The 55,333-nt window shown below is 66.1% G+C and carries 55 protein-coding genes (2 of these 55 only partly in view); 30 read left to right on the forward strand and 25 right to left on the reverse strand.

The window, feature by feature from the left end:
- The 4 genes from RAH32_RS09885 to RAH32_RS09900 all read left to right on the forward strand — a co-directional run.
- Positions 1-476 carry the end of a CCA tRNA nucleotidyltransferase gene (locus tag RAH32_RS09885; RefSeq protein ID WP_306607586.1) on the forward strand. It extends 658 nt beyond the left edge of the window, so only the last 476 of its 1,134 coding nucleotides appear in the window; its start codon lies beyond the left edge, outside the window; the stop codon is at positions 474-476.
- A complete protein-coding gene (locus tag RAH32_RS09890; RefSeq protein ID WP_306607587.1) occupies positions 473-2,317 on the forward strand; it encodes an ABC transporter ATP-binding protein in 1,845 nt (614 codons plus the stop codon). The genes RAH32_RS09885 and RAH32_RS09890 overlap by 4 nt, the downstream gene beginning before the upstream one ends.
- Positions 2,314-3,537, forward strand: a complete 1,224-nt coding sequence (locus RAH32_RS09895) for a class I SAM-dependent RNA methyltransferase (protein ID WP_306607588.1) — start codon at positions 2,314-2,316, stop codon at positions 3,535-3,537. Before RAH32_RS09890 ends, RAH32_RS09895 begins: the two co-directional genes overlap by 4 nt.
- Before the next feature lie 62 nt (positions 3,538-3,599).
- A complete protein-coding gene (locus RAH32_RS09900) occupies positions 3,600-4,115 on the forward strand; it encodes a L,D-transpeptidase family protein (protein ID WP_306607590.1) in 516 nt (171 codons plus the stop codon).
- Between the two features lie 57 nt (positions 4,116-4,172).
- On the opposite strand, the gene dalA is transcribed toward RAH32_RS09900, so the two are convergent.
- Positions 4,173-4,685 carry a divisome-associated lipoprotein DalA gene (gene dalA / locus RAH32_RS09905; protein ID WP_306607591.1) on the reverse strand — a complete coding sequence of 171 codons (513 nt, stop codon included), beginning with the start codon at positions 4,683-4,685 and terminating at the stop codon, positions 4,173-4,175.
- A 221-nt stretch (positions 4,686-4,906) separates the two neighbouring features.
- On the opposite strand from dalA, the gene RAH32_RS09910 reads away from it, so the two are divergent.
- Positions 4,907-5,569 carry a L,D-transpeptidase gene (locus RAH32_RS09910; RefSeq protein WP_306607593.1) on the forward strand — a complete coding sequence of 221 codons (663 nt, stop codon included), beginning with the start codon at positions 4,907-4,909 and terminating at the stop codon, positions 5,567-5,569.
- Positions 5,570-5,592: 23 nt separating this feature from the next.
- On the opposite strand, the gene hemH is transcribed toward RAH32_RS09910, so the two are convergent.
- Together hemH and RAH32_RS09920 are read right to left on the reverse strand one after the other, a co-directional pair.
- Positions 5,593-6,627 carry a ferrochelatase gene (gene hemH / locus RAH32_RS09915; protein WP_306607595.1) on the reverse strand — a complete coding sequence of 345 codons (1,035 nt, stop codon included), beginning with the start codon at positions 6,625-6,627 and terminating at the stop codon, positions 5,593-5,595.
- Positions 6,624-7,463 (reverse strand): methyltransferase domain-containing protein, encoded by an 840-nt coding sequence (locus tag RAH32_RS09920; protein WP_306607597.1) that lies wholly within the window; start codon positions 7,461-7,463, stop codon positions 6,624-6,626. Before RAH32_RS09920 ends, hemH begins: the two co-directional genes overlap by 4 nt.
- 31 nt (positions 7,464-7,494) lie before the next feature.
- On the opposite strand from RAH32_RS09920, the gene RAH32_RS09925 reads away from it, so the two are divergent.
- The 3 genes from RAH32_RS09925 (at position 7,495) to RAH32_RS09935 (ending at position 9,114) form a co-directional block, all read left to right on the forward strand.
- On the forward strand, positions 7,495-8,226 hold the full coding sequence (locus RAH32_RS09925) for a double zinc ribbon domain-containing protein (protein WP_306607599.1): 732 nt from the start codon (positions 7,495-7,497) through the stop codon (positions 8,224-8,226).
- A gap of 32 nt (positions 8,227-8,258) precedes the next feature.
- The gene (gene grxC / locus RAH32_RS09930; RefSeq protein WP_306607601.1) at positions 8,259-8,528 is read left to right on the forward strand and encodes a glutaredoxin 3; all 270 of its coding nucleotides are present in this window, start codon (positions 8,259-8,261) and stop codon (positions 8,526-8,528) included.
- Positions 8,529-8,640: 112 nt separating this feature from the next.
- Positions 8,641-9,114 (forward strand): MarR family winged helix-turn-helix transcriptional regulator, encoded by a 474-nt coding sequence (locus RAH32_RS09935; protein WP_103172307.1) that lies wholly within the window; start codon positions 8,641-8,643, stop codon positions 9,112-9,114.
- Here the strand turns inward: RAH32_RS09935 and ubiG are convergent.
- Positions 9,111-9,839, reverse strand: a complete 729-nt coding sequence (gene ubiG / locus RAH32_RS09940) for a bifunctional 2-polyprenyl-6-hydroxyphenol methylase/3-demethylubiquinol 3-O-methyltransferase UbiG (RefSeq protein ID WP_306607603.1) — start codon at positions 9,837-9,839, stop codon at positions 9,111-9,113. The two genes, RAH32_RS09935 and ubiG, sit on opposite strands and share 4 nt — an antisense overlap.
- 48 nt (positions 9,840-9,887) lie before the next feature.
- Between ubiG and pip the strand changes: the two genes are divergently transcribed.
- From pip to infB, 5 genes are all read left to right on the forward strand, one after another.
- Positions 9,888-10,874: a prolyl aminopeptidase gene (gene pip, locus RAH32_RS09945; RefSeq protein WP_306607605.1), complete on the forward strand. Its 987-nt coding sequence runs from the start codon at positions 9,888-9,890 to the stop codon at positions 10,872-10,874.
- A 124-nt stretch (positions 10,875-10,998) separates the two neighbouring features.
- On the forward strand, positions 10,999-11,613 hold the full coding sequence (gene rimP, locus RAH32_RS09950) for a ribosome maturation factor RimP (RefSeq protein WP_306607607.1): 615 nt from the start codon (positions 10,999-11,001) through the stop codon (positions 11,611-11,613).
- A 3-nt stretch (positions 11,614-11,616) separates the two neighbouring features.
- Positions 11,617-13,230: a transcription termination factor NusA gene (gene nusA / locus RAH32_RS09955; protein ID WP_306607609.1), complete on the forward strand. Its 1,614-nt coding sequence runs from the start codon at positions 11,617-11,619 to the stop codon at positions 13,228-13,230.
- 18 nt (positions 13,231-13,248) lie between these two features.
- Positions 13,249-13,869, forward strand: coding sequence for an RNA-binding protein (locus RAH32_RS09960; protein ID WP_306607610.1), 621 nt, complete (start codon positions 13,249-13,251; stop codon positions 13,867-13,869).
- Positions 13,870-13,877: 8 nt separating this feature from the next.
- Positions 13,878-16,457: a translation initiation factor IF-2 gene (gene infB / locus RAH32_RS09965; RefSeq protein WP_306607611.1), complete on the forward strand. Its 2,580-nt coding sequence runs from the start codon at positions 13,878-13,880 to the stop codon at positions 16,455-16,457.
- A 331-nt stretch (positions 16,458-16,788) separates the two neighbouring features.
- On the opposite strand, the gene mutT is transcribed toward infB, so the two are convergent.
- Genes mutT through RAH32_RS09980 form a run of 3 tightly spaced genes read right to left on the reverse strand, consistent with a single transcriptional unit; the run spans position 16,789 to position 19,273 of the window.
- Positions 16,789-17,187 carry an 8-oxo-dGTP diphosphatase MutT gene (gene mutT / locus RAH32_RS09970; RefSeq protein WP_306607613.1) on the reverse strand — a complete coding sequence of 133 codons (399 nt, stop codon included), beginning with the start codon at positions 17,185-17,187 and terminating at the stop codon, positions 16,789-16,791.
- Positions 17,184-18,437, reverse strand: coding sequence for a bifunctional glutamate N-acetyltransferase/amino-acid acetyltransferase ArgJ (gene argJ / locus RAH32_RS09975; RefSeq protein WP_306607615.1), 1,254 nt, complete (start codon positions 18,435-18,437; stop codon positions 17,184-17,186). The genes mutT and argJ overlap by 4 nt, the downstream gene beginning before the upstream one ends.
- Complete coding sequence (locus RAH32_RS09980) at positions 18,437-19,273, reverse strand: peptidylprolyl isomerase (RefSeq protein WP_306607616.1); 837 nt, start codon at positions 19,271-19,273, stop codon at positions 18,437-18,439. Before RAH32_RS09980 ends, argJ begins: the two co-directional genes overlap by 1 nt.
- A gap of 197 nt (positions 19,274-19,470) precedes the next feature.
- On the opposite strand from RAH32_RS09980, the gene secA reads away from it, so the two are divergent.
- A complete protein-coding gene (gene secA, locus RAH32_RS09985; RefSeq protein WP_306607618.1) occupies positions 19,471-22,188 on the forward strand; it encodes a preprotein translocase subunit SecA in 2,718 nt (905 codons plus the stop codon).
- A gap of 73 nt (positions 22,189-22,261) precedes the next feature.
- Here the strand turns inward: secA and fmt are convergent, their stop codons facing one another.
- The 3 genes from fmt to def (RAH32_RS10000) all read right to left on the reverse strand — a co-directional run bounded on the left by fmt (position 22,262) and on the right by def (RAH32_RS10000) (position 24,243).
- Positions 22,262-23,155, reverse strand: a complete 894-nt coding sequence (fmt, locus tag RAH32_RS09990; RefSeq protein ID WP_306607620.1) for a methionyl-tRNA formyltransferase — start codon at positions 23,153-23,155, stop codon at positions 22,262-22,264.
- Between the two features lie 66 nt (positions 23,156-23,221).
- A complete protein-coding gene (gene def, locus RAH32_RS09995) occupies positions 23,222-23,722 on the reverse strand; it encodes a peptide deformylase (protein ID WP_306607621.1) in 501 nt (166 codons plus the stop codon).
- Positions 23,719-24,243, reverse strand: a complete 525-nt coding sequence (def, locus tag RAH32_RS10000) for a peptide deformylase (RefSeq protein WP_306607623.1) — start codon at positions 24,241-24,243, stop codon at positions 23,719-23,721. The genes def (RAH32_RS09995) and def (RAH32_RS10000) overlap by 4 nt, the downstream gene beginning before the upstream one ends.
- Positions 24,244-24,319: 76 nt before the next feature.
- On the opposite strand from def (RAH32_RS10000), the gene RAH32_RS10005 reads away from it, so the two are divergent.
- The 3 genes from RAH32_RS10005 (at position 24,320) to RAH32_RS10015 (ending at position 27,132) form a co-directional block, all read left to right on the forward strand.
- Positions 24,320-25,501 (forward strand): MalY/PatB family protein, encoded by a 1,182-nt coding sequence (locus RAH32_RS10005; RefSeq protein WP_306607624.1) that lies wholly within the window; start codon positions 24,320-24,322, stop codon positions 25,499-25,501.
- Entirely contained in the window at positions 25,498-26,037 is a 540-nt protein-coding gene (locus RAH32_RS10010; RefSeq protein WP_306607625.1) for a L,D-transpeptidase family protein, read from the forward strand. The genes RAH32_RS10005 and RAH32_RS10010 overlap by 4 nt, the downstream gene beginning before the upstream one ends.
- A gap of 132 nt (positions 26,038-26,169) precedes the next feature.
- Positions 26,170-27,132: an acetyl-CoA carboxylase carboxyltransferase subunit alpha gene (locus RAH32_RS10015; protein ID WP_306607627.1), complete on the forward strand. Its 963-nt coding sequence runs from the start codon at positions 26,170-26,172 to the stop codon at positions 27,130-27,132.
- 18 nt (positions 27,133-27,150) lie between these two features.
- Here the strand turns inward: RAH32_RS10015 and RAH32_RS10020 are convergent, their stop codons facing one another.
- On the reverse strand, positions 27,151-28,083 hold the full coding sequence (locus tag RAH32_RS10020; protein ID WP_306607628.1) for a hydrogen peroxide-inducible genes activator: 933 nt from the start codon (positions 28,081-28,083) through the stop codon (positions 27,151-27,153).
- A 62-nt stretch (positions 28,084-28,145) separates the two neighbouring features.
- Between RAH32_RS10020 and RAH32_RS10025 the strand changes: the two genes are divergently transcribed.
- Positions 28,146-28,505, forward strand: a complete 360-nt coding sequence (locus RAH32_RS10025; RefSeq protein ID WP_306607629.1) for a YdcH family protein — start codon at positions 28,146-28,148, stop codon at positions 28,503-28,505.
- Between the two features lie 10 nt (positions 28,506-28,515).
- Positions 28,516-28,710, forward strand: coding sequence for a hypothetical protein (locus RAH32_RS10030; protein ID WP_306607630.1), 195 nt, complete (start codon positions 28,516-28,518; stop codon positions 28,708-28,710).
- Positions 28,711-28,788: 78 nt separating this feature from the next.
- Here RAH32_RS10030 and RAH32_RS10035 read toward each other — a convergent pair whose 3' ends face one another.
- The 3 genes from RAH32_RS10035 to RAH32_RS10045 are packed head-to-tail and all read right to left on the reverse strand — an operon-like array spanning position 28,789 to position 31,162.
- Entirely contained in the window at positions 28,789-29,568 is a 780-nt protein-coding gene (locus tag RAH32_RS10035) for a lysophospholipid acyltransferase family protein (protein ID WP_306607632.1), read from the reverse strand.
- On the reverse strand, positions 29,565-30,491 hold the full coding sequence (locus RAH32_RS10040) for a cell division protein FtsX (protein ID WP_306607633.1): 927 nt from the start codon (positions 30,489-30,491) through the stop codon (positions 29,565-29,567). The genes RAH32_RS10035 and RAH32_RS10040 overlap by 4 nt, the downstream gene beginning before the upstream one ends.
- Positions 30,488-31,162, reverse strand: coding sequence for a cell division ATP-binding protein FtsE (locus tag RAH32_RS10045; protein WP_306607635.1), 675 nt, complete (start codon positions 31,160-31,162; stop codon positions 30,488-30,490). Before RAH32_RS10045 ends, RAH32_RS10040 begins: the two co-directional genes overlap by 4 nt.
- Positions 31,163-31,245: 83 nt before the next feature.
- Between RAH32_RS10045 and RAH32_RS10050 the strand changes: the two genes are divergently transcribed.
- On the forward strand, positions 31,246-31,959 hold the full coding sequence (locus RAH32_RS10050) for a zinc-ribbon domain-containing protein (protein WP_306607637.1): 714 nt from the start codon (positions 31,246-31,248) through the stop codon (positions 31,957-31,959).
- On the opposite strand, the gene RAH32_RS10055 is transcribed toward RAH32_RS10050, so the two are convergent.
- From RAH32_RS10055 to argH, 4 genes are all read right to left on the reverse strand, one after another.
- Positions 31,960-34,422 (reverse strand): DUF4175 domain-containing protein, encoded by a 2,463-nt coding sequence (locus RAH32_RS10055; protein ID WP_306607639.1) that lies wholly within the window; start codon positions 34,420-34,422, stop codon positions 31,960-31,962.
- Between the two features lie 71 nt (positions 34,423-34,493).
- Complete coding sequence (gene lysA / locus RAH32_RS10060; protein WP_306607640.1) at positions 34,494-35,759, reverse strand: diaminopimelate decarboxylase; 1,266 nt, start codon at positions 35,757-35,759, stop codon at positions 34,494-34,496.
- Entirely contained in the window at positions 35,760-35,909 is a 150-nt protein-coding gene (locus RAH32_RS10065) for a hypothetical protein (protein ID WP_306607641.1), read from the reverse strand.
- Positions 35,906-37,309 carry an argininosuccinate lyase gene (gene argH, locus RAH32_RS10070; protein ID WP_306607643.1) on the reverse strand — a complete coding sequence of 468 codons (1,404 nt, stop codon included), beginning with the start codon at positions 37,307-37,309 and terminating at the stop codon, positions 35,906-35,908. Before argH ends, RAH32_RS10065 begins: the two co-directional genes overlap by 4 nt.
- A 22-nt stretch (positions 37,310-37,331) precedes the next feature.
- On the opposite strand from argH, the gene RAH32_RS10075 reads away from it, so the two are divergent.
- The gene (locus tag RAH32_RS10075) at positions 37,332-37,880 is read left to right on the forward strand and encodes a TlpA disulfide reductase family protein (RefSeq protein WP_306607645.1); all 549 of its coding nucleotides are present in this window, start codon (positions 37,332-37,334) and stop codon (positions 37,878-37,880) included.
- On the opposite strand, the gene RAH32_RS10080 is transcribed toward RAH32_RS10075, so the two are convergent.
- Positions 37,855-38,433 (reverse strand): DNA-3-methyladenine glycosylase I, encoded by a 579-nt coding sequence (locus RAH32_RS10080; RefSeq protein ID WP_306607647.1) that lies wholly within the window; start codon positions 38,431-38,433, stop codon positions 37,855-37,857. The two genes, RAH32_RS10075 and RAH32_RS10080, sit on opposite strands and share 26 nt — an antisense overlap.
- A 150-nt stretch (positions 38,434-38,583) precedes the next feature.
- On the opposite strand from RAH32_RS10080, the gene RAH32_RS10085 reads away from it, so the two are divergent.
- The 3 genes from RAH32_RS10085 to phbB all read left to right on the forward strand — a co-directional run bounded on the left by RAH32_RS10085 (position 38,584) and on the right by phbB (position 41,436).
- A complete protein-coding gene (locus tag RAH32_RS10085) occupies positions 38,584-39,354 on the forward strand; it encodes an EAL domain-containing protein (protein ID WP_306607758.1) in 771 nt (256 codons plus the stop codon).
- A gap of 101 nt (positions 39,355-39,455) precedes the next feature.
- Positions 39,456-40,628 (forward strand): acetyl-CoA C-acetyltransferase, encoded by a 1,173-nt coding sequence (locus tag RAH32_RS10090; protein ID WP_306607649.1) that lies wholly within the window; start codon positions 39,456-39,458, stop codon positions 40,626-40,628.
- Positions 40,629-40,710: 82 nt separating this feature from the next.
- Entirely contained in the window at positions 40,711-41,436 is a 726-nt protein-coding gene (phbB, locus tag RAH32_RS10095) for an acetoacetyl-CoA reductase (protein ID WP_306607651.1), read from the forward strand.
- 72 nt (positions 41,437-41,508) lie between these two features.
- Here the strand turns inward: phbB and RAH32_RS10100 are convergent, their stop codons facing one another.
- The 3 genes from RAH32_RS10100 to RAH32_RS10110 are packed head-to-tail and all read right to left on the reverse strand — an operon-like array spanning position 41,509 to position 42,694.
- The gene (locus tag RAH32_RS10100) at positions 41,509-41,673 is read right to left on the reverse strand and encodes a YdcH family protein (protein ID WP_306607654.1); all 165 of its coding nucleotides are present in this window, start codon (positions 41,671-41,673) and stop codon (positions 41,509-41,511) included.
- A 60-nt stretch (positions 41,674-41,733) separates the two neighbouring features.
- On the reverse strand, positions 41,734-42,492 hold the full coding sequence (locus RAH32_RS10105; RefSeq protein ID WP_306607655.1) for a tRNA1(Val) (adenine(37)-N6)-methyltransferase: 759 nt from the start codon (positions 42,490-42,492) through the stop codon (positions 41,734-41,736).
- Positions 42,485-42,694 carry a putative signal transducing protein gene (locus tag RAH32_RS10110; protein ID WP_103172163.1) on the reverse strand — a complete coding sequence of 70 codons (210 nt, stop codon included), beginning with the start codon at positions 42,692-42,694 and terminating at the stop codon, positions 42,485-42,487. The genes RAH32_RS10105 and RAH32_RS10110 overlap by 8 nt, the downstream gene beginning before the upstream one ends.
- Positions 42,695-42,769: 75 nt before the next feature.
- Here RAH32_RS10110 and RAH32_RS10115 point away from each other — a divergent pair, with 75 nt between their 5' ends.
- The 4 genes from RAH32_RS10115 to RAH32_RS10130 all read left to right on the forward strand — a co-directional run bounded on the left by RAH32_RS10115 (position 42,770) and on the right by RAH32_RS10130 (position 50,137).
- A complete protein-coding gene (locus RAH32_RS10115; RefSeq protein ID WP_306607657.1) occupies positions 42,770-43,771 on the forward strand; it encodes a polyprenyl synthetase family protein in 1,002 nt (333 codons plus the stop codon).
- A 241-nt stretch (positions 43,772-44,012) separates the two neighbouring features.
- Positions 44,013-45,416: an ammonium transporter gene (locus RAH32_RS10120; RefSeq protein ID WP_306607760.1), complete on the forward strand. Its 1,404-nt coding sequence runs from the start codon at positions 44,013-44,015 to the stop codon at positions 45,414-45,416.
- A gap of 158 nt (positions 45,417-45,574) precedes the next feature.
- Positions 45,575-47,827: a transglycosylase domain-containing protein gene (locus RAH32_RS10125; protein ID WP_306607658.1), complete on the forward strand. Its 2,253-nt coding sequence runs from the start codon at positions 45,575-45,577 to the stop codon at positions 47,825-47,827.
- Between the two features lie 201 nt (positions 47,828-48,028).
- Complete coding sequence (locus tag RAH32_RS10130; protein ID WP_306607660.1) at positions 48,029-50,137, forward strand: calcium-binding protein; 2,109 nt, start codon at positions 48,029-48,031, stop codon at positions 50,135-50,137.
- Positions 50,138-50,155: 18 nt separating this feature from the next.
- Here the strand turns inward: RAH32_RS10130 and RAH32_RS10135 are convergent, their stop codons facing one another.
- On the reverse strand, positions 50,156-50,758 hold the full coding sequence (locus RAH32_RS10135) for an MlaC/ttg2D family ABC transporter substrate-binding protein (protein WP_373429695.1): 603 nt from the start codon (positions 50,756-50,758) through the stop codon (positions 50,156-50,158).
- On the reverse strand, positions 50,748-51,449 hold the full coding sequence (locus RAH32_RS10140) for an MlaA family lipoprotein (RefSeq protein WP_306607662.1): 702 nt from the start codon (positions 51,447-51,449) through the stop codon (positions 50,748-50,750). Before RAH32_RS10140 ends, RAH32_RS10135 begins: the two co-directional genes overlap by 11 nt.
- A 195-nt stretch (positions 51,450-51,644) precedes the next feature.
- Here RAH32_RS10140 and RAH32_RS10145 point away from each other — a divergent pair, with 195 nt between their 5' ends.
- Together RAH32_RS10145 and RAH32_RS10150 are read left to right on the forward strand one after the other, a co-directional pair.
- Entirely contained in the window at positions 51,645-53,396 is a 1,752-nt protein-coding gene (locus RAH32_RS10145; RefSeq protein ID WP_306607664.1) for a type I secretion system permease/ATPase, read from the forward strand.
- On the forward strand, positions 53,393-54,901 hold the full coding sequence (locus RAH32_RS10150; RefSeq protein ID WP_306607666.1) for an HlyD family type I secretion periplasmic adaptor subunit: 1,509 nt from the start codon (positions 53,393-53,395) through the stop codon (positions 54,899-54,901). The genes RAH32_RS10145 and RAH32_RS10150 overlap by 4 nt, the downstream gene beginning before the upstream one ends.
- Before the next feature lie 60 nt (positions 54,902-54,961).
- Here the strand turns inward: RAH32_RS10150 and rnr are convergent, their stop codons facing one another.
- Positions 54,962-55,333, reverse strand: the 3' portion of a protein-coding gene (rnr, locus tag RAH32_RS10155; RefSeq protein ID WP_306607667.1) for a ribonuclease R. Its footprint extends 1,872 nt past the window's final position; the window shows 372 of its 2,244 coding nt (coding positions 1,873-2,244); its start codon lies off the right edge, out of view; it ends in the stop codon at positions 54,962-54,964.

The raw sequence follows: 55,333 nt of genomic DNA on the forward strand, positions 1-55,333 counted from the left end.
TCCGGCTGATGCAGCAGACGGGTGTTCTGGACAAGGTTCTGCCCGGTGCGACGCCCGACAGGCTTTACGGGCTGCAATCCCCTGCGCCATGGCTGGCGCGGCTGGCGGCGCTGTCGCAGGCAGACCTTGCGGATGCCCTGCGCCTGTCCCGGAACGAGGCGCGCGACCACCGCGCGCTTGTGACCGCCCTGACGCAAGGCTGGTCGTTCAACCGCATCGCCTTTCATCTGCGCGCCGATCTGGCCGATGCCGCCGCCGCACTGGTTCAGACCTCCGGCCCGCGCGAGGGCTGGGCCGAGGCGCGGGCCGCCGCCCGCCCCCTGCCCATTGCCGCATCCGACCTGCAACCGCATCTGCAAGGCCCCGCCCTGGGCCGTGCTCTGAAGGCTGCCGAAGATGCATGGATCGATTCGGGCTTCGCTATGCCCGCGCCCGCGTTGATCGACATCGCCCTGCTGGCCGGAGAGACCGCATGACCCTGCACCACCGCCTTGGCCGCCTGATCGACGCCTTCCGCCCGGCGGATGGACCGCCGCCCGCCACGCTGCTGGCCTTTTTCCGCTGGTGCCTGTCCGGGGCTTGGGGCGGGCTTGGGCTGGCGGGCATCGCCTCGGCCCTGGGGGGTGTTGCGGATGTGGTGGCGGCCGTCCTGCTGGGCTGGGTGGTGGACGCCATAGCCATGGGCGATCCTGGCGCCTTCTGGGGGCAGAACGGCCTGCTGGTCGCGGCTTTCGTCGGGTTCTTCCTGCTGGTGCGGCCGCTGATCTTCGGTTTTTCCACCGCGACCTCCAGCGTCATCATCGGACCGAATGTGCTGCCGCTGGTGCTGTCGCGGATCCACCGCTGGACCATGGGCCATTCGGTCGCCTTCTTCGACAACGATTTTGCCGGGCGGCTGGCGCAGAAGCAGATGCAGACCGCCCGCGCCGTCACGGATGTTGCGTCCGAGATGGTGAACGTGGTGGCCTTCGCGCTGGCATCCGTCCTGGGATCGGCGGCATTCCTGGTGTCGGTGGATACCTGGGGTGCGGTCGCGCTGATCCTGTGGATGCTGGCCTATCTGGGCCTGATCCGCTTCTTCCTGCCGCGCATCCGGGCGAAATCCGGGGCCCGCGCATCCGCCCGGGCGATGATCACCGGCCAGGTCGTCGATACCATCACCAACATCAAGACCGTCAAGCTGTTCGCCCATGCCGAACACGAGGATCGCGCGGCCCTGGGCGCCATGGCGGGTTTCCGCGAACGCGCGCTGGATTTCGGCGTGGTCAGCAGCACCTTCCGCATGTCGCTGATGGTAATCGCGGGCATTCTGCCGGTGATCCTGGTCGGCGGCTCGATCATGCTGTGGCGCCAGGGGCAGGCCACGCCCGGCGATGTGGCGGCGGCCGGGGCGATCGCCATGCGGCTGTCGCAGATGACCGGCTGGGTCAGCATGGCATTGATGGGCATCTGGGGCAGCGTGGGCGAGGTCGAGGATGGCATGAAGACCCTGTCCCCCGCCCATGCCCTGACCGACGCGCCCGATGCCACGCCCCTGGAACGGGTGGCGGGTCGCATCGACTTCGATCACGTGGGCTTTGCCTATGGCCGCGATGACGGTGGACTTGCCGACATCGACCTGCATATCCGCGCGGGCGAGAAGGTCGGCATTGTCGGTGCTTCGGGCGCTGGCAAGTCCACGATGGTGGCCCTGCTGCTGCGGCTTTACGACGTGGAAAAGGGCGCGATCCGCATCGACGGGCACGACCTGCGCGAGGTGACCCAGGAAAGCCTGCGCCGCCAGATCGGCATGGTCACGCAGGAAACCGCGATGTTCAACCGATCCGCCCGCGACAACATCCTGTATGGCCGCCCCGGCGCCTCGCAGTCCGAGATCGAAGCCGCCGCCAAGGCGGCCGAGGCGCATGACTTCATCCTGACCCTGCAGGACCACCATGGCCGCAAGGGCTATGACGCGCATCTGGGCGAACGCGGGGTCAAGCTGTCGGGCGGGCAGCGCCAGCGGATCGCGCTTGCCCGCGCCTTCCTGAAGGACGCCCCGATCCTGGTCCTGGACGAAGCGACCAGCGCCCTTGACAGCGAGGTCGAGGCGCAAGTTCAGGACGCCCTGTCCCGCGCGATGAAGGGCAAGACGGTGCTGGCTATCGCGCACAGGCTTTCCACCATCGCCGAACTGGACCGGATCATCGTCATGGATGCGGGCCGGATCGTCGAACAGGGCAGCCACGGGCAACTGCTGGCGCGGGGCGGGCTTTACGCGCGCTACTGGAACCGGCAATCGGGCGGCTTCCTGGGGACCGAGGAAGCGGCGGAATGAGCCTTTGGCATGTCGAACGCCTGGGCCGCCGCGGCGATGGCGTATCCGTGGGGCCGGCCGGCCGGGCCTTGGCCCCCCTGACCCTGCCGGGCGAACAGATCGAGGGCGAAGCCGAAGGGGGGCGCATCGCCGCCCCTCGTATCGTCACGCCCTCGCCCGACCGGGTGCGGCCAGTCTGCGCGCATTACCGCGCCTGCGGGGGCTGTTCGCTGATGCATGCTTCGGACAGTTTCATGACCGCCTGGAAGCGCCGGGTGGTCGAAACGGCCCTGGCCGCACGCGGATTGCCCGCACCCGTCGAGGGGGTGCATGTCTCTCCTCCTCGGTCGCGGCGGCGGGCGGTGTTGTCGGGCAGGCGCACGAAGAAGGGCGCCTTGGTGGGCTTTCACGCCCGCGCGTCGGATGTGATCGTGGATCTTGCCGAATGCCACGTCATGCGCCCCGAGATCACGGCCGCCCTGCCCCTGCTGCGGCGGATCACCGTGGCTGGCGCCTCGCGCAGCGGCGAATTGTCCATGACTGTGATCCACGGTCCTGCCGGACTGGATGTGTCCGTAACCGGTGGCAAGCCGATGGAACCTGCGCTGTTCCAGACCCTTGCCGCGCTGGCGGAGGAAGGCGATCTGGCGCGGCTGACCTGGGACGGCCAGTCGATCACCCGTCGTCCGCCCGCCCTCCTCATGGGTTCTGCGCGGGTCGTGCCGCCGCCCGGCGGCTTCTTGCAGGCGACTCTTGAGGGAGAGGCTGCACTGTTGGCCGGGGTGCAGGCCGTCACGGCAGGTGCAACGCGAATCGTCGATCTGTTCGCAGGGTGCGGGACGTTTTCGCTGCCCTTGGCCAAGGGGGCATCTGTCCATGCGGTCGAAGGCCTGGCAGCCCCGCTTGCCGCTCTGGATGCCGGGTGGCGGAGCGCCCCGGGCCTGGATCGCATCACGACCGAGATTCGCGATCTTGCCCGCCGACCCATGCTGGCCGATGAGTTGAATCGATTTGACGTAATCGTGATCGACCCGCCCCGCGCGGGTGCCGAGGCGCAAGCCCGTGAAATCGCGGATTCCAGGATCAGCAAGGTCGCGTTCGTGGCATGCGATCCGGTGAATTTCTCAAGGGATGCGCAGCTTCTTGCCAATGGCGGTTTTGCGCTGAACCGGCTGTGGGTGGTCGACCAGTTCCGATGGTCCTCCCATGTGGAAACGGTGGCGGAATTCGTCAGAACCTAGCCAGATCACACTGGTCTGTGATATGAAACGGCCATAAAAAACCAAAAATGTCAGAGGCAGTGATGTTCAAGCCAACGCGCCGCGCCGTCGCATTTTCCTTGCTTGCCTTCGTGGCAGCCTGCGGCAAGCCGGAAAGCAAGTTCAGGGCGTATAACGGCCCCGCCGTGACCCAGGTCGTGGTCAACAAGGGCGACCGCAAGATGTATCTTCTGCACGGCACGACCGTGCTGAAATCCTATGACGTGGGCCTGGGCAACGTGCCCGTCGGCCACAAGCAGTTCGAAGGCGATGGCAAGACGCCCGAGGGTGTCTATTACATCGACCGCTTCAATCCGCGCAGCCGCTATCACCTGTCGGTCGGCGTGTCCTATCCCAATGAACGCGACGCGGCCCTGGCCACCGCCCTGGGGCGACACGCGGGCGGCGACATCTTCATCCACGGGCGGGGACCAGAGGGCAACCGTTTCGCGCAGAAGACCCGCGACTGGACCGCAGGCTGCATCGCCGTCAAGGACGAGGAGATCGAGGAAGTCTATGCGATGCTGCGCCCCGGCGTGCCGATCGTCATCAATCCCTGATCCGGGACATCCGCGCCGGAATGGACAAGGCCCCGGACGAGCCGGGGCCTTTTGCGTTCAACTGCCGGTCAGCAGCGTCCACCACAGCTTGCCCGAGGGTTCCTGATACCAGGCAAAGCCCAAATTCGTGGCGGACGGGTCCATGATGACATCGCGCGTGTCGCGGGTGCCCATCCAGGCAGTCAGCGTCTGCATGTCGTTTTCGTAGGACTCCGAGATGTTCTCGCCGACGACATTGCCGAAATAGCCGGCCCGCCGCGCCCGGTCCAAGGGCGAGGATCCGTCCGACCCCCAATGCCAGGCCCGGTTCTGGGCCGACATGTCGCGCGAATGCGCCAGGGCAGCCGCCGACAGTTGCGGGTTCAGCGTCAGGGGCGGCACGGCGATGTTTGCACGCAACGTGTTGATTTGCTGCAACACGCGAATCGGAATCTGCTGCTCCTCGGCGGCGCTGATCTGGTTGCCCGTGGGCATCGCCTGCCCGTCCGGCGCGACCGGAGGCAGGCTGCGCGGCTGACACGCCGCCAGCGCCATCAGCGACAGGGCCGCGATAACCTTGAAATTCGGCATTTTTCCGCCATCCCTCTTTTTTCTTGTGCGCAGATCTATCGAATGGCGCCCGACCGATCAAACCCACGAATTCGTGAAAACCGCCGCTGTGACATCTGCGCGTCCACGGCACTTTGAATTGATGGAATCGCTGCCCCGGCTTATAGAAACCTCCTGCCGCATGAGGCGGAGTGGTCAAGGCCGTCCAGCAAGAACGGCCATCCTTCGAAGGACATGTGAAGATGAGCAAGTCATCTGCAATCAATCGCCGGACCTTCCTGGGTTCGGCCGCAGCCCTGGGCGCGGCGGGTCTGGCACTGCCGTCGTTTGCCCAGCAGATCGACCCCTATACGGGCCAGCCGATCTATAACACGGCCCCCGGCGCGATGCCTGGCGCGACCCCCGATGCGGGGGCGGTGCAATACGATCCCGCAGCCGATCAGCGCCACAACATCTCCAGCTTTTCCGCGCAAAGCTGGCAGCCCCATTTCGAAACCCTGACCAACGGCGCGATCCTGTGCGACCTGACCTCGCGCGCGCTGCATTTCTGGTCGGAAGACGGCAGCACCTATCGGGTCTATCCCTCGTCCATCCCGGTCAGCGCGGACCTGACCCGCACCGGCCGGACCGAGATCATCAAGAAGGTGGAAGGCCCAAGCTGGTCCCCCACGCCCGAGATGAAGGCCCGCAACCCTGAATGGCCGGATTTCGTGGGCCCCGGCCCCGACAACCCCCTGGGCACCCATGCCCTGTGGCTGTCCTGGCAGTATTACCGCATCCACGGCACCCACGACACGCGCAAGATCGGGCGCAAATCGTCGAACGGCTGCATCGGGCTGTACAACGAACACATCAAGGAACTCTACGAGCTGACAAAGATCGGCACGCAGGTCCTGGTGATCTGACAGGGGCCAATCGGCCCCCTGTCTTATGCCCGTATCCAGCCGGCCAGGTTTTCGCGCACGACCTCCAGCATCACCTCGATATGCTGGGGGTCGTCGTTCAGGCAGGGGATATAGGTGAACTCCTTTCCGCCCGCATGTTCGAAGCTTTCGCGGATCTCTCCGTTGATCTCCTCCAGCGTCTCGATGCAGTCCGAGGAGAACGCGGGCGAGATGACCGCGATGTCGGTGATGCCGCGTTTCGCCAGTTCGGCCACGTGTTCGACGGTATAGGGGCGCAGCCATTCCTCGGTCCCAAAGACGGACTGGAAGGTGGTGTCGATCACGCCGTCGGGCCAGCCCAGCGCTTCTTTCAGCAGGCGCGAGGTCTTCTGGCACTGGCAGTGATAGGGATCGCCCTCCAGCAGGTAACGCTTGGGCATCCCGTGATAGCTGGCGACCAGCTTGGCGGGCACCTTGTCGCCCAGCGTCCGGCGCACCGACGCCGCCAGGGCCGCGATGTAATCGGGACGGTCAAAATAGGGCTCGCAGGTGCGGACCGCGGGCTGCCATTTCTGCGCCATCAGCGCCCGGAACAGCTGGTCGTTCGCCGTGGCCGAGGTCGCGCCCGCATATTGCGGATAGAGCGGCAGGAACACGATCCGCTGGCAGCCCGCCTTGACCATGCGGTCCAGCACGTCCTGCGTGGACGGGTTGCCATAGCGCATGCAGAATTCCACCATCACCTGGTCGCCCCATTCGGCGGTGGCACGCTCGCGCAGCGCCTCGGTCTGGGACCGGGTGATGGTCATCAGCGGGCTTTCGTTCTTTTCCTCGTTCCAGATCAGCTTGTAGTTCTTGCCCGAGGTGAAGGGCCGCTTGGTCAGGATGATGCCCTGGAGCAGCGGCTGCCATTTCCAGGCCGGATAGTCGATGACGCGTTTGTCGGACAGGAATTCGTTCAGGTACCGGCGCATCGACCAATAGTCATAGCCGTCCGGCGTGCCCAGGTTGGCGATCAGGATGCCGGTCTTCTTCGGCGGGATCGAGGGGTGGTCTGCGGGCGCATGGGCTGGCTTCATGTCTTCCTGGTCCTGATTTCTTTCAGCGCGTCTTCAAGTCGTGTCGTGGCCGATCCCGGCCGCAGTGGTTTCGGCTGCGTGTCCGAGGGCGACCATCCGGTCAGAAAGACCAGATCGAATGTCGCCACGATACGGGACGGATCGTCGCGGTCGGCATGGTGCTGGGCCATGATCGCGGCGGCGCGGGCAAAGACCGCGCGGCCCGTCGGGCGGCGCAGGCGGCCGGCCATGGCATTCCCCTCGCCCATGGCGCGCAGGTCATGGGCCAGGTGGATCAGGTCGCGATAGCTGGCCCGTTGCGTGACCAGATCGGCCACCGGCAGGGCCAGTCCGGCGCGGCCCAGCAGCCCGCCCATGTCGCGGATTTCCCCCATCGGCAGGATGCGAGGGGACAGCCCGCCGGTCAGTTCCACCTCGGCCTGGGCCAGGGCGGCGCGCAGTTCCTGCAGGGTCTGCCCCCCGAAACAGACGGCAATGAACAGCCCGTCCTCGCGCAGGGCGCGGGCGCACTGGACGATCTGGCCCACCGGGTCATCGGCCCAGTGCAGCGCCATGGCGTGAATGACCAGATCATGCGCGCCAGGTTGCAGATCAAGGACGGGGTCATCGGAAATGATGCGGGCATCGGGAAAGATCTGCGCCCAGAACCCGGGAAAACCTGTCACGACGGCGGGCGCGGTAAACCTTCTGTTAATCTCGGAGAGCCTATCCTGAAGCTCGTCAGCCGCAAGCTGGTGCAGGATATCGGCGAAGCCGCAGCGATTCGCCCGGTCCCGCTGGCGCAGCAGCGCGGGGCGGTCGGTCAGGGTCGGGCGGGTGTCATGGGGCAGTTTCATGGGGGTGGAACATAGGGTGCTTCAGGGGGCGATGAAAGGCGCGTTGCGCCTGTTGTATCCGCCGCAATGCGTGGCCTGCGGCGCGCCCGTGGCGGGCGAGGGTCCGGGCCAGCTTTGCCCGGCCTGCTTTCCCGAGACGCGCTTCATCACCGGCGCGGCCTGCACCCGCTGCGGGGTGCCGCTGCCCGACGACGGGACGGGCGCGGACGATCCCCTGCTGACCTGCGACGACTGCCTGGCGATGGCCCGACCCTGGCAGCGCGGGCGGGCGGCGATGGTCTATGCCGGCACCGGACGGCGGCTGGTGCTGGCGCTGAAGCATGGCGACCGGCCGGATCTGGCGCCTGCGCTGGCGGCATGGCTTGCCCGCGCGGCGGCGCCCCTGATCGACGCCAACACCATCGTGGCGCCGATCCCGCTGCATCTGCGGCGGCTGCTGAAGCGGCGATACAACCAGGCGGCGCTGATATCCGGGCGGGTGGCGCGGAGCCACAAGTCATTGCATCTGCCCGACCTGCTGCTGCGATGCCGCCATACGCCAGGGCAGGACCATCGCGGCGTCGGCGACCGTTTCGCCAACATCGCCGGGGCGCTTGCCGTGAATCCCCGGCGGGTGGAGGCGGTGCTGGGTCGTCCCGTCCTGCTGGTCGATGACGTGATGGCATCCGGCGCGACCATGGCTGCGGCGACGGATGCGCTTCTGGCAGCGGGATCGGGGCCGGTTTCGGTCGCGGTTCTGGCAAGGGCGGTCAAGGATGACTAGGTATGGGGTCACAAGGAAAGGAACCGCACCCCATGACCCAGCCCGCGATCACCATCTATACCACGCGCACCTGCCCCTTCTGCATCCGCGCCAAGGGCCTCTTGCGCGAGAAGAACGTGCAGTATGACGAAATCGACGTCGGCGCCGATCCGTCGGTCCGCGCGCAGATGACCCAGCGCGCCCATGGCCGCCGCACGGTCCCGCAGATCTTCATCGGCGACCGCCATGTGGGCGGCTGCGACGACCTGTTCGACCTTGAACGCCAAGGCAAGCTGGAAAGCCTTCTGGCAGGTGCCGCCTGACCGTGCGATGACGCCAGGTCCGGCGATTGTCGGACTTGACCAAGGGCTGTCGGGCGGGGCACGGTCTCGGCTTCGCCCCGCCCGCGACCCCACCCATTTCCCATCTGGATCCATGCCCCTATCCGCGACCGACACCGACCGCCCCAAGGCCAACGACCGGCTTGCCGCAAGCCTGTTCGCCGAGGTGCTGATCGCCGAGCAGTTGTCGCGCAACCTGATCGGCAAGGCCCTGCCGCGCGGGATGCAGATCTCGCATTTCTCGGTCCTGAACCTGCTAGCGCATGTGAACGAGGAACGCACCCCCGCCCAGTTGGCCCAGGCCTTTCATGTCACGCGCGGGGCGATGACCAACACGCTGTCGCGGCTGGAATGGGCGGGCCATGTCCATATCCGCCCCGACTGGGACGATGCGCGGCGCAAGTTCGTGTCGATCAGCCCGGCGGGCCGGGCGGCGCGGGACGCGGCCATCGCCGCCTTCATGCCCCTGATCGCCGAGGTGGTGCGCGACATCGGCGCCGACAAGGTGCGCACCGCCCTGCCCGTCCTGCGCGAATTGCGCATCCGGCTGGAAGGCGAGGACGACTAGGCCTCTCGCCGCGCCGTGAGGATATAGTTCACCGACAGGTCGCGATCCGACAGCGACCAGCCGAAGCTGAGGGGGTTGAAGACCATCCCCCGGCGGTCCAGGACCGACAGGCCCGCGCCGCCGGCCATCCCCGCCAGTTCGTCCGGCGTGATGAAGCGCGACCAGTCATGCGTGCCGCGCGGCAGCCAGCGCATGATCCATTCCGCCCCGATGATCGCCGCGCCGAAGCTGCGGGCCGTGCGGTTCAGCGTGGACAGGATCACCAGCCCTCCCGGCCGGACCAGGTCGCGGCAGGTGGCGATGAAGCTGGCCGGGTCGGCCACATGCTCGACGATTTCCAGCGCCAGGACCACGTCGAAGACCTCGCCCGCCATCGACTCGGCCGTGGTGGCGCGATAGTCGATGGCAAGCCCCTGTTGCCGGGCATGAAGACGGGCCACCGCGATGTTGCCCTCGGCCGCATCCGCGCCCACGACATCGGCGCCCAGCCGCGCCATGGGTTCGGCCACCAGCCCGCCGCCGCAGCCGATATCCAGCACCCGCAGTCCCCCGAAGGGACGCAGATCGCGCCTGTCTCGCCCGAACTCGCCCGCGATCTGGGTGGCGATGTAATCCAGCCGCACCGGGTTCATCAGGTGCAGCGGACGGAACTTGCCCCTGGGATCCCACCATTCCGCGGCCATCGACTCGAACTTGGCGATCTCGGCGGGGTCGATGCTTGTCATGGTCCGGTCCTTCTGGCAGGCGGGTCTGTCAGGCCTTATAGTAAGGTGATGGACCGATTGGCAGGACAAAACGCCGCGACACATGGCCGCCTTCACCCGGGCGCCGAGGCCTTTGCCCGGCACATGCTGGACGTGGGCGACGGACACCAGATCTATGTCGAGGAAAGCGGCAACCCCGAAGGCCGGCCCGTGCTGGTCCTGCATGGCGGACCCGGCGGGGGATGCAGCCCCTTCATGCGGCGCTTCTTCGACCCGGCCCATTACCGCGCGATCCTGTTCGACCAGCGGGGCTGCGGCCGGTCGCGGCCCCAGGCCTCGGTCCATGCCAACACCACCCCGCACCTGATCGCGGATATCGAGGTGATCCGCCGGACCCTGGGCCTCGAATCGGTCCTGCTGTTCGGGGGAAGCTGGGGGGCGACGCTGGCCCTGGCCTATGCCCAGGCGCATCCGAAGCGCGTGACCGGCCTGATCCTGCGCGGCGTCTTCCTGGGTACGCAGGGGGAACTGGACTGGTTCTATGGCGGCGGCGCGGGGCGGTTCTTTCCCGACCTTTGGGCGCAGTTCCGGGACCCGATCCCGGAAGCGGAACGGGGCGATCTGATCGCCGCCTATCACAAGCGGCTGTTCTCGGCTGACGTGGGGCGCCAGGGCCGCTATGCCCAGCCCTGGCTGATGTGGGAAAACGCCTTGGCGGGCCTGCAATCGGCCGCCGCCAGCCATGCGCCGGCCGATTACGCCCGTGCCTTCGCGCGGCTTGAAAATCACTACTTCATGCACCGCTGCTTCCTGGACGAAGGCCAGCTTCTGCGGGACCGGCACCGGATCGAACACCTGCCCGCCGTGATCGTGCAGGGCCGATACGACATGGTCTGCCCACCTCTCTCTGCCTGGCGCTTGGCGGATGGATGGAAAGGCTGCGATCTGCGCATGATCCCCGCGTCGGGACATGCGCTGTCCGAGCCGCGGATCTCGGCGGAACTGGTCAGGGTTATGGACGAGATCGCGGCCCAGGACCGGGCAAAATCACTTTAAACTTGATTATCACGTTTTTTGTGCTAAATACCGCCTCAACAGCGGCGCAGGCTTCCACCCCCTGCCCACCGGCGCTTTCCGCATGGCCCGCTTGACGGGCCTTTTTCACATCCGAAGGGATCTCATGTCGAACGATCTGATTGCCAAGACCGCCATCGACCGGCGTCTGGCCGAGATCATCGCCCCCGTGATCGAGGATCTGGGATTCGAACTGGTGCGCGTGCGCCTGCAAGGCGGCAAGACCGCCACCCTGCAGATCATGGCCGACCGCCCCGAAGGCGGCATCAACGTGGACGATTGCGGCGACATTTCCGTGGCTGTCAGCGCCACCCTGGATGTCGAGGATCCGCTGGAGGACGCCTATCACCTGGAGGTCTCCAGCCCCGGCATCGACCGCCCCCTGACCCGCATGAAGGATTTCGAGACCTTCGAGGGCTACGAAGCGCGGTTGGAAACGAACCAGCCCATCGACGGGCGCAAGCGCTTCAAGGGCGTTCTGGCCGGGGTCGAGGGGGACGAGGTTCTGCTGAACATCGAGGAAGCGGGCGAGGTCCAGACCATCGGGCTGCAATTCGATTGGCTGTCGGACGCCAAGCTGGTCCTGACCGACGAGCTGATCAAGGAAATGCTGCGCCAGAAGAAGGAAGCCGGCGTCCAGATCGAGAACCTGGACGAAAGCGCCTTCGACGAGATCGAAACCGAAGACAACGACGGCGAGAACGCCGATGCCAAGGAGTGAGTGATGGCAATCACCTCTGCCAACCAGCTTGAATTGCTGCAAACCGCCGAAGCCGTCGCGCGCGAGAAGATGATCGAGCCCGAGCTGGTCATCGAGGCGATGGAGGACAGCCTCGCCCGGGCCGCCAAGTCGCGTTACGGCGCCGAAATGGACATCCGCGTCAAGATCGACCGCAAGACCGGCAACGCGACCTTCACCCGCGTCCGCACCGTGGTCGAGGATGACGCGGTCGAGAATTACCAGGCGCAGGTGACCGTGGATCAGGCCCGCCCCTATCTGGACAATCCGCAGGTCGGCGACGTGATCGTGGACCAGGTGCCCCCCGTGGAACTGGGTCGCATTGCCGCGCAGTCGGCCAAGCAGGTCATCCTGCAGCGCGTCCGCGAGGCCGAGCGTGATCGGCAATACGAGGAATTCAAGGACCGCGCCGGCACCATCATCAACGGCGTCGTCAAGCGCGAGGAATACGGCAACATCATCGTCGATGTGGGCCGGGGCGAGGCGATCCTGCGCCGCAACGAGAAGATCGGCCGCGAAAGCTATCGCCCGAACGACCGCATCCGCGCCTATGTCAAGGACGTGCGCCGCGAATCGCGCGGGCCGCAGATCTTCCTGTCGCGCACCGATCCGCAGTTCATGGCCGAGCTGTTCAAGATGGAGGTGCCGGAAATCTATGACGGCGTCATCGAGATCAAGGCTGTGGCACGCGACCCCGGCAGCCGCGCGAAGATCGCCGTGATCTCCTATGACAACTCGATCGACCCGGTGGGCGCCTGCGTCGGTATGCGCGGCAGCCGCGTGCAGGCCGTGGTGGGCGAATTGCAGGGCGAAAAGATCGACATCATCCCCTGGAACGACGACCAGGCGACCTTCCTGGTCAATGCCCTGCAGCCCGCCGAGGTCAGCAAGGTCGTCTTCGACGAGGAAGCCAACAAGATCGAGGTGGTCGTCCCTGACGAACAGCTGTCCCTGGCAATCGGCCGTCGCGGCCAGAACGTGCGCCTGGCCAGCCAGCTGACCGGCCTGGATATCGACATCCTGACCGAGGAAGAGGAATCCAAGCGCCGCCAGGCCGAATTCAACGCCCGCACCCAGTTGTTCATGGACGCCCTGGATCTGGACGAGTTCTTCGCGCAGCTTCTGGTTGCCGAAGGCTTCACCGACCTGGAGGAAGTGGCCTATGTCGATCTGGACGAGCTTCTGTCCATCGAAGGGGTGGACGAAGGCACCGCGTCCGAATTGCAGGCCCGCGCCCGCGACGTGCTGGAGGCCCGGAACAAGGCAGCCCTTGAAAGCGCCCGCGCCTTGGGGGCCGAGGACAGCCTTATTGAATTCGAGGGGTTGACCCCCCAGATGGTAGAGGCGCTGGCCAAGGACGGCGTCAAGACGCTGGAGGATTTCGCGACCTGCGCCGACTGGGAACTGGCCGGTGGCTGGACTACCGTGAACGGTCAGCGCGTCAAGGACGAAGGGCTGCTGGAACCGTTCGAGGTGACGCTGGAAGAAGCGCAGACCATGGTGATGACCGCCCGCGTCATGCTGGGATGGGTCGATCCCGAGGAGCTGGACGGCAATGCCGACCAGTCCGACGACGCAGACGAGGAGGCCGGGGCGTGATGCCCCGGATTTGCCCGCTTGAGTCGCGGTGGTCGCATCAAGGATCGTGATCAGCCCGAAAGGCGCTGCATCGTCACCGGGGAAGTCCAGCCCAAGGCTGGACTGATCCGTTTCGTGGCCGGGCCGGAAGGCCAGGTCGTGCCGGATCTGGCGGAAAAGCTGCCGGGGCGTGGCATCTGGGTCAGCGCGGATCGCGCGGCCATCGACAAGGCGGCGGCCAAGGGGTTGTTCTCCCGTGCCGCGAAGGCTCCGGTCAAGGCCCCCGAGGGTCTCGCCGATCTGGTCGAAGCGGGCGTGGCCCGTCGGCTGGTCGAACTTGTATCGCTGGCACGCAAGTCCGGCATCGCGGTGGCGGGCTTCGAAAAGGTCAAGGGCTGGCTGGCCGAGGGGCGCGCAAAGGTGCTTTTGCAGGCCAGCGACGGGTCGGAACGCGGCAAGGGCAAGTTGTGGACCCCGACGGGCGGCCGGTGGTTCGGTTGCCTGACCGCATCAGAATTGGGTTTGTCCTTCGGGCGCGATCATGTCATACACGGCGCGCTTGCGGCGGGTGGACTGACGGACAAGGTGATCTTGGAAGCCAGCAGACTGACGGGTCTGCGCGGGCATGACGGCGGCAATACGGCGGCCGGGAAGGAATGAAGACGCAGATGAGCGACAAAGACGGAAAATCGACCTTGGGACTCGGCGGCAGCGGTCGTTCGGGCCAGGTCAAGCAAAGCTTCAGCCATGGCCGCACGAAAAGCGTTGTCGTGGAAACCAAGCGCAAGCGCGTGGTGGTGCCGAAACCCGGCGCCACTCAGATGACGGAAGCCCAGAAAGAAAAGAACCCGCTGACGGCGCGCATGGCGGGCGACCCCTCCAAGCGCCCGGCGGGCATTTCCGATGCCGAGATGGAGCGCCGGCTGAAGGCGCTTGCCGCCGCCAAGGCCCGCGAGGTCGAGGAAGCCGCGCAGCGCGCCGCCGATGAGAAAGCGCGCGAGGAAGAACGCGAACGCCGCCGGGCCGAGATCGAGGCCAAGGAACGCGAGGAACGCGAACGCGAGGAAGCCCTGCGCCTCAAGGCCGAGGAAGACGAGCGCCGCGCCCGCGAGGCCGCCGAGGCAGCCAAGCGCAAGGAAGAACCCAAACCTGCGGAACGTCCGGCCCGTTCCGCCGCCCCTGCCGCCCGTCCGGCTGGCGCGCGCCCGGCCGCCCCGGACCGCGCCGCGATCGAGGCTGCCGCATCCCGGGCCGAGAAGCCCGGCATCGCCACCGGCCCGCGCCGCACCGACCGCGACCGTCGCGACAGCGGCGGCGACAGCGACGCCAAGGCCAAGGCCAAGGCCGAGGACAGCCGCCGCACCGGCCGCCTGTCGCTGAACCAGGCGCTTGACGGCGAAGGCGGGCGTCAGCGTTCGCTGGCCGCGATGAAGCGCAAGCAGGACCGCGCCCGTCAGAAGGCGATGGGCAACGTGCGCACCGAAAAGCAGGTGCGCGACGTTCAGCTGCCCGAAACCATCGTGGTGTCGGAACTGGCCAACCGCATGGCGGAACGCGCCGCCGACGTGGTCAAGTCGCTGATGAAGATGGGCATGATGGTGTCCATGAACCAGCCGATCGACGCCGATACGGCCGAACTGGTGATCGAGGAATTCGGCCACAAGGCGGTCCGCGTGTCGGATGCCGACGTGGAACAGGTCATCGACACCGTCCGGGACCGGGCCGAGGATTTGCAGCCCCGCCCGCCGATCATCACGATCATGGGCCATGTGGACCACGGCAAGACCTCGCTTCTGGACGCGATCCGTCACGCGAACGTCGTCTCGGGCGAAGCCGGGGGGATCACGCAGCATATCGGCGCCTATCAGGTGAAGACCGAATCCGGCGCCGTGCTGACCTTCCTGGACACGCCGGGCCACGCCGCCTTCACCTCGATGCGCGCCCGCGGTGCGCAGGTCACGGATATCGTGGTGCTGGTGGTTGCCGCCGATGACGCGGTGATGCCGCAGACCATCGAGGCGATCAACCACGCCAAGGCCGCCAAGGTGCCGATGATCGTGGCGATCAACAAGATCGACAAGCCTGCAGCCGATGCTGACCGGGTCCGCACCGCCCTGCTGCATCAAGAGGTCGTGGTCGAAAAGATGTCCGGCGACGTGCAGGACGTCGAGGTATCGGCCAAGACCGGTCAGGGTCTGGACGAGCTTCTCGAAGCCATCGCGCTTCAGGCCGAGATCCTGGAGTTGCAGGCCAATCCCGACCGTGCCGCCCAGGGCGCGGTGATCGAGGCGCAGCTTGACGTGGGCCGTGGCCCCGTGGCCACCGTCCTGGTCCAGAACGGCACGCTGAAGCGCGGCGACATCTTTGTCGTGGGCGAGCAGTGGGGCAAGGTGCGCGCGCTGATCAACGACAAGGGCGAGCGTGTGGACGAGGCCGGGCCTTCGGTCCCGGTCGAGGTCCTGGGCCTGAACGGCACGCCCGAGGCAGGCGACGTTCTGAACGTCGTGGAAACTGAGGCCCAGGCCCGCGAGATTGCGGATTACCGCAGCCAGGCTGCCAAGGACAAGCGCGCCGCCGCCGGTGCCGCGACCACGCTGGAACAGCTGATGGCCAAGGCGAAGGCGGACGAGAACGTGGCCGAACTGCCGGTGGTCGTGAAGGCCGACGTGCAGGGTTCGGCCGAGGCGATCGTCCAGGCGCTGGAAAAGATCGGCAACGAGGAAGTGCGCGTCCGCGTGCTGCATTACGGCGTCGGCGCGATCACCGAATCGGATATCGGCCTGGCCGAGGCCAGCCGCGCCCCGGTCATCGGCTTCAACGTCCGCGCCAATGCCCCGGCCCGCAATTCGGCCAACCAGAAGGGTGTCGAGATCCGTTATTACTCGATCATCTATGACCTGGTGGACGACATCAAGGCGGCGGCGTCGGGCCTGCTGTCGGCCGAGGTGCGCGAGAACTTCATCGGTTATGCCCAGATCCGCGAAGTCTTCAAGGTCACGGGCGTCGGCAAGGTCGCGGGCTGTCTGGTGACCGAAGGCGTCGCACGCCGTTCGGCGGGCGTCCGCCTGCTGCGCGACAACGTGGTGATCCACGAAGGCACGCTGAAGACGCTGAAGCGCTTCAAGGACGAGGTGAAGGAAGTCCAGTCCGGCCAGGAATGCGGCATGGCCTTCGAGAATTATGACGATATCCGTCAGGGCGACGTCATCGAGATCTTTGAACGCGAGGAGGTCGAGCGCACGCTGTGAGGCGGCGTCCCGACCCGGAACAGGAAAGGGGCGGCTTGGTGGCCGCCCCTTTTGTATTCATCGTGGTGCCTTTGAACCCAGTCAGCGTGTGACCGGTTTCCCTTCAAAGGTGCGCGTACCGATGCGAACCACCATGTTCCCGTTAGGGGCGAGACATTCGAAAAGCCCCTGAACGAGGATGTGGCTGCCGATCGAAATCGTCCGAATCATGTCAAGCCCTCTTGTACCCTCTGGAACTATATTGCCATAAAATGGTTACCATTGATTTAACGAAGCGGCGATATACGACATCTTGCCGGCAATATGCAAAGATGACCGCCGGATTGCGACCTCAAAGCCACAGTTGCAGCATCGGGATCAGCGGAACGTCGGCAGGCGGCATGGGGTAATCGCGCAAATCCTTGGCCCTGACCCACGCAAGCTGCTGCCCTTCCTGAGGGCGGGCGATCCCCTGCCAGCGGCGACAGGCAAAGACCGGCATCAGCAGGTGAAAATCGGGATAGCTGTGGCTGGCGAATGTCAGCGGGGCCAAGCAAGAGGTCCAGGTGTCGATCCCCAGTTCCTCGTGCAGTTCGCGGATCAGGGCGGCCTCGGGCGTCTCGCCCGGCTCGACCTTGCCGCCCGGAAACTCCCACAGGCCCGCCATCGACTTGCCCTCGGGGCGCTGTGCCAGAAGCACGCGCCCGTCGGCGTCGATCAAGGCGACGGCGGCGACAAGAACGGTTTTCACGACCGATAGTCGGCGTTGATGTCGATATAGCCGTGGGTCAGGTCGCAGGTCCAGACGGTCCGCGCCCCCTGCCCCAGCCCCAGATCGACGGCGATGGCCAGATCCTGCCGCTTCATGTAGGCACTGGCCTTGGCCTCGTCATAACTGGGCGAGCGCCAGCCGTTTTCAGCCAGCACCATGTCGCCGAAGCGGATCGTCAGCCGGTCCCGGTCGGCCTGAGCCCCGGATTTGCCGACGGCCGCGACGATGCGGCCCCAATTGGCGTCCTCACCTGCGATGGCAGTCTTGACCAAAGGGGAATTGGCGATGGCCATGGCGACCCTGTGGGCATCCGCGTCGGACGCCGCGCCCGTCACCTGCACCTCGACGAATTTCGTCGCGCCTTCGCCGTCGCGGACCACAAGCTGCGCCAGTTCTCGCATCACGCCGTGCAGGGCTGTTACAAAGGCTGCCCCCGCGCCGCTGTCCAGCGCGGTGATCGGCGCCGCAGGGCTGCGCCCCGTCGCCGCCAGGATCAGCGCATCGGAAGTCGAGGTATCGCTGTCCACGGTGATGGCGTTGAAGGTCGAATCCAGGCCCGACGACAGCGCCTGCTGCAACAGCGGCGCCGCGATGGTTGCGTCGGTAAAGACATAGACCAGCATCGTCGCCATGTCCGGCGCGATCATGCCCGAGCCCTTGGCAATCCCAGCGATGCGGATCTCTCCGCCCTCGCCCGCCACCGTGGCCGAGACGCCCTTGGGAAAGGTGTCGGTCGTCATGATGGCGCGGACCGCATCGGCGATGCCGCCCGCATCCAGCGATGATGCCAGGTTTCCGATGATGGCGATGATGCGGTCATGCGGCAGCGGCTCTCCGATCACCCCGGTCGAGGAGGAGAACACCCGATCCGCCGGAACGCCCGTGGCCTGCGCCACGGCGTCTGTCACCGCATCGACCGAGTCCTGTCCGCGCGAGCCCGTGAAAGCATTGGCATTGCCGGAGTTGACGATGATAGCGGCACCCTGGGGGGCATCGCCACCCATCGCCAGCTTGGCCTGGTTGTCCAGGATGCAGGCCGCGCGGGTTGACGATTTGGTGAACGCCCCGGCCAGGGTCGAACCCGGCGCGATGCGGATCAGCGTCACGTCCGTGCGTCCCTGATACTTCACACCTGCGGCACCGCTGGCGAATTCCACGCCTGCTATTACCGGCAGGTCGGGAAAGCCTGCGGGCGCCAGGGGGGAAACGGGAAGCCCGGCCTTTCCCATCACTCGGCCTCCAGCAGATCGGTGCTGTTCAGCAACGCAGGGTCGATGCCTTCGGTCCTTTCGACCTTGGCCTCGCTGGTCAGGCGCTGGATTTCGGCCTGAACCTTGTCGCGCATCACCATCTGGCTGATCTGGTCGCGCACCTGGTCCAGCGGGGGCACGTCGCGCAGGCGGGTGTCATTCAACTGGATCACATGCCAGCCGAATTCCGTCTGCACCGGATCCGAGATCTGGCCCTTTTCCATCGCCTTTACCGCATCGGCAAAGGGCGCAACCATCTGGTCGGCCGAAAACCAGCCCAGATCGCCCTTGTTCGGCCCGCTCGGCCCGGTGGAGTTCTGTTCGGCCAAGGTGCCGAACTCCGCGCCAGCGTCCAGTTGGGCCTTGATCTCCTTGGCCTTTTCCTCTGTATCGACCAGGATATGCGCGGCCGAATATTCCGTCACCGGCTCTGCCTCGGCAAACAGACCATCATAGGCGGCCTGGATTTCGCTGTCGGTCGGCTGGGCCTTCGTCACCTCGGTGATGGCAGCGGCAGCCAGGGTGTTGCGCCGCTGGATTTCCAGCTGGGCACGCACGCCCGCATTTTCCTTGCCCGCATCGGCCACGGCGGTCTGCTGGATCAGCTGGTCCAGCATCATCTCGTACAGGGCAGGAGCCGGCATCTCGGCCATCTGGGGATCCTGGGAAGCGGCCTGCTTCATCACGATCATCTCGCCCAGGGTGATGGGCGTGCCGTTGACGGTCGCGACGACCGTGTCGGCGCCCTTGTCCTGCGCCAAGGCGGCAAGCGGCGCAGCAGCCAGCAAGGCGGCCAGAATCGAGGTCTTCAGCATGGGGATCCCTTCGCTCGTGCGGCCCATGGCACGGGCCAGCGTTGACAGTGGGGCAGGCGAGGCATAGATCCCGGTCCAACTCCGTGGAAGGCGCCGCCGCCGCTTTCGTTCAGGCCCCTGATACGGCAATGCGGCAGGTCGCGGCAAGTAGCCCCGGCTGGCACCGCCTTTCCCAACAACGTGATTGCGAAGGTGATATGCTCGGCATCGGTAATCTGGCGAAGAAGGTCTTTGGAAGCCCCAACGACCGCAAGGTCAAGGGAACGCGCGGGCTGGTGGCCCGCATCAACGCGCTTGAGGATCAGTTCCGCCCGCTCAGCGACCAGCAGCTGGTCGAGAAGACCCGCGAATTCCAGAACCGCGTGGCCGGGGGCGAAAGCCTGGACGACATCCTGCCCGAAGCCTTCGCCAACTGCCGCGAAGGGGCGCGCCGCGCCCTGGGCCTGCGGGCCTTCGACGTGCAGCTGATGGGCGGCATCTTCCTCCACCAGGGTAACATTGCCGAGATGAAGACGGGCGAGGGCAAGACCCTGGTCGCCACCTTCCCAGCCTATCTGAACGCGCTGACCGGCAAGGGCGTGCATATCGTCACGGTCAACGACTATCTGGCCAAGCGCGATGCTGACTGGATGGGCAAGGTGTTCCGCCAGCTGGGCATGACCACAGGAGTCGTCTATCCGTTCCAGGGGGAACCGGAAAAGCGCGCCGCCTATGCCGCCGACGTGACCTATGCCACGAACAACGAACTTGGCTTCGACTATCTGCGCGACAACATGAAGGGCAGCGTCGAGGAGATGGTCCAGCGCGGCCACAACTTCGCCATCGTGGACGAGGTGGACTCGATCCTGATCGACGAGGCGAGGACGCCGCTGATCATCTCCGGCCCCAGCCAGGACCGCAGCGAGCTTTACGTCACGCTGAACCAGTACATCCCGCTGCTGACCGAAGAACACTACAAGCTGGACGAAAAGGCCCGCAACGCCACCTTTACCGAGGAAGGCAACGAGTTCCTGGAAACCCGCCTGCAAGCCGACGGCATCCTGCCCGAGGGCCAGACGCTCTATGACCCGGAATCGACCACCATCGTCCACCACGCCAACCAGGCCTTGCGCGCCTGGAAGCTGTTCAACAAGGACCAGCACTACATGGTCCGCGACGGCGAGGTGATGCTGATCGACGAATTCACCGGCCGGATGATGAAGGGCCGCCGCCTGTCGGATGGCTTGCACCAGGCCATCGAGGCCAAGGAAGGCGTGACCATCCAGCCGGAAAACGTGACGCTCGCCAGCGTGACCTTCCAGAACTACTTCCGGCTTTACAACAAGCTGGCGGGCATGACCGGCACGGCCGCGACCGAGGCCGAGGAGTTTGCCGAAATCTACAAGCTGGGCGTGGTCGAGGTTCCCACGAACCGCGGCATCGCGCGCCTGGACGAACATGACCGCGTCTATCGCACGGCGCAGGAAAAATACGCCGCCGTCGTCGAGGCGATCAAGGAAGCCCATGCCAAGGGCCAGCCGACCTTGGTCGGCACCACCAGCATCGAGAAGTCCGAGATGCTGTCCGAGATCCTGAAAAAGCAGGGCATCCCCCACAACGTCCTGAACGCCCGCCAGCACGAGGCCGAGGCACAGATCGTGGCCGATGCGGGCAAGCCCGGTGCCGTCACCATCGCCACCAACATGGCCGGCCGCGGCACCGACATCCAGCTGGGCGGCAACGTCGAAATGAAGGTGCTGGACGCGCTCAAGGCCGACCCCGAGGCCAACCCCGACGAAATCCGTGCCCGAATCGAATCCGAACACGCCGCCGACAAGGACAAGGTTCTCGCCTCGGGCGGGCTGTTCGTCCTTGGCACCGAACGCCACGAAAGCCGTCGGATCGACAACCAGCTGCGCGGCCGTTCCGGCCGTCAGGGCGATCCCGGCCGCTCGCTGTTCTTCCTGTCGCTGGACGACGACCTGATGCGGATCTTCGGGTCGGAACGGCTGGACAAGGTCCTGTCCACCCTTGGCATGAAGGAAGGCGAGGCGATCGTTCACCCTTGGGTCAACAAGTCGCTGGAACGCGCCCAGGCCAAGGTGGAAGGCCGCAACTTCGACATCCGCAAGCAGTTGCTGAAGTTCGACGACGTGATGAACGACCAGCGCAAGGCGATCTTCAGCCAGCGCCGCGAGATCATGGACAGCACCGAGGTCGGAGAGATCGCTGCCGACATGCGCCACCAGGTCATCGACGATCTGGTCGACGAATTCATGCCGCCGAAGTCCTACCCCGAACAATGGGATCTGGACGGCCTGAAGACCGCCATCCGCGAACGCCTGAACATGAACCTGCCGGTGGCCGACTGGGCGGCCGAGGAAGGCGTGGACCAGGACGCGATCCGCGAGCGGATCGAGCAGGCGACCGACACCTATATGGCCGACAAGGCGCAGGCCTTCGGGCCGGAAAACATGAACAACATCGAAAAGCAGGTGCTGCTGCAGATGATCGACCAGAAATGGCGCGACCACCTGCTGACGCTGGAACACCTGCGGTCCGTCGTGGGCTTCCGCGGCTATGCGCAGCGCGATCCCCTGTCGGAATACAAGACCGAGGCCTTCCAGCTGTTCGAGACCATGCTGGACGGGCTGCGCTTTGACGTGACGCAGCGCCTTGCCCAAATCCGCCCCCTGACCGAGGCCGAGCGAGAGGAAATGCTGCGCCAGATGGCCCAGCAGCAGAAGGCCGCGCAGGAACACCTGACGATGGAGCATGGCGCCGAGCGCCAGTCGGACGACGATGCGGACAAAGCCGAACCGCTGGTCGCGGGCTTTGACGAACAGGATCCTGCGACCTGGGGCAACCCGTCACGCAACGACCCTTGCCCCTGCGGCTCGGGCAAGAAGTTCAAGCACTGCCACGGCGCGATCTGACGCGCCGTGCCTGGGTCGGGTAGGATTCTACCAATTCCCCTGCCCATAGGGTGGGGTTCCACCCCACCACGCCTCACCCCAACCGCGCGGGAAGCCCCCACCCGCGCAGCAACTCCCCCGCCGCCATCGGCTTCTTCCCCGACCGCTGCGCCTCCAGAACCTCGACCGCACCATCACCGCAGGCGACGGTAAAGCCCCCCAGAACCTGCCCCGGCGCCCCCTGCCCTGCAACGACCCGGCTGCGCAGCAACTTCACCCGCTCGCCCGCAACGTCGCACCAGGCGCCGGGGAACGGCGACAGCCCCCGGATCAGCCGGTCCACCTCGACGGCGGGACGCGCCCAGTCTACCCGCGCCTCGGCCTTGTCGATCTTGGCGGCATAGGTGACGCCTTCGGCGGCCTGCGGCACGGCCGGCAGCGGCAGCCGCGCCAGCACGTCAACGATCAGGTCCGCCCCCATCGCCGACAAACGGTCGTGCAGGTCGGCTGTCGTGTCCTCTGCTCCGATCACTGTCCGCGCCTCGGCCAGCACGGGCCCGGTATCCAGTCCCGCCTCCATCTGCATGATCGCGACGCCGGTTTCCGCATCCCCGGCCATCACCGCCCGATGGATCGGCGCCGCCCCCCGCCAGCGCGGCAAAAGCGAGGCATGGATGTTCAGGCACCCCAGCCGCGGCGCATCCAGCACCGGCTGCGGCAAGATCAGCCCATAGGCCACGACCACCGCCACATCGGCCCCCAAGGCCGCAAACGCCGCCTGCTCATCCTCGCCCCGCAGGCGCAGCGGAATCCGCACCTCGATCCCCAGTTCCTCCGCCGCGCTCTGCACGGCCGAGGGACGCGGCTTCTGCCCCCGCCCGGCAGCGCGCGGCGGCTGCGAATAGACCGCCACGACCTCATGCCGCGCGGCAATCGCCCGCAGCGCCGGCACCGAAAACTCGGGCGTCCCCATGAAGATCACGCGCATCCTGCCCTCATCTTCTGTGTTCAAGTATCCTCGGGGGGTCCGGGGGGCGAAGCGCCCCCGGCCTTCTTACCGCCGTGCCAGCTTGGCCGATTTCGCGACCAGCATCTTGCGCCGCAACGGCGACAGGTGATCGACATACATCCGCCCGTCCAGATGGTCGATCTGGTGCTGGACGCTGGTGGCCCAAAGCCCCACGAAATCGCGCTCCTCGACCTCTCCCGCCTCGTTCAGGAAGCGCACCGTCACCGCGCGCGGACGGCTCACCGGGGCAAAGACACCGGGAAGGTTGGGGCTGGCCTCGTCATGGCTGCGGAACTGGACGCTGGCGTGAAGCACCTCGGGATTGGCCATCCTGACCGCCTGCCCGCGCTTGTCGGACGCATCGACCACCGCCAGCCGCAGCATGATCCCGATCTGCGGCGCGGCCAAGCCTACGCCCGGCATCGCCTCCATCGTGTCGATCATGTCGTCCCAGATCATCCGCACGGTCTCGGTCACTGCCTCGACCGGCTCGGCCGGCATGTGCAGGCGGCGGTCGGAATAGGGCAGGAAAGGCCTGACGGTCACGCGCGGCCCTTTTCCCGCTTCAGCTTGACCATGCGGCGGGTGATCATCTGCCGCTTGATGGCCGACAAGTGGTCGATGAACAACACGCCATTCAGATGGTCCAGCTCGTGCTGCGCGCAAGTTGCCCACAGCCCGTCGAAATCTTCCTCATGCGTCTTGCCGTCCAGCCCCAGCCAGCGCAGCCGCACCTGTTTCGGCCGCGTCACGTCGGCATATTGCTCGGGGATGGACAGGCAGCCTTCCTCATAGGTGTTCAGCTCCTCCGACTCCCAAACCACCTCGGGGTTCACCAGTACCAGGGGGCGGCGCTCGGCCTCGGGGTCGCGGGTCGCGTCCATCACGAAGACGCGGGACAGCACACCCACCTGCGGCGCGGCCAGGCCCACGCCCGGCGCGTCATACATGGTCGCCAGCATGTCGGCGGCCAGCGTCTCGATCTCGGGCGTGATGCGGGCCACCGGCTCGCAGACCTTCTTCAGGCGCGGGTCGGGATGGATCAGGATGGGGCGCAGGCTGCTCATGCCCAGCGATTTAGGGCAAGGCTTCACCATAAGCAACAAGCCGCGTATGCAGGGGGAAACAAGGACAGGCCGCAGCATGACCCCAGACTTCGACGAGATCATCGACCGCGTGGGCACGCAATGCTCAAAGTGGGACGACATGGAGGCGGCCTATGGCGTGTCGCCGCACGAAGGGGGCCTGGCGATGTGGGTCGCGGACATGGACTTCCGCCCCCCGGCCGCTGTCCAGCGCGCGGTCGAAGCCGTGGCCGCGCATGGCATCTATGGCTATCCTGGCGCGAACCCCGGCTATCTCGAGGCGATTCGCTGGTGGATGGAAAAGCGCCACGGCTGGAGGATCGAAACCGGCTGGATCCTGACCTGCGCGGGCTTGGTCAATGGCGTGGCCATGGCGCTTGACGCTTATACACAGCCCGGCGACGGGGTGATCGTGATGTCGCCCGTTTATCATGCCTTTGCCCGCGTGATCCGCGCCTCGGGGCGCGAACTGGTGGAACTGCCGCTGGCGCAGGAAGACGGGTTCTACCACATGAACTGGGACGCCTGGGCGAACCACCTGACGGGACGCGAGCGTCTGCTGATCCTCTGCTCGCCCCACAACCCCGGCGGCCGCGTCTGGACGCCCGAGGAACTGCGCCAGGTCGCCGACTTCTGCACACGGCACGACCTGATCCTGGTCTCGGACGAAATCCATTGCGACCTGGTCATGCCCGGCCACAAGCACAGCGTCACCGCCTTGGCCTGCCCGGAAATCGCCGCCCGGCTGGTGACGCTGAACGCTGCTACCAAGACCTTCAACATCGCGGGCGCCCATATCGGCAACGCGATCATCGCGGACAAGGCGCTGCGCGACCGCTTCAGGGGGGCGCTGATGGCGCGCGGCATCTCGCCCGGCCTGTTCGGGATGGACATGGTCGCCGCCGCCTACTCGCCCCAAGGCGCGGCATGGGTCGATGCGCTTGTCGATTATCTCGACGGCAACCGGCGGATATTCGACGATGGAATCCACGCGATCCCGGGACTTCGGTCGATGCCGCTGCAAGCCACTTACCTGTCTTGGGTCGATTTCTCGGGCACCGGCATGGAGCCTGCCGAGTTCACCGCCCGCGTCGAAAAGGCCGCCCGCGTCGCCGCCAACCACGGCGCGACCTTCGGCACCGGGGGCGAGCAGTTCCTGCGCTTCAACCTCGCCACGCCCCGCGCGCGGGTGGTCGAGGCCGTGGAACGCCTGCAACAGGCCTTCGCCGACCTGCAATGAGGCTGCTCGCGCGCCTCTTTTCCACGCTCGCGGCGCTGTTCCTGCTGGCATCGGCGTGGGTCATGCTGGCGCCGCAGCGGCCTGTGCCGGTCCCGCCAGCCACGGTGCCGCTGACCGGCCCGGTCGATCACATCGAGATCCGCAAGGCCGACCGCCGCATGACCGCCTTCCGCAACGGCCGGGCACTCAAGACCTATCGCATCGCGCTTGGCTTCGCGCCGGATGGCGACAAACATCGGCAAGGCGACGGCAGGACGCCCGAGGGGCGCTTCACCATCGACCGCGTGAACCCGGAAAGCGCCTATCATCTGTCCCTCGGCCTCGATTATCCCCGCCCGCAGGACCGCGTCCGCGCGGCGGCCCTGGGCGTCGATCCCGGCGGCGACATCTTCATTCACGGCCAGCCGAACCAGCGGCCCGATGGCGAAACCCTGCCCGGCGACTGGACGGCAGGCTGCATCGCCCTGTCGGACAGCGAAATCCGCGAACTCTACGCCGCCGCCCGCATCGGCACGACGGTCGAAATCCTGCCCTGACGCGGCTCTTTCACTTTGGTTCAAATATCCCGCAGGGGGTCCGGGGGACGCGAAGTCCCCCGGCGTTGCAATCCCGCGCCCCTGCGATCATATAGGGGCGCAAACCCGAACCCACCCGAAGGCGCACCCCCCATGGTCTATCTGGATTTCGAAAAGCCGCTTGCCGATATCGAGGGCAAGGCCGAGGAGCTTCGCGCCCTGGCCCGCAAATCCGAAACCGCCGTGGACGTGGAAAAAGAGGCTGCGGCACTGGACAAGAAATCCGCCGACCTGCTGCGCGACCTCTACAAGTCGCTGGATCCCTGGCGCAAGACGCAGGTGGCGCGCCATCCCGACCGGCCGCATTGCCGCGATTATGTCGAGGCGCTGTTCACCGAATACACGCCCCTTGCAGGCGACCGCACCTTTGGCGACGACCATGCGGTGATGGGGGGCCTTGCCCGCTTCAACGACGCGCCCTGCGTGGTGATCGGCCACGAAAAGGGCAACGACACCAAGACCCGCATCCACCACAATTTCGGCATGGCGCGTCCTGAAGGATACCGCAAGGCGATCCGCCTGATGGATCTGGCGCATCGCTTCAAGCTGCCGGTCATCACCCTGGTCGATACCCCCGGCGCCTATCCCGGCAAGGGGGCCGAGGAACGCGGCCAGTCCGAGGCCATCGCCCGCTGCACCCAGAAATGCCTGGAAATCGGCGTGCCGCTGGTCAGCGTCATCATCGGCGAAGGCGGATCGGGCGGCGCGGTGGCCTTTGCCACGGCCAATCGCATCGCCATGCTGGAACATTCGATCTATTCGGTGATCTCGCCCGAAGGCTGCGCCTCGATCCTGTGGAAGGACGCCGAACGGATGCGCGAGGCGGCCGAGGCGCTGCGCCTGACCGCGCAGGATCTGAAGAAGCTGGGCGTCATCGACCGCATCATCCCGGAACCCGTGGGCGGCGCGCAGCGTGATCCCGCCGCCGCGATCACCGCCGTGGGCAAGGAAATCGCCGCGATGCTGGCGGACCTGAAGGGAAAGAAGCCCGCCGACCTGATCCGTGACCGGCGGCAGAAATTCCTGGACATGGGATCGAAAAGCCTGGTCGCCTGACGGGCGGCCATCGCCTTGCTATTCCACCTGCACCAGCCCGCTGAATCGGTCCTGCGCGACAGCGCGGATGATCCCTGCGATGCGTTCGATCATGGCCCGGTGGGGCGAACGCCGCCGCCAGACCAGCCCGATCGACCGCGTCACGCGGTTGCGGCGGAAGGGCAGCACCGCGACGTCTCCGGCCTCGGGCGCCACTTCGGAATTGATGTATAGCGCGGGCAGAAAGGTCAGCCCCATGTCCAGCGCCGTCATCTGCCGCAGCGCGTCCAGGCTCGTGCCCTCGTAATCCTGCCGGAGATGGGCGCCCAGTTCCTCGCACAGGGCGGCGATCTGGTTGTGAAGCAGATAGGCGCTCGACAGGGCCAGGATGTCCTGCCCGGCCAGATCGGCATCCACCACCTCGGGTTTTGCGGCAAGGGGATGGTCCTGCGCCACCGCCAGCTTCAGCGGCTCGCGGAAAAGCCGGCGCACCTCGACATCGGCGGAATTGACCGGCAATTGCGTGAGAAGCAGGTCGTGCTGCCCGGCCAGCAGCTCATCCTGCAAAACCATAGGCGGCGCATCCCGCACGATCACCTTCAGCGACGGATAGGATTGGTGAATCCGCCGCATGACATGGGGCATGATGTAAGGCCCGATCGTCGGGGTAGAGCCAAGCTTGATCGTGCCGCTGGTCCCGCCCTGTGCGTCGCGCGCCAGGCTGCGCAAGGCCTCCGCTTCCTCCAGGATCTTGCGCGCCTGTGCCAGCACGGCGCGCCCCTGCGGCGTCAGCACCGCGCCGCGCTGACCGCGTTCCACCAGTTCCAGCCCCAGCGCCGTTTCCAGCCCCAGGATCTGCTGGCTCAGCGAGGATTGGCTGATCCCCACCCGCTCGGCCGCCTTGCGATAGTGGCGCGCTTCGGCAAGCGCGACGAAATAGGTCAACTGCCTCAGGGTCAGGCTGCCGGTCATTCAGCCTCCAACGTTCCGCAAGCCTTGTCAGATTTCGCATCGCTGTGCGGCAGGGCAAGCCCTTGTCAGGAAAAACCGATCAAGTTTTGCGGGAATGGTCACTTTTCCCCTCATTTCCGGAAACCATATCCCCAGTATGGCGCCGACGTGGTGCCATCCTGCAAGCCATAATCAGGAGGAGCGAGATGAAGTCCCGTGTCAGAATCCAGACCTTCGCAATCGATGTCAGGCTGGTGGCCCTGCGCCGGCGTCATCAGGTGATCAAGGCCAAGATCGCAGAGGAACTGCGTCGGCCCATGCCTTGCAGCATGATGCTTCAGCGCCTCAAGCGGCAACGGCTTGCGGTCAAGGACCAGATCGCACGCTTCGATGCCCTCTTGCGCAGCATCGGCCGCCCGGACACGCAGCGCCAGTTGGCATGAGGGGAAAGCGATGCTTCTGCAGTACCTCTATGCCCAGACCGGCCTGAACCGCTTTCACAGCACCGATCTGGAGGATATGCGACGCGCGCTTCTGGACGAGGATCGGGACGAGCCTGACAACCGACGCGCCGATCTTTCGGCCAAGCAGGGGCCGCAACGCCCTCTGGCGCCCCGAAGGATCGCCCGGCGCCGGCCCAGATACTGACCAGCCAAGCGCCATAACGCCTGCGTGTGGCATTGCCGTCCACTTCAGTGCTTCGGATCGGCCAGGCACGCCAGATCCTCAGATGGCCGGGGCGCGAAACCCCGCCTCGGCCATCAGCCGGTCTGAATGGGTCTCGACCTCGGCTTCGAGGCGGGGGACGAAGCCCTCGGCCGGGACTTCGGGGGGGACGACCGGAAGAAACTCGACCACGGCGCGGCCGGGACGGATGCCCCATCCCTTGCGCGGCCAGAACAGCCCCGTGTTGACCGCCACGGGAACCACCGGCAGCCCGGTCGCCCCGCGGATCGTGCTGACCCCGTGCTTGTAGGGGCGGCGTTCGCCGGGCCTGGTGCGCGTGCCTTCGGGATAGATGATCAACTGGCCCAGCCCGTCGCCTGCGATCCTTTGGTTGATCTCGCTGGATATGGCGCGCATGGCGTCCCGGCCCTTGGACCGGTCGATGGGGATGCAGCCGACCTTCCAGGCATACCAGCCCATGATCGGCACATGCATCACCTCGCGCTTCATGATGAAGGCGCGGCGGGGGACCGCATGGGCGATGACCAGGATATCCAGGAAGCACTGGTGCTTGGCGGCGATGATGCAGTCTTCCGTGGGCGGCGTGCCGCGCACCTCGCAGCTGACGCCCATGTGCAGCCGCGCGGCCCAGAGCATGTATCCGATCCAGCGGGTCGCCACCCGGTTGGCGCCCACGCGGCCATGGCGCAGCAACAGGGGCAGGCCCAACAGCCCGATCACAAGGGTCGCCAGGGCGACATGCAGGTAATAAAGCGCGTTCTGTACATATTGCCAGGCCGACAGCGGGCCGGGCACCGGCGACGCCGCCCGGCTGTTCATCGAACCGCCCCCAGCATCTTCAGCGCCGCCCAGCGGGTCGCAAAGAAGCCGACGGCGGCAGCCACGACCGGTATCAACAGCGGCAGCAACCATCCCCAGCCCTGAAAGCCGAGGCCCGTCAGGAACCCGCCCGCGGCATCCATGCCCGGCAGCATGGCGATCCCCGCCATGCCGCACAGCGTGCCGACCGTCGCGCCCACGGCGGCGCGCTTGGTGAAGCGGCGGACAAAAGCTGTGGCGATGGTGATGTCGCGTGCCCCGATCAGGCGCAGCACGCGGATCACCTGCCCGTTGGCCGCAAGGGCAGCCTTGGCCGCCAGCGTGATCATGGATGCAGACGCCGCCGCGATCAGCAACAGCGACACGATCCCCAGCATCCGCAGACGGTTCGCGGCAGTCACCAGCGGGCGGCGCCATTCGGTATGGTCGTCCAGCGTCGCGGCCGGTGCCTCGGCCTGAAGCCGCAGGCGCAACCCTTCGGCGTCGAAATCCTCGCTTGCGATGGGCAGGTCGATCAGGGACGGAACCGGCAGCGCATCGACAGGCATGTCCGGGCCGAACCAGGGGGCAAGCAGGCCGGCAACTTCGTCCGGGGGCAGCAGGCGGGGCTGGCCCGCCCCCGGCGTGGTGGACAGCACCTGCATGGCAGCCCGTGTCGCCGCATCCTGTTCGCCGGATGGCGCGCTGACCCGCACCGTCACCGATCCCGCCAGCTCGCTGGCCCAGCGATCCGCCAGCCGCCCCGTCGCAAGCGCCAGGGCCAGGGCAAAGACCGCCAGAAAGGCCATGGCGCCCGCCGAAAACAACGTCAGATGCGCGGTAAATCCCGTGGGCGGCACGATCCGGTCGCCCGATCCGCCATCGCGCATCAGGCCCTGCCACAGCGCCTTCAGGTTCAAGCCCCGGAAATCAGCCCGCATCACAGATCAGCCCCCGCAAGATTCAATGTCCCGTTCCCGATCCGCAGCACGCGCGCGGCGACCTGCGCCTTGGTCGCGCGGATCAGGTTCAGGTCGTGGGTCGCGACCAGCACCGTCTTGCCCGACTTGTTCAGCTCGATCAGCAGCTGCATCAGGCGGACTGACATGTCCCAGTCCAGGTTGCCCGTGGGTTCGTCCGCCAGCATCAGGTCGGGCGACAGGATCACCGCGCGGGCCAGCGCCGCGCGCTGCCTTTCACCCCCCGACAGGGACGGCGGCATGGCGCGGGCGTGATGGGTCAGGCCCACCCAGCCCAGCAGGTCGCGCAGCGCCTCCATATCGACGGGCTGTCCCGACACGGACAGCGGCAGCGCGACGTTTTCGGCCACCGGCAGGTGATCCAGGAACTGCGTGTCCTGATGGACCACGCCCACCCGGCGGCGCAGATCGGCGATGCCGTCGCGCGACAGTTCCCGCAGATCGTCGCCGAATGCCACCATCTGCCCCGACGTGGGCAGCAGGTCGGCATAGCACAGCCGCAGAAGCGTCGTCTTGCCCGACCCCGACGGGCCGGTCAGGAAATGGAACATGCCCGGCTGCAAGGTCAGCGTCATGTTCGACAGCAGCTCGGCCCCCCCGTGATAGCCGAAGCCGACATCCCGCATCTCGATCACGCGCACCCCCGTTCGTTCCAGTCCGGCTTGGAAGCCGGCCCCGCGCTTGATAGAACAGCCAAAAGGCGAATGCGAGGGCCGGCATGGCGGAAATACGGTTGATCTGTCCCGGTTGCGCTGCGGAATATCGCGTCCCCGACAGTGCCATCCCCCCCGAGGGGCGAGAGGTCGAGTGCGGCGGCTGCGGCAAGGTCTGGCACGCCACGGCGCGGCTGGCCCTGGCCGATTTCCAGGCCCGTGCAGCCACCGAGCCATCCAGCGACCTTCCCCGCCTGAACCGCCCCCTGCCCGACAGCGTGCTGGACATCCTGCGCGACGAGGTCGAACACGAACGCCGCGCCCGCGCGGCGGAAGATGTCGGGACTGCCCCCCAGGATCCCAAAGCCGCGCCTCCTCCGGCCCCTGACCCCGAATGGCCCGCCACGACCATCACCAGGCACTTCGATCCAAAACCCCCTGAGACCCCACAGCCCGCACGGCGCGAACCGGAACCCGCACGCCCGGCGCCTGTCCAGTCAGCCAAACTCCGGCCGGCCGTGGTGGTGGCCGAAAGGCCGTCCCCGGACACGGCCCGTCAGGCAGCCGTGCCGCAGCCTCGGCAGACCCGAAGACCGAGTGGTTACGGCGCCGGATTCGGACTTGCCCTGGTGCTGGCCGGCGGGGTGGCGGTGCTGTATCTGCTGGTGCCGACCCTGGCAGGCCAGGGGGACTTCGGCGAAGGGCTGATGGATCTGCGCGCCGCTCTGGACCAGGCGCGCCTGTGGTTGCAGGACCGCGCGGCGGCCCTGATCCGCTGATCAGAACCGGTCCAGCAAGCGGCCCAGGTAATCGCGTTCGTCCTGGGGACGTTCGGTCTGGCCGCTGCGGCGGCGGATTTCATCCAGCAGATCGCGCGCACGCTGCGCCGGATCGACGCCTTCGGCCAAGGGATCGCCCCCGGCGATGACATGGCCGTTTCCGTCGCGCTGGCGGCCCAGGGGGTCCAGGGCAGGACGCTGGCCAAAGGACTGTCCTTCCCCGGCCCGATCACCCGCGCCGGGCTGCTGGCCTTCCTGTCCCTGCTGCTGGCCCTGCTGCCCTTGCTGACCCTGCTGGCCTTGCTGCTGGGCCAGCATGTCGCCAAGCGCGCGCATCCCTTCCCGCATCGACTGGATGGCGTCGGCCTGGCGTTGAAGCGCGCCGCCGGTGTCCCCCTCGCGCAGGGCCTGTTCGGCATCCTCCATCGCGCGGCCGGCCTCGTCCAACTGGCGCCGCGCCTGATCGCCGCCGGGCGATCCCTGGCCCGGCAGCAGCCCCTGCTGCTGGCCCAACTGCTCGCGCAACTGCTGCTGGCGGTCGGCCAGGCCTTGGGCATTGGGCGAGGGCTGGCCCATCTGTCCCTGCCCGAATTGTTCCTGCATGTCGCGGAAGGCTTCGTCCGACAGTTGCTGCTGCTCGCGCAGCGTATCGGCCAACCGGTTCATCGACTGGTTGCCGCTGCTGCCTTCCTGGCCCTGTCCCTGGCCCTGGCGGACCTGCAGGTTCTCCATCATGCGGTTGAACTGTTCCAGCAGTTCCTGGGCCTCGGCCATGCGGCCTTCGTTCATCAGCCGCTGGATCTCGTCCATCATCTGCTGGATCTGGTCGCCGGTGATCTGCTGGCCCTGCTGGTTCTGGGTGAACCGTTCGGACGGATCCTGCTGCTGCCCTTGCTGGGCCAGCATCTCGGTATAGGCGTCCGTCGCGGCCTTCAATTCATCCATCAACCGTTGGATTTCGTCGGGGCTTGCGCCGTTGCGGATCGCCTCTGACAGCTTTTCCTGCGCCTGACGCATCCGCTCCAGGGCGTCGGACAGCCCTCCATCCTCAAGCTGGACCGCTGCCTGCCACAGCGCCTCGGCCAAATCGTCGCGCGCCTTGTCGGTCAGGCGATCGCCTTCCAGAATGGTCACGGCGCCGCGCAGTTCAAGATACAGGGGCTGTTCGACAAAGCCCTGCGGCTGCCATGTCACCGCGCGCAGGATCTCGGCGCTGCGCCCGGCATTGTCGCGCGACCACAGCAGATCGCGCCGCATCTCGATCAGGGCGGCGGCCAGCGGGTTGAAGAAACGCCGTCCCGGCAGGACGGTCCGCATCGGCTGCGCCTCGCCCACCTGTTCGATCCCGTCCATTGCCCGAAGGCTGACGCTGACCGGCAGGTTGGCCCAGGGGTGACGCGACAGATCTTCGGTCAACTGGCCCTGCACCTCGCGCCGGTCGCCGCGCGGCAGGGGCAGCGCCAGTTCCACGGCCGGACGCGGCTCGGGGTCGATGGCAAGGCCGAAGCGGCGATCGACCGAGGCCAGGTCAAGCGCGATCACCGCCTGCCCCGTGACCACGCCATGATCGTCCTGCGCGCTGAAATCCTGCACCATGCGGCCGTCGGCCCGGCGCACCGGCGCAGCGCCCGCCTGGATCACAGGGGCGTTGTCTGCCAGCACCGTCACGTCGAAGCGCCGCCCGGCGACCTCGATCGCGCCCGACTGTTCGGCACGAAACCCCGGCGCTTGCGGATCCTCGCCCGTGGCGGGACCGATGTCCTGCGTGACCGCCGTTCCCTCGCCATACAGGCGGAACGTCACCTCGCTGCCCTTGGGTAGTTCCAGCGCCTGACCTTCGGCCAGGGCGTTCAGATAGATCGTCGGACGCCGAGTATAGGCCGGCGGTTCGGCCCATCCTTCCCAGCTTGGCCCGGACGGCACCGCATCGGTCGCCATCGGGCGGGATACGGTCGCCGCCAGCGCCTCGATCCCCTGCCCCATCTGCGCCGCACCGCCGAAGATCAGCGCCATGGCCAGGCCCACCAGCCCCGCCAGCCGCAGCGCAAAGGGATCGCGGCGCGCCAGTCCGGCATCGGGACGCACCGCCCGCGCCAGTGCCGCGCGGGCTTGCATCTGCGCCAGATGCGCCTGCCACAGCGCGCCTTCGCCGCCGATCGCCGCCCGGTCCGACAAGGCGGCAAGCGGACGCCCTGGCAGGGTGCGGTCCAGCCGATCCACCGCATCCGCCATGCGCACCCGGCGAAAACGCATCCCGCCCCGGATCGCAGTCCAGATCAGGCCCAACAGCACAGCTCCGGCCAGCCAGGGCAGTACCGGCCCCGGCACCTGGGCCACCACGCCCAGGGAAAGGGCGGCGAAGACAAGCGCCAGCACCGTCGCCAGCGGCCAGAAAGCGCGCGCCGCCTGCTCCCACACCATTCCCCAGCGGGTCAGGCGCAGGGCGCGGGCAACATGCCCCATCTTCTGTGCCGAAATATCCCGGGGGTCCGGGGGCAGCGCCCCCGGCTGCGACGTCACAGGGGGGTGCCGCGTCAAAGCCATTCCGGGATGCTATCCCGGGCCAGCATTTCCTCAAACGTCGGCCTTGCCCTGATGACGGCGAAGTGATCGCCGCTGACCAGAACCTCGGGCACAAGGGGCCGGGAGTTGTATTCCGAGGCCATCACAGCGCCGTAAGCCCCCGCCGACCGAAAGGCGATCAGGTCGCCTGGCCCCATGTCGGGCAGTTCCGCGCCCTTCTGGAAGGTGTCGCCCGATTCGCAGACCGGTCCCACCACGTCGAAGGGCCGCACCGCTGCGCCGACCGCAGGTTCGCGTACAGAAACGATGTCGTGATGCGCGCCATACATCGCCGGGCGCAACAGATCGTTCATCGCCGCGTCCACGATCAGGAAGTCGCGCCCCTCGCCCTCTTTCACATAGATCACTTGGCTCAGCAGCACTCCGGCATTGCCGACGATGTTGCGGCCCGGCTCGATCTCGATCTCGCAGCCCAGGTCGCCCACCGTCTCGCGGATAACCTGCCCGTATTCGATGGGCAGGGGCGGCGCGTTGTTGTCGCGGCGATAGGGGATCCCCAGCCCGCCGCCCAGATCCAGCCGGGTGATCGCGTGCCCGTCGGCGCGCAACGCGCGGGTCAGGTCCGCGACCTTGGCATAGGCCGCGCGGTAAGGGTCCAGATCGGTCAACTGGCTGCCGATATGCACATCGACGCCCACGACCTGCAAGCCCGGCAGCGACGCCGCCTCGGCATAGACCTCTCGCGCGCGGGCGATGGGGATGCCGAACTTGTTCTCGGACTTGCCGGTCGCGATCTTCTCGTGCGTCTTGGCGTCCACGTCGGGATTCACCCGCACCGCCACCGGAACCGTCGCGCCCATGCTGGCGGCAAGGGCCGACAACGCCCGCATCTCGGGCTCGGATTCCAGGTTGAACTGGCGGATGCCGCCTTCGATGGCCATGCGCATCTCGGCCAGGGTCTTGCCCACGCCGGAAAAGACGATGCGGTCGCCAGGCACCCCCGCCGCCCTGGCGCGCGCGTATTCCCCGCCCGACACCACGTCCATCCCCGCGCCCAGGTCTCCCATCAGCTTCAGCACGGCCAGGTTGCTGTTCGACTTGACCGCAAAGCAGACAAGGTGGTCGGTCCAGTCAAGCGCCTGGCGGAACAGCCCGAAATGCCGCGTCAGGGTCGCAGCCGAATACACATAGACGGGCGTCCCCACCTCGGCCGCAATGCGCGACAGGGGAACGTCCTCGGCGCAAAGCTGGCCGCCGTGGTAGTTGAAGTGGTCCACCTACAGCTCCGTGATCACGCCCATGGTGGCATGGCCGGAAATCGAGACGTTGGACTTCGGCGCGGTCTTGGGCGCCGCCGGACGCTCGGGCGGGCCATCGACGCCACAGGCCGCCACAGCCGCCACCGCCAGAATTGCGATCCATTTCATGCCAGCTTCTCCTTCCAGCGGGTGATCTGCGCGCGCACCTGATCGGGCGCCGTGCCGCCATAGCTTTGCCGCGAGGCGACGGAATTGTGAACGCCCAACACGCCGAAGACTTTATCGGTGATCCCCGCATGGACCCCCTGCATGTCGGAAAGCGTCAGGTCGGGCAGGTCGCAGCCCTTGCGTTCCGCCAAGGCCACCAGCGACCCGGTGACGTGATGCGCGTCGCGGAAGGGCAGACCCAGTTCGCGCACCAGCCAATCGGCCAGATCCGTCGCGGTCGAAAAGCCTGCCGCGGCCGCAGCCTCCATCCTGTCTCGGTTGGCGGTCAGGTCGGACAGCATCCCGGTCATCGCGGCCAAGGCCAGCATCAGGCTGTCCGCGGCATCGAAGACCTGTTCCTTGTCCTCCTGCATGTCCTTGGAATAAGCCAGCGGCAGGCCCTTCATCACCGTGAACAATGCGACCGTCGCGCCCAGGATGCGGCCGATCTTGGCGCGGATCAGTTCGGCGGCATCGGGGTTGCGCTTCTGCGGCATGATCGACGATCCGGTGGACCACTTGTCCGACATGGACACGAAGCGGAACTGGGCCGAGGACCAGATCACCATTTCTTCCGCCAGCCGCGACAGGTGGACGGCGCAGATCGAAGACGCGGACAGGAATTCCAGCGCGAAGTCTCGGTCGCTGACGGCATCCAGGCTGTTGGCCATCGGTGCATCAAACCCAAGCGCCTGCGCGGTCGCATGGCGGTCGATGGGATAGCCCGTTCCCGCCAGCGCCGCCGCCCCCAACGGCGATTCGTTCATCCGGCGCCTGGCGTCCTGGAACCGCGACAGGTCGCGGCCGAACATTTCCACATAGGCCATCATGTGATGGCCCCAGGTCACCGGCTGGGCGGTCTGCAGATGGGTGAAGCCCGGCATCACCCAATCCGCCCCCGCCTCGGCCTGCGACAAAGCGGCGCGGATCAGCGCCTGCAAGGCCTCGATGGCCGCGTCGCACTGGTCGCGAACCCACAGCCGGAAATCCGTCGCCACCTGGTCGTTGCGCGACCGGCCCGTGTGCAAACGGCCCGCTGGCTCTCCGATGATCTCCTTCAGCCGCGCCTCCACATTCATGTGGATGTCCTCCAGCTCGGTGCGGAACGGGAAGTCCCCCGCCTCGATCTCTGACAAGACGGTGAGCAGGCCTTCCCTGATCGCCTCCGCATCGGTATCGCTGATGATGCCTTGTGCAGCCAGCATGGCGGCATGGGCACGGCTGCCCCGGATATCCTGGGCGTAGAGCCGCCGGTCGAACCCGATCGAGGCGTTGATGGCCTCCATGATGGCATCCGGCCCGGCAGCGAAGCGTCCGCCCCACATGCTGTTGGCGGAATCCTGGTGCGGCCGGTCGGTCATAGCGCGTCCTTCGGAGGTCTTCATGCTGCGTTCCGCCCTGCTTTATACGGCACTGCTTTTCGGTGCAAACGCCGCCTTCGCGGGCGCGGTGGACTGGCAGGCTGCCAAGGACGCGGGCCTTGTGAAACTGGTCCCGGCCGAGGAACCGGCACCGGTGTCCGATGTCGAATTCACCGATCCCGATGGGGGCACGCACAACCTTGCGGATTACCAGGGCAAGGTCGTGCTGCTGAACTTCTGGGCCACCTGGTGCGCCCCCTGCCGAGAGGAGATGCCCTCTCTCGACGCCCTGCAGGCCGAGATGGGCGGCGAGGATTTCGAGGTCGTGGCGGTGGCCACCGGCCGCAACGCCCCCGACCGCATCGACAAGTTCTATGAGGAAACCGGGCTTCAGAACCTGCCCGTGCTGCTGGATCCGCGCCAGCAGCTTGCCCGCGCCATGGGCGTGGTGGGCCTGCCCGTCACGGTGCTGATCGACCGCGAGGGCCGCGAGGTCGCCCGCCTGCTGGGCGAGGCCGACTGGAGCAGCGAACCCGCCAAGGACGTCATCCGGCAGCTTGTAGCTGACTAAGCGGCCTGTGACGGTGGCAGGTGGTGAGATGGTCGTTCACCATGCCCGTCGCCTGCATGAAGGCATAGGTGATCACCGGCCCGCAAAAGGTGAAGCCGCGCTTCCTGAGAGCCTTCGACATGGCCGTCGATTCGGCTGTCGCGGTCGGCACCTCGGCCATGCTGGCAAAGCGGTTCTGGACAGGCTGGCCACCGACAAAGCCCCACAGGAAGGGTGAAAAGCCCTGCTGCGATTCGATGTCCAGAAACAGCCGCGCGCCCTTCACCGCTGATTCGATCTTGCCACGATGGCGGATGATGCCGGGATTTTTCAGGGCGCGATCAATGCGCGCCGCGTCCCAGCGGGCGACGCGTTCAGGGTCGAAGCCATCGAATTCCTCGCGGAAGGCGTCGCGCTTGCGCAGGATGGTGATCCAGGACAGGCCCGCCTGGAAGCCGTCCAGCACCAGCTTTTCCCAAAGTGCGCGCCCATTCCGTTCCGGCACGCCCCAATCAGTGTCGTGATAGACGACATACAGCGGGTCAGACCCGCACCAGGGGCAACGGTCAGTCATGAAGCATTAACCCTTAATCCAGAAATCCCTGCGCGTTTACCGCAAATTAGGCGATTATTGCCACAACGGAACACGGAATGATTGCGGCACAAGGGGCCAGATGTGACCGACGCAAAGCTGACTGAAAAAGGCTCTCCGCTGGACTATGCGATGGACCAGCAAAGCAGGCTCACACTGCCCTCGGTCAGGCTCGCCGTCGAACGGGGAAACGGCGTCCTGGCCTTTCAACCGGTCGTGCAGGCCCAGCGGACCAATCGCCCCGCCTTCTATGAAGGCCTGATTCGCATCATCGACGATTCAGGACGGATGGTTCCGCTGCGCGACTTCATGCCCGTGGCCGAAACCACCGAACTGGGCCGGCAGATCGACTGCCTGTCGCTGTCGCTGGGACTGAAGGCGCTGTCAGAGGAGCCGGCCCTTCGGCTGTCCATCAACATGTCGGCGCGGTCCATCGGCTATCCCGCCTGGATGCACATCCTGCGCCAAGGCGTCGCGGCTGACCCCCAGGCTGCCGAGCGGCTGATCCTGGAAATCACCGAAAGCTCGGCCATGGGCCTGCCGGATGAGGTGAAATCCTTCATGCGCGAGGTGCAGCGATACGGGATCAGCCTGGCGCTTGACGACTTCGGGGCCGGTTACACTTCGTTCCGTTATCTGCGCGACTTCTGTTTCGACATGATCAAGATCGACGGTCAGTTCATCCGGGAAATTTCCAGTCATCCCGACAACCAGGTGCTGACACGGGCGCTGATGTCGATTGCGCAGCATTTCGACATGTTCACCGTGGCCGAGATGGTCGAAACGGCGGACGATGCCAGCTTCCTGATCGACAACGGCATCGACTGCCTGCAAGGCTATTATTTCGGGGCGCCAACCATCGCGCCCCCTTGGAAATCCCCGCCTTCGGTCGTGCTGCGCTAGGGCTTGCCTACGACTTTCGGGCGATCTGCTTGACGCCACGGCACGAACTCGCATCCTGTCCCTGATTCGCCAGTCATCTGGCTCAAGGGAAGGAGCTTATCGTGACCAAAGCCGTTATCGTTTCTGCCGCCCGGACCCCGGTCGGCAGCTTTATGGGATCGTTCGCCAATACCCCGGCGCATGACCTGGGCGCCGCCGTCCTGGCCGAGGTCGTGGCCCGCGCGGGCATCGACACGGCCGAGGTCGACGAGACCATCCTGGGCCAGGTTCTGACCGCAGGCCAGGGCCAGAACCCCGCCCGTCAGGCTCATGTCAAGGCGGGCCTGCCGCAGGAATCGGCTGCCTGGGGGATCAACCAGGTCTGCGGTTCGGGCCTGCGCGCCGTGGCGCTTGCCGCGCAGCATGTGATCCTGGGCGATGCCAAGGTCGTTCTGGCGGGCGGCCAGGAAAGCATGTCGATGTCCACCCATGCCGCCTATCTGCGCGCGGGTCAGAAGATGGGCGACATGCAGTTCATCGACACGATGATCCGCGACGGGCTGTGGGACGCCTTCAACAATTACCACATGGGCACCACGGCGGAAAACGTGGCGCAGAAATGGCAGATCAGCCGCGACCAGCAGGACGAATTCGCCCTTGCGTCGCAGAACAAGGCCGAGGCCGCGCAGAAGGCGGGCCGCTTCGATGACGAGATCGTTGCCTTCACCGTGAAGACCCGCAAGGGCGACACGGTTGTGGACAAGGACGAATACATCCGCCACGGCGCGACCATCGACGCCATGCAGAAGCTGCGCCCTGCCTTTTCCAAGGACGGCTCGGTTACGGCGGGCAACGCGTCCGGCCTGAACGACGGCGCGGCGGCGGTGATGGTCATGACCGAGGACGAGGCGAACCGCCGCGGCCTGACGCCGCTGGCGCGCATTGCGTCTTGGGCCACGGCGGGCTTGGATCCGGCCATCATGGGCACCGGCCCGATTCCCGCCAGCCGCAAGGCCTTGGAAAAGGCGGGCTGGTCCGTTCAGGATCTGGACCTGGTGGAAGCCAACGAGGCCTTTGCCGCCCAGGCCTGCGCGGTCAACAAGGACATGGGCTGGAACCCCGAGATCGTGAACGTGAACGGCGGCGCCATTGCCATCGGCCACCCGATCGGGGCCTCGGGCTGCCGCGTCCTGAATACCCTGTTGTTCGAAATGAAGCGCCGCGACGCGAAAAAGGGCCTGGCAACCCTCTGCATCGGCGGCGGCATGGGCGTCGCCCTTTGCGTCGAACGCTAGGCGAAATGGCGCGCAATGATGTTGCGCGCCATCTTCTTGCCTTGTAGCAATATTTCAGGAACGATTTCACGGGGGAGGATCAATGTCCAAGGTTGCACTTGTCACCGGAGGATCGCGCGGCATCGGCGCGGCGATTTCCAAGGCGCTTCAAGAAGCTGGCTATACCGTCGTCGCCACCTATGCGGGCAATGACGACGCCGCGAAGGCCTTCACGGAAGAAACCGGGATCAAGACCTACAAGTGGTCGGTCGCCGACTATGACGCCTGTGCCGATGGCATCAAGCGGATCGAGGACGAGGTCGGCCCCATTGCCGTTCTGGTCAACAACGCTGGCATCACGCGGGACGCGATGTTCCACAAGATGACCCCCCAGCAGTGGAAAGAGGTCATCGACACCAACCTGACAGGTCTGTTCAACATGACCCATCCGGTCTGGTCGGGGATGCGCGACCGCAAGTTCGGCCGGATCATCAACATCAGCTCGATCAACGGGCAGAAGGGCCAGGCGGGCCAGGCCAATTACTCGGCGGCCAAGGCGGGCGACCTGGGCTTCACCAAGGCGCTTGCCCAGGAAGGCGCACGCGCGGGCATCACCGTCAACGCGATCTGCCCCGGCTATATCGCGACCGAGATGGTCAAGGCCATCGACGAGAAGGTGCTGAGCGAACGCATCATCCCGCAGATCCCGGTGGGCCGCCTGGGCGAGCCCGAGGAGATCGCGCGCACCGTAGTCTTCCTGGCCTCGGACGAGGCGGGCTTCATCACCGGATCGACGATCAGCGCCAATGGCGGGCAGTATTTCGCCTGAACCCTGCGGGAAGAAGAAACACGGCCCGCGCTGATCGCGCGGGCCGTTTAAAATCTGTAACCGTTCAACAGGTTAGTGGGACAGTCGGGAAATCTCTTCCTTGAGACGAAGTTTCTCGCGCTTCATGGCCTTGATCTGCATGTCGCTGGATCCAGGGCTTCTTTGTTCTCGTTCAACGGCCTCGGAAAGCACCTGGTGTTTCTTGCGCAGTTCCTCGACGTGGGAAGCAACCGACATCGCGTCCTCCTGTATAGGTTGAGTCGAACAGGGCGATTGCAGCACAGGCCTGCGATTCTGTCACGAGCCTTTTGCAAACAAGGGCGTCAGCGGCAGACCCTCGCGCAATATGGCTGACGCAGCGTCAGTCAGGTCTTCGCGATCGCCCGCATGGGTCGGTTCGCGGTGCATGACGAACGGGGCCAGCAGCCGCAACGGTCCGCGCGCGCCCTTCTGTGCCTGGACGATCACGCGCCCTGCCTCGCGCCCTGTGCGGCCCGCGACAGGCAGGATGGTCACGGACCCGGCGCGATCCGCCAGGGCAGACAGGATCGCATCCAGCCGGTCGGCCCGCTGGATCAGCGTCACTATGCCGCGGGGCGTCAGACGGCGCAGGGCCGCATCGATCCAGGCGGCCAGGGGCGTATCCTCGCGTCGCGCAACGGCCCGGCCCCCATCGGGTGCCGGTGTGCCACCCAGGAAGTAGGGCGGGTTGGCAATCACATGCTCGAAGACCTGCGCCCTGAGGACGGCAGGCGGCCGGGCCACATCGCCTGTGATGACCTCCATCAGGATGCTGTTCGCGGTCGCATTGCGCCGCGCCAGGTCGGCATAATCCGCCTGCGCCTCCAGGCCCACCAGCCGCAGGTCCGGCACCCGCCATCCCAGGCACAGGCTTGCCACCCCTGCCCCGCAGCCCAGTTCCAGCACAGATTGCCCCCCCAACGCCGGACAGGCCGCCGCCAGCATCACCGCATCTGCGCCGGACCGGAAGCCACGCCGGGGCTGGGCAATCCGCAACCGGCCGCCCAGAAAGCCGTCGCTGGTCAGGTCACTCATCCAGGCCGGCATCGCGCAGGATCGCGCGGGCCATGAATTCGTCCCGGTCCGCCACCATCAGCCGCTGCGGCAGGATGCCAAGCGAGCCCTCCAGCACGCTCATGTGCTGGTCCATCGGAAAGGCCGGGATCCCCTCGTCCTCCAGCAGGCCGATAGCGCGGGACATGCGGACGGGATCGTTGCTGCGGAACAGTTCTTTCATGGCCGGAACGCTAGGCGGCGGTTGCGCAATTGTCGAGGGCGTGGCAAGGGACGACGCGGTAAAGAGGATAAGGTGATGGGTGTGCAGGAAAACGTCCAGAAACCGCTGGATCGGCTGTCCGAGGCGCTGCTGCCTGAGATGGAGGCGGTGAACGCCCTGATCCGCGACCGCATGTCCAGCGAGAACGCCCCCCGCATCCCCGAGGTGACGGCCCATCTGATCGAGGCCGGGGGCAAGCGGCTGCGGCCGATGCTGACCCTGGCCGCGGCCCAGATCATGGGCTATGGCGGGCCATTCCACATCCATCTGGCCGCGACGGTCGAATTCATCCACACCGCGACCCTGCTGCATGACGACGTGGTCGACGAAAGCCGCCAGCGGCGCGGGCGTCCGACCGCAAACCTTTTGTGGGACAACAAGTCCAGCGTCCTGGTGGGCGACTATCTGTTCGCGCGCAGCTTCCAGTTGATGGTCGAACCCGGCAACCTGCGCACGCTGGAAATCCTGTCGAACGCCGCCGCCACCATCGCCGAAGGCGAGGTGCTGCAACTAACCGCCGCCCAGGATCTGCGCACGGACGAGAACATCTATCTGAAGGTCGTGCGGGGCAAGACCGCCGCCCTGTTCTCGGCCGCGACCGAGGTGGGCGGCGTCATCGCCGGTGCGCCGGCCGACCAGGTGCGGGCGCTGTTTGATTACGGCGACGCCCTGGGCATCGCGTTCCAGATCGTCGATGACCTGCTGGACTACGGCGGCGCCACGGAAACCATCGGCAAGAACGTGGGCGACGATTTCCGGGAACGCAAGCTGACCCTGCCGGTCATCAAGGCCGTGGCCCGCGCCACGCCCGAGGAACGCGCCTTCTGGTCGCGCACTATCGAGAAGGGCGACCAGCGGGACGGCGACCTGGAACAGGTGCTGTCCCTTCTTGCCCATCACGGCGCGATGGAGGCCGCGCGCACCGATGCGCTGCTGTGGTCAGCCACCGCCAAGGCCGCCCTGGCCAAGCTGCCGCCGCATCCGATCCGCGACATGCTTTCGGATCTGGCCGATTTCGTGGTCAGCCGCGTCGCATAAGGCCCAGCGGCCGGTTTGATCGCCAAATCAGCGGCTTCGCCGCAGGTCTTGCAACGCTGGCGAGCATGGCGAAACCATACCCTGCCCGATTTTCAGGCTTGATCCCCCCGGACCGCCCAATTGCCGGGCAGTCCCTGTCTGACCCCCGCGCCGCCTTGCCTGATGCCTGTGCAAGCGTGGCAAAGCCGCCCAATCAAGGGGCGTCGGCGGCGTCCGGTGCCGCATGGAAGGGGATTCGATGATGAAAAGGGCTGCTCCCTTTATTGCCACAGCCGCGCTTTTGCTTGCGGCGCCTACATTCGCGCAGGACGCCGCGGTCGCGGTCGAGGCTGCCGCGCCGGTGCCCGACAAGGGCGACACGACCTGGATGCTGATCTCGGCCATCCTGGTGATGATGATGACGCTGCCCGGGCTGGCGCTGTTCTATGGCGGGCTTGTCAGGGCCAAGAACATGCTGTCGGTGCTGATGCAGGTGCTGACCGTGTTCAGCATGATGGCGATCCTGTGGGTGGCGTTCGGATATTCGCTGGCCTTCACCGGTGCGGGCACGGCCGAGGACGTGACCTTCTTCACCCCCTATATCGGCGGACTGTCCAAGATGTTCCTGGCGGGCGTCGGCACCGATTCCGTGGTCGAGGGCTTTACCGCCGGCGTGGTGATCCCGGAACTGTCCTTCGTGATCTTCCAGATGGCCTTTGCCTGCATCGCCTCGGCGCTGATCGTGGGCGCCACGGCGGAACGGCTGAAGTTCAGCGCGATCCTGATGTTCGTGGTGATCTGGTTCTTCTTCTCGTACCTGCCGATGGCCCACATGGTCTGGTGGTGGGGCGGGCCTTCCGCCTATGACGCCCCCTCGGGGCTGCTGTTCGGGCATGGCGCGCTGGACTTCGCGGGTGGCACCGTCATCCACATCAACGCGGGCGTTGCAGGCCTGGTCGCCGCAATGGTTGCTGGTCCCCGCCTGGGCTATCGGCGGGAACTGCTGGCGCCCCACAACCTGTCCTTCACCCTGGTCGGCGGCTGCCTGCTGTGGATCGGCTGGTTCGGCTTCAATGCCGGTTCGAACCTCGAGGCCAACGGCCTGACGGCGCTGGCGATGATCAACACCGCCGTTGCCACCGCCGCGGGCGTGCTGGCATGGTCCTTCGGCGAATGGGCCTTCCGCGGCCATCCCAGCCTTCTGGGCGGTATTTCGGGCGCCATCGCGGGCCTGGTGGGCATCACCCCGGCGGCGGGCTTCGTGGGCCCCATGGGCGCCATCGCCATCGGCCTGATCGCGGGCCTTCTGTGCATGTGGTTCGTCATCAGCATGAAGCCGCGCATGGGGATCGACGACAGCCTGGACGTGTTCGGCATCCACGGCATCGGCGGCATTGTCGGCGCCATCCTGACGGGCGTCTTCGCGGCACCGTCGCTGGGGGGAACGGGCGTCTTCGACTATGGCGCGAACACGGTCGCCGAATTCTCGATGGGCGGCCAGGTTTATGCGCAGACCCTGGGGGTGGTGATCGCGGTCGTCTGGTCGGGCCTGGTGTCCTTTGTCGCCATCCACATCGTCAAGGCGCTGATCGGGTTGCGGGTAACGGATACGGACGAACGCCAGGGCCTCGACATCACCACGCATGGCGAAAACGCCTATAACTGAAGGTCGGACCCAAGCCAGGAAAGGCCCGGTGACGGCCGGGCCTTTTTCATGCGCAAATCACGGATTGGTGCGGGCAATTCCCCTTTGGCGATTCTTCGTGTAGGGTGCCGCACAATTTGGCCGGTGAACGGCCTGGGCAGAAACGCAGGCATCTACGCATGAAACGACCGACCGGCACCCCGAAGCGCACGGGCCGCAGCCCTATTGCCGACAAGCGCGCCCCCGCGCCCGAGGCGAAACCCCAGGTCCGCCGCCACAAGGCCCCGGTCCGGCGGGGCAATGTGGTCATGCGCACCATTGCGGGAACCGTCGGTCTGGTCTGGCGCATCCTGTGGGGGTCGCTGTGGCGCCTGGCCATGGTCATGGTCCTGATCGTCGGCGGGGCCACTGCCTATTTCTATGCCACCCTGCCCGAACCCGAGGCGCTGTTCGACGCGCGCGCACGGGGGTCCGTCACCATGCTGGACACCAACGGCAAGGTCTTCGCCTGGCGCGGCGAAACCTATGGCGCGGTCACCAGCGAGAAGATCGCCCCGGTCCTGAAGGAAGCCGTCATGGCGACCGAGGATCGGCGCTTCAACTGGCACCTGGGCGTGGATCCGATCGGCATCGCCAGCGCCATCAAGATCAACCTGTCCGAAGGCCGCGGCGCGCTGGAAGGCCATGGCGGTTCGACCATCACCCAGCAGGTCGCGAAACTGCTGTGCCTGGGCGATACCTTCGACCCGATCCGCTGGAAGAACGAGGCCGAGTTCGAACAGGACTGCCGCGTGACCAGCCTGTGGCGCAAGATCAAGGAAGTCCCCTATTCCTTCGCCCTGGAAGCCAAGTATTCCAAGGACGACATCCTCAACATTTACATGAACCGGTCCTACATGGGCGGCGGCGCGCGCGGGTTCGAGGCCGCGAGCCAGCGGTATTTCAACAAGCCCGCATCCGACGTGAACGCTTCCGAGGCCGCGATGCTGGCGGGCCTGTTGCAGGCGCCCAGCTATTTCGCGCCGACTGCGAACCTGAAACGCGCCCAGGATCGCGCCAATGTCGTCCTGGGCCTGATGGGCGAGGAAGGCTATCTGACCGAGGAGGAGGTCGCCCAGGCCCGCGCCAATCCCGCGCGCCTGTCGCAGGCGGCCGAGGCGCGCGCAGGCGGCTACTTCGCTGATTGGGTTATGGAGTCCGGTCCCGGTTTTCTCACCAGCGAGACGACCGAGGACGTGACGATCCGCACCACCTTCGACCCGCGCATCCAGACGGCGGCGGAACGGGCGCTGAAGCGCATCTTCGACGAAAAGGTCAGCGACGGCAGCAAGGCCGAGGCCGCGGTGGTCGTGATGTCCGCCGACGGCGCCGTCCGCGCCATCATCGGCGGGCGCGACACCACCGTGAACGGCGCCTTCAACCGCGCGGTCCAGGCCAAGCGCCAGACCGGCTCCAGCTTCAAGCCCTTCGTCTATGCCGCGGCGCTCGAAGCGGGCTACGGTCCCGGCGACCGCGTCGAGGACGGGCCGCTGACCATCCGCATCCCCGGCGGCAAGCCCTGGTCGCCGCAGAACTATACCCGCCGCTATTACGGCAACGTGACGCTGACGACCGCGCTGAAGCAGTCGCTGAACACCGCCACCATCCGCCTGCAAGAGGCCGTGGGCCGCGACACCGTGCGCCGCATCGCCCATGACTTCGGCATCGTCAGCAACCTGACGACCAGCCCGTCCCTGGGGCTGGGCGCATCCGAAGCCACGCTGATGGAACTGACCGGCGCCTATGCGGGCATCCGCAACGGCGGCACCTCGGTCGCGCCTTATGGCCTGGTGGAACTGCGCATCGCGGGCGACGACCAGCCGCTGATGGGCCAGTCGGGCGGCATGGGCCAGCGCGTCATCAGCCAACGCGCGGCGGGCCAGCTGATCTACATGATGCAGCAGGTCATCGACAGCGGCACCGGCGGGCGGGCGAAGATGGGTTCGCGCCCCGTGGCGGGCAAGACCGGCACCACCAGCAGCTATCGCGACGCCTGGTTCGTGGGCTTTTCCGAACAATATGTGGTCGGCGTCTGGATGGGCTATGACGACAACACGCCGCTGAAAGGCGTGACCGGCGGCGGGTTGCCCGCCGAGATCTGGCAGGCGGTGATGACCGACATCCACGAAGGGCTGCCGGAACTGCCGCTCTCCACCGTTTCGCCCGACGGCAGCGGGATCCTGTTGTCGAACGACGGCGCGCCGAAGGTCGTAACCTCGGGGTCGGCCGACGATCCGCTAGCGGCGGCATTGGCAGGTGCGGTAAATTCGGCCAATCCCGCGCCAGGCGTGCCGACGCAGGTGACGGCACCGCAGACCCGGGGCGACAGCAGCACGGCCAGTTCGGATGATGCGCTGAGCCGGGCGTTGAATGGGATCCTGGGGGGGAACTGATCCTGCACTATGCAGGGTTCGTTAACCACTTAGATACATTAGCAGTTGATTGAGCACTTTGCAGTTGCCTGATCCTCTCAGGCAATGCTTACATGCACATGTCTTGGAAGGCAGACCCGCGTAAGCGGTAGGAATACCTGTATTCACTATCATTTTTCTGTTGTGGCATCCGCCGACCGTCTTCTTTCATTGGTGCTTTGAATGTCAACATCCTTCTCTCCAGTGCTGACCAGTCTGACGCTGCCTACTGTCATTGACCTGAATAGCGGATGGTGGTTTTCAACTGTTGGCGCCAGTGTGCAATCGTACCTTGGTGTCGACAGCCTCATTATTTGGCTTGATCGCGAAGTTATTCAATCAACAATCATCGGATCATCTAACACAGAACTTGATCCATATGCGTTCTTTTCACTTTGGGGCTTTGGCAATGACGATTGGACAGATGGCAATTCATCCAGCAACTTTGCTTTTCCTTATGTAAATTTTAATGGCCTCTTGGATATTATAAAAATAGAAATCACAGACAGTCTGGGGCAAGAGTGGACCTATACGAACGATGATCTTCGGGCGCTCGGCTTTCAAACATCAATGACAATCATCGGGGGCTATGAATATGTTCCCGACACCTATGCCACACTTTCGATCCCGGACATCATAACCCTTCGCGAAGGCCAAGACGTTACTGTCAACTTGAGTTTCCTAGGGCTGACTAGCCATAGTGCAAGCTGGACCTACTACACGACTACTCAGGGTGGAACCGCTGGTGCCGCCGACATAGGCGCGCTGTCCGGCAGCGGCTCTTTCTATGTCAGCAGCACCTTTCCCACCTCTGAAAGGGATACCTTTACTGTATCCGCCACCCGCGATGGCATACAGGAAGGCACGGAAACGGCGTATTTGGTCGTAGACTTGGGCTATAGCTCTGTCGGCTTCGAAGACGGCGGCAGCCTCAAGGTCATCGAAATCCAGATCCTCGACAATAACCTGACCACGGGCGGCACCGGGAATGACGTCCTCTACGGCACAAGCGCAGCCGAGAATTTGACCGGGGGCGCGGGCAACGATACCTATCATCTCACCTCAGGCGACACGGTGGTCGAACTCGCCAATGGCGGAACCGATACCGTCAACGCCGGCTTCACCCACACCCTTGCCGCGAATGTCGAGAACCTCACGCTCACCGGCAACGCCGCGATCAATGGCACGGGCAACCTGCTGGCCAATCGCCTGACCGGGAACGGGGCCGCGAACCATTTGGCCGGCGGCATCGGCGCCGACAGCCTGTTCGGGAACGGCGGCAACGACACCCTGCTGGCCGGGATCGACAATGACCTGCTGGACGGAGGGATCGGCAACGACTGGCTGGACGGCGGTGCCGGGACCGATACCCTGCGCGGCGGGGCGGGCGATGATGTCTATGTCCTGGACAGCGCGGCGGATGTGATTGCCGAAGCGATGGGCCAAGGGACCGACACGGTCCGCGCCACGTTCAGCACGACCCTGGGATACCAGCTTGAAAACCTGACCTTGCTCGGCACCGGCAATCTCAATGGCATGGGCAATGGCCTGAACAACATCCTGACCGGAACTGCGGGCGCGAACCGGCTGGAGGGTGGGGCGGGCAACGACACCCTGACGGGCGGCGACGGCGCGGACTGGCTGGACGGCGGCACGGGCATCGACCTGCTGCGCGGCGGGGCGGGCAATGACATCTATATCGTGGACAATTCCGGCGACCAGGTGGCCGAGGCTGCGGGACAGGGCATCGATCTTGTGCGGGCCAGCGCCTCGTTCAAACTGTGGACGGAGGTCGAAAACCTGATCCTGACAGGGAACGCCGCCATCAGCGGGACGGGTAATGCGCTGAACAACAGCCTGACCGGCAATGCCGCGGCCAACCTGCTGATCGGTGGGGCCGGGAACGACATCCTGAACGGTGGGGGCTGGCAGGACACGATCAACGGCGGTGCGGGCACCGATCAACTGGCCGGTGGCCTGGACGCAGCACGGGACGTGTTCATCTTCAACGCCCTGTCCGACAGCGCGGTGGGTGCGGGCCGCGACCGCATCACGGACTTGCGCACGGGCGTGGACGACATCGACCTGCGCGCCCTGGATGCCGATACCCGGATTGCGGGCAACCAGGCTTTTGATTTCTCGGGCACGACGGCTGCCGCCAATTCGGTCTGGTATCTCAAGGCGGGCGCGAACCTGTTGGTCCGGGCCGATGTCACCGGCGACAAGGTGGCCGATTTCGAAATCGCGGTTCTGGGGCAAAGCGCCCTGAGCGCGGGCGATTTCCTGCTGTGATGGTCCTTGCAGGCGGTGCTATCCCGCCGCCTGCAAATCAGCCGTCAGTCCCGCCAGGTCGCCGCGCCGGGCGGTCAGCATGGCGCTGATCTCGGCGCGTTCGCTGGCCAGCATGTTCACGCCTTCAATGATGATGTTGAAGAACTTGTCGCGGCCCGACTTGTCCGACACATGCCATTCGACCTCCATCGGGGCGCGGCCGTTCAGATAGGCGACCGAGGTGACGGCATAGAAGCTTTTCAGCGGACGCGCGCCCGTCACCTCGATCTTCGATCCGATGAATTCGCGGAACCGCTTGCCGTATTTGCGGCCGATATAGCCCTGAAACGCCTGCGTATAGGCAGCCAGCGCGGCAGGGTCAGCCTGGCGCGCGGCGGGGCCAAGGGCGGACCGGGCGATCACGTCCACATCGGCATAGCGGGCAAAGATCGATTCGAAGTCGCGATACATCTGCGCGGGCGGCTTGCCGGAATTGATGACGCCGTAAACCTCGCCCAGGGCGGTGTCGATCAGGGCATGGGCATGGTTCGAATCCAGCGCCCAAGCCCCGCGCAGGGGCGCCATGCCCAACGCGGCGGCACCGCCCAGCAGCATCAGGACGCCGCGCCTGCTATTCTGCATAGGGGTCGATGGCATCATCGGCAGTCTCGGCATATGGGTCAATCTCGGTCCCCTCCTCGTTCAGTTCATGGCGGCGGTGCATCAGATAGATCAGCCGCAACTGGGCATAGCTATCCGCACTGTCTTGCAGAACACTATCCACCGTGTCGCCGAACCGCGCCCGATCACCGGCTTTTGAGGCCGTCCGTAAGCCAAAAGCCGCCCATGCGCCGTCGCTGTTCAGCAGGTGATAGACCGGGTCGATGACCAGATCCACGACCTTGCCCACGGCGTCCCGCTGGGTCGATGGACCCAGGATCGGCAGTTCAAGATAGGCTCCTTCGGGGACGCCCCAGACGGCCAGGGTCTCGCCGAAATCGGTATCCTGTTCCGGCAGTCCGAAGTCCTGGCCGGCAGGATCGAGCAGACCCCCGATTCCGATTGTCGTATTGACCGCAAAGCGGAAAAAGTTCTTGATCGCAGGTTCGGGGCGGCCTTGCAGCACGCTGTTCACGACCTTGCCGGGCAGCGACAGGTTCGATCCGGCATTGATGACCAGATCCATCACGCGCCCCTTCCCTTGTGCCCCATCGTCCGACGAGGCGAGCCGCGCCACGGGGGCGATCACCCGTTGATCGAAGGCCTTGTTGAAGGCATGAACACGGCGGTTTTGCTGTTCAAAGGGGTCGTTGACGCGAATGCCGTCCTGCATCACAGGTTCCGACGCGCAGCCCGCCAGAATCACACTCAGGGCCAGCGGAACGACAAGGGACAAGGGACGCAAAGGATCTCCTAACCTTTTCGGAATAACACAGGGGGCATGACAGTAGGCCAGCAAGGATCGCATACTGGCGTGCAGGCCCTGCGGCAAGGCCGCCATGACGGCGGAACATGAAGGATGAATGGAATGAGCAAGTCGCCCGCGTTTCAGGATGGCGCCAAGGAACTGCGCAAGGCGCGCGCCACGGGCTTGCCCCTGTTCGGCGCGGTCGGGCTGTTTTCGGCCGTCGTGAACCTGCTGATGCTGACTGGCCCGCTGTTCATGTTGCAGGTGTATGACCGGGTTCTGGCATCACGGTCGGTCGAAACGCTGACGGCGTTGTTCGTGCTGGTGGTGTTCCTGTTCCTGTTGATGGGCTTCGTGGATTTCATTCGCGCCCGCGTCATGCAGCGCATTGCCGCGCGATTTCAGGACCGGCTGGAAGGGCGGGTCTTCACCGCCGCCCTGCGCGAGGGGGCGATTTCCGGCGACGAATCGGCGGTGGCCGCCAGCGGGATGCGCGATCTGGACACGGTCCAGCGGCTGATCGCCTCGCCCGTGCTTCTGGCCGCCTTCGACCTGCCCTGGGCGCCGCTGTTCCTGGCGGCGGTCTATATCTTCCACCCGCTGCTGGGGATCGTGGCGACCGTCGGTGGGGCGATCCTGGTGGTGTCCACCCTGGCCAACCGCACGCTGACCAAGGCGCCCTTGCAGCAGTCCACCACCGCCTCGGCGCAGGCGCAGCGCATGGCCGATCTTTATCGCGACGAAGGCGAGGTGATCGGCGCTCTGGGAATGCGCGGGGCCACCTTTGCCCGCTGGCGAAAGGCCCGGGCCGAGGCGCAGGAGCAGTCCGTCAGGGGTGCCGATCTGCAGTCGGGCTTTACGGTCTTTTCCAAGACCTTCCGGCTGTTCCTGCAAAGCGCCATGCTTGCCGCCGGGGCCTGGCTGGTCCTGCAGCAGGCCGTTACCCCAGGCGCGATGATCGCCAGCTCGATCATGATGGGCCGCGCGCTGGCGCCGGTCGAACAACTGGTCGGCGGGTGGCCCATGGTTCAGGCATCCCAGGATGCCTGGGAGCGCCTCGCCCGTCTGTTGTCGCGCCAGCCCGCGCAGGTTAACCACACCCCCCTGCCCCGCCCGGATGCCGTAGTCGAGGTGCGCCAGCTTTCCGTCGCGCCTCCGGGACAGAATGTCGCCACCGTGCGCGGCGTGTCCTTTGCGATCGCGCCGGGGCAGGCCCTCGGGGTGATCGGGCCGTCGGGCGCGGGCAAATCGACGCTTGCCAAGGCATTGATCGGTGCCTGGCCGGTCGGGGCCGGGTCGATCCGCCTGGGGGGCGCGACGCTGGATCAATACGACCCCGACGTGCTGGGCACCATGATCGGCTATCTGCCGCAGCAGGTGACGCTGTTCGACGGGACGATTGCCGAAAACATCGCCCGCCTGTCGCCCGACATGGACCCGGCCCGCGTGGTGCGCGCGGCGCAGGCGGCGGCGGCGCATCAGATGATCCTGGATCTGCCGCAGGGTTATGACACGCGCATCAGCCAGGCCGCAGGCCGCCTGTCGGGCGGGCAGATCCAGCGGATCGGCCTTGCCCGTGCCCTGTATCCCGACCCGGTGATGCTGGTGCTGGACGAGCCGAACTCGAACCTGGACAACGAAGGCTCTCTGGCGCTGAACGCGGCGATCCGGCGGGTCAAGGCACAGAACGGCTGCGTCATCATCATGGCGCACCGGCCTGCGGCCATCAACGAGTGCGACCTGCTTCTGGTCATGGAACAGGGTATCCGCCGCGCCTTCGGGCCTCGCGACAAGGTCTTGCAGGAAATGGTGCAGAATTCAGCGCAGATCCTGAAATCCCAGGAAGCCGGCCGCGTAGGGGGCGTATCATGAGCGACGAGAACCAAAAGCCCGAAGGCGGGCAGAACCCCACCCCGCGTCCCACGGGCATCCAGACGGGCATCCTGTCCAGCCGCATCGCACCCCCCGCCGACGCGCCGATCCCCGGCCCTGCCGCATCCCGCCAGCCGACCGAGGCGCAGCCCGCCCCCCCGGTCCAGCCGCCCGCACCCCCTGCGCCGCCCCGGCCGATCACGCCGCCCGATCCGTCCCGCTGGTCGGTTCGCGGCGCGCTCTGGACCGGGCTGATTGCCATTGTCGTTCTGCTGGGCGGCTTCACCGTCTGGGCGATGGAAAGCCGCATCTCGGGGGCCGTCGTGGCCAGCGGACAGGTCGAGGTCGAACAGCAGCGCCAGATCGTCCAGCACCCGGACGGCGGCGTGGTCGAGGAGATCCTCGTCAAGGACGGCCAGACGGTCGAGGCGGGCCAGCCCCTGATCCGCCTGGACGGCAGCCTGCTGCAAACCGAACATGCCATCGTCGAAGGCCAGTATTTCGAAATCCTTGCCCGCCGCGGAAGGCTCGAGGCGGAACGAGCGGATGCGGAAACCATGGAAATTCCGCAGGAGCTGCTGACCGCCGCCGAAGGCGATGCCGATCTGCAAGCCCTGATCGAGGGCCAGCGCAGCCTGTTCGACACCCGGCGCGACACCCTGCGTCAGTCGATCGAGCAGCTGGAAAAGCAATCCGAACAGGTCCGCCAGCAGGTCGAGGGCATCGACGCGCAGATCGTCGCCCTCAACCGCCAGCGTGAATTGATCGGAGAGGAGCTGGAGGACCAGCAATCCCTGCTGGATCGCGGCTTGGCGCAGGCGTCGCGGGTGCTGGCCCTGGAACGTGAGGCTGCAAGCCTGGACGGCCAGGTGGGCGAACTGAAGGCCAGCCGGGCCGCTGCGGAAACCCGTCAGACCGAACTGGACATCCAGCGGCTGCGCCTGGGCGCGGAACGGCGCGAGGAAGCGGAAACCGAGTTGCGCGATCTGGGCTATCGCGAACTGGAACTGGCCGAACGCCGCCGCAGCCTGACCGAACAGATCAGCCGCCTGGATATCCGCGCCCCGGCGGCGGGCGTCATCTACAACATGCAGGTGACGACCCCCCGGTCGGTGGTCCGTCCGGCCGACCCGGTTCTCTATGTGATCCCGCAGGACCGTCCCCTGGTCGTAAGCGCACGCCTGGCGACTATCAATGTGGACGAGGTGCAGGCCGGCCAGCCGGTGGTGCTGCGTTTTTCGGCCTTTTCATCGCGCACCACGCCGGAAATCGACGGCGTGTTGGGCCGGGTGTCGGCGGATGCGTTGATGGATGAGGCGACGCGGATGCCCTATTACCGCGCCGAAGTCACGATCCCGGCCGAACAGCTGGAGAAGCTGGGGGATCTGGCCCTGATCCCCGGCATGCCGGTCGAGGTCTTCATCCAGACGGGCGAACGCAGCCCCATGGCCTATCTGGTCAAGCCGCTGGCGGACTACTTCAACCGGGCATTCCGGGAAAGCTGACGGCGTGGGGGGCCAGCCCCCCATGCCCCCCCGGGATATTTCCGCCAGAATGAACAGCGCCTAGCGCTTGCGGCGCCGTTTGGTAGCCCGCTTGATTTCCGCAAGCCGCGACTTGGTGGACATGGGCCGGGGACCACGGCCGCGCTTGCCCTTTTGCGGACCGCGCGGCAGGGGCTGGCCGTCCAGTTCCAGCAGGTCCAAGGTCAGACCGCCGGTCATCGGGATCGCCTCGGCCAGGCGCACGGTGACGCGCTGGCCCAGGCCGATTTCCAGTCCGGTGTCGCTGCCGATCAGCATCTGGGCGTCGGGATCGAAGTGGAAATATTCGTTCCCGATGGCGCGGATCGGCAGCAGCCCGTCGGCTCCGGTTTCGTCCAGCTTGACGAAGGCGCCGAACTTCTGGACGCCGCTGATCCGGCCGGTCATCTCTGA

Origin of the sequence: Paracoccus yibinensis, from assembly GCF_030846195.1 — a bacterium.
In the GTDB taxonomy this organism is placed as follows: Bacteria; Pseudomonadota; Alphaproteobacteria; order Rhodobacterales; family Rhodobacteraceae; genus Paracoccus; species Paracoccus yibinensis.

What these genes read in the sequence shown, in the direction of transcription:
- RAH32_RS10055 (WP_306607639.1), bottom strand. Translation starts at nt 34,422, where the DNA reads ATGGGGCATGTTGCCCGCGCCCTGCGCCTGACCCGCTGGGGAATGGTG.
- argJ (WP_306607615.1), bottom strand. Translation starts at nt 18,437, where the DNA reads ATGGGAAAGGCCGGGCTTCCCGTTTCCCCCCTGGCGCCCGCAGGCTTT.
- RAH32_RS10130 (WP_306607660.1), top strand. Translation starts at nt 48,029, where the DNA reads ATGTCAACATCCTTCTCTCCAGTGCTGACCAGTCTGACGCTGCCTACT.
- RAH32_RS10010 (WP_306607625.1), top strand. Translation starts at nt 25,498, where the DNA reads ATGAGGCTGCTCGCGCGCCTCTTTTCCACGCTCGCGGCGCTGTTCCTG.
- RAH32_RS10125 (WP_306607658.1), top strand. Translation starts at nt 45,575, where the DNA reads ATGAAACGACCGACCGGCACCCCGAAGCGCACGGGCCGCAGCCCTATT.
- fmt (WP_306607620.1), bottom strand. Translation starts at nt 23,155, where the DNA reads ATGCGCGTGATCTTCATGGGGACGCCCGAGTTTTCGGTGCCGGCGCTG.
- dalA (WP_306607591.1), bottom strand. Translation starts at nt 4,685, where the DNA reads ATGCCGAATTTCAAGGTTATCGCGGCCCTGTCGCTGATGGCGCTGGCG.
- RAH32_RS10100 (WP_306607654.1), bottom strand. Translation starts at nt 41,673, where the DNA reads ATGTCGGTTGCTTCCCACGTCGAGGAACTGCGCAAGAAACACCAGGTG.
- RAH32_RS09890 (WP_306607587.1), top strand. Translation starts at nt 473, where the DNA reads ATGACCCTGCACCACCGCCTTGGCCGCCTGATCGACGCCTTCCGCCCG.
- RAH32_RS10005 (WP_306607624.1), top strand. Translation starts at nt 24,320, where the DNA reads ATGACCCCAGACTTCGACGAGATCATCGACCGCGTGGGCACGCAATGC.
- RAH32_RS09910 (WP_306607593.1), top strand. Translation starts at nt 4,907, where the DNA reads ATGAGCAAGTCATCTGCAATCAATCGCCGGACCTTCCTGGGTTCGGCC.
- ubiG (WP_306607603.1), bottom strand. Translation starts at nt 9,839, where the DNA reads ATGACAAGCATCGACCCCGCCGAGATCGCCAAGTTCGAGTCGATGGCC.
- RAH32_RS09920 (WP_306607597.1), bottom strand. Translation starts at nt 7,463, where the DNA reads ATGAAACTGCCCCATGACACCCGCCCGACCCTGACCGACCGCCCCGCG.
- grxC (WP_306607601.1), top strand. Translation starts at nt 8,259, where the DNA reads ATGACCCAGCCCGCGATCACCATCTATACCACGCGCACCTGCCCCTTC.
- RAH32_RS10115 (WP_306607657.1), top strand. Translation starts at nt 42,770, where the DNA reads ATGGGTGTGCAGGAAAACGTCCAGAAACCGCTGGATCGGCTGTCCGAG.
- RAH32_RS10120 (WP_306607760.1), top strand. Translation starts at nt 44,013, where the DNA reads ATGAAAAGGGCTGCTCCCTTTATTGCCACAGCCGCGCTTTTGCTTGCG.
- RAH32_RS09935 (WP_103172307.1), top strand. Translation starts at nt 8,641, where the DNA reads ATGCCCCTATCCGCGACCGACACCGACCGCCCCAAGGCCAACGACCGG.
- secA (WP_306607618.1), top strand. Translation starts at nt 19,471, where the DNA reads ATGCTCGGCATCGGTAATCTGGCGAAGAAGGTCTTTGGAAGCCCCAAC.
- RAH32_RS10105 (WP_306607655.1), bottom strand. Translation starts at nt 42,492, where the DNA reads ATGAGTGACCTGACCAGCGACGGCTTTCTGGGCGGCCGGTTGCGGATT.
- RAH32_RS10075 (WP_306607645.1), top strand. Translation starts at nt 37,332, where the DNA reads ATGCTGCGTTCCGCCCTGCTTTATACGGCACTGCTTTTCGGTGCAAAC.
- RAH32_RS10030 (WP_306607630.1), top strand. Translation starts at nt 28,516, where the DNA reads ATGCTTCTGCAGTACCTCTATGCCCAGACCGGCCTGAACCGCTTTCAC.
- infB (WP_306607611.1), top strand. Translation starts at nt 13,878, where the DNA reads ATGAGCGACAAAGACGGAAAATCGACCTTGGGACTCGGCGGCAGCGGT.
- RAH32_RS10135 (WP_373429695.1), bottom strand. Translation starts at nt 50,758, where the DNA reads ATGCAGAATAGCAGGCGCGGCGTCCTGATGCTGCTGGGCGGTGCCGCC.
- RAH32_RS09895 (WP_306607588.1), top strand. Translation starts at nt 2,314, where the DNA reads ATGAGCCTTTGGCATGTCGAACGCCTGGGCCGCCGCGGCGATGGCGTA.
- def (WP_306607623.1), bottom strand. Translation starts at nt 24,243, where the DNA reads ATGAGCAGCCTGCGCCCCATCCTGATCCATCCCGACCCGCGCCTGAAG.
- RAH32_RS09925 (WP_306607599.1), top strand. Translation starts at nt 7,495, where the DNA reads ATGAAAGGCGCGTTGCGCCTGTTGTATCCGCCGCAATGCGTGGCCTGC.
- argH (WP_306607643.1), bottom strand. Translation starts at nt 37,309, where the DNA reads ATGACCGACCGGCCGCACCAGGATTCCGCCAACAGCATGTGGGGCGGA.
- RAH32_RS09980 (WP_306607616.1), bottom strand. Translation starts at nt 19,273, where the DNA reads ATGCTGAAGACCTCGATTCTGGCCGCCTTGCTGGCTGCTGCGCCGCTT.
- nusA (WP_306607609.1), top strand. Translation starts at nt 11,617, where the DNA reads ATGGCAATCACCTCTGCCAACCAGCTTGAATTGCTGCAAACCGCCGAA.
- phbB (WP_306607651.1), top strand. Translation starts at nt 40,711, where the DNA reads ATGTCCAAGGTTGCACTTGTCACCGGAGGATCGCGCGGCATCGGCGCG.
- RAH32_RS10145 (WP_306607664.1), top strand. Translation starts at nt 51,645, where the DNA reads ATGAGCAAGTCGCCCGCGTTTCAGGATGGCGCCAAGGAACTGCGCAAG.
- RAH32_RS10015 (WP_306607627.1), top strand. Translation starts at nt 26,170, where the DNA reads ATGGTCTATCTGGATTTCGAAAAGCCGCTTGCCGATATCGAGGGCAAG.
- RAH32_RS09900 (WP_306607590.1), top strand. Translation starts at nt 3,600, where the DNA reads ATGTTCAAGCCAACGCGCCGCGCCGTCGCATTTTCCTTGCTTGCCTTC.
- RAH32_RS10140 (WP_306607662.1), bottom strand. Translation starts at nt 51,449, where the DNA reads ATGCAGGACGGCATTCGCGTCAACGACCCCTTTGAACAGCAAAACCGC.
- pip (WP_306607605.1), top strand. Translation starts at nt 9,888, where the DNA reads ATGGACCGATTGGCAGGACAAAACGCCGCGACACATGGCCGCCTTCAC.
- RAH32_RS10085 (WP_306607758.1), top strand. Translation starts at nt 38,584, where the DNA reads ATGGACCAGCAAAGCAGGCTCACACTGCCCTCGGTCAGGCTCGCCGTC.
- RAH32_RS10035 (WP_306607632.1), bottom strand. Translation starts at nt 29,568, where the DNA reads ATGAACAGCCGGGCGGCGTCGCCGGTGCCCGGCCCGCTGTCGGCCTGG.
- RAH32_RS10050 (WP_306607637.1), top strand. Translation starts at nt 31,246, where the DNA reads ATGGCGGAAATACGGTTGATCTGTCCCGGTTGCGCTGCGGAATATCGC.
- RAH32_RS10065 (WP_306607641.1), bottom strand. Translation starts at nt 35,909, where the DNA reads ATGAAATGGATCGCAATTCTGGCGGTGGCGGCTGTGGCGGCCTGTGGC.
- rimP (WP_306607607.1), top strand. Translation starts at nt 10,999, where the DNA reads ATGTCGAACGATCTGATTGCCAAGACCGCCATCGACCGGCGTCTGGCC.
- RAH32_RS10020 (WP_306607628.1), bottom strand. Translation starts at nt 28,083, where the DNA reads ATGACCGGCAGCCTGACCCTGAGGCAGTTGACCTATTTCGTCGCGCTT.
- RAH32_RS10150 (WP_306607666.1), top strand. Translation starts at nt 53,393, where the DNA reads ATGAGCGACGAGAACCAAAAGCCCGAAGGCGGGCAGAACCCCACCCCG.
- RAH32_RS10080 (WP_306607647.1), bottom strand. Translation starts at nt 38,433, where the DNA reads ATGACTGACCGTTGCCCCTGGTGCGGGTCTGACCCGCTGTATGTCGTC.
- hemH (WP_306607595.1), bottom strand. Translation starts at nt 6,627, where the DNA reads ATGAAGCCAGCCCATGCGCCCGCAGACCACCCCTCGATCCCGCCGAAG.
- RAH32_RS10110 (WP_103172163.1), bottom strand. Translation starts at nt 42,694, where the DNA reads ATGAAAGAACTGTTCCGCAGCAACGATCCCGTCCGCATGTCCCGCGCT.